This window comes from Streptomyces sp. NPDC006368, assembly GCF_040612535.1.
In the GTDB taxonomy this organism is placed as follows: Bacteria; Actinomycetota; Actinomycetes; order Streptomycetales; family Streptomycetaceae; genus Streptomyces.
The window spans coordinates 57,334-113,188 of the sequence record NZ_JBEXQK010000002.1; the positions used below are offsets into that span (position 1 = coordinate 57,334).

Sequence of the window (55,855 nt, forward strand, 5' to 3'; positions counted from 1 at the left end):
CCGGAGGCAGCCCGGTAGGTCCGGGAGGCAACCCGGCAGGTCCGGGGAGCCGGGAGGCAGTCCGACAGGTCCGGGGAGCCGGCAAGCAGCCCGGTAGGTCCGGGAGGCAACCCGGCAGGTCCGGGGAGCCGGGACAGTCCGGCAGGTCCGGGACGTCAGTCCTGGACCAGCTCCACCTGGATCTCCACCTCGACCGGCGCGTCCAGCGGCAGCACCGTCACGCCCACCGCGCTGCGCGCGTGCACGCCCTTGTCGCCGAGCACCTCGCCCAGCAGCTCGCTCGCGCCGTTGAGCACGGCGGGCTGTCCGGTGAAGTCGGGGGCCGAGGCGACGAAGCCGACGACCTTCACGACGCGCGCGATGCGGTCCAGGTCACCGGCGACCGACTTCACGGCGGCCAGCGCGTTCAGCGCGCAGATGCGCGCGAGGCCCTTGGCCTCCTCCGGAGTGACCTCGCCGCCCACCTTGCCGGTGACGGGCAGCTTGCCCTCCACCATCGGCAGCTGGCCCGCGGTGTACACGTACACACCCGACCGGACGGCCGGCTGGTACGCCGCCAGAGGCGGGACGACCTGCGGCAGCGTCAGACCGAGCTCCGCGAGCGTCGCCTCGACACGGCCGGTCACGGCTTCTCCCGCTTCAGGTACGCCACGAGCTGCTCGGGGTTGTTCGGCCCCGGCACGACCTGGACGAGCTCCCAGCCGTCCTCGCCCCAGGTGTCCAGGATCTGCTTGGTCGCGTGCACGAGAAGGGGCACGGTCGCGTATTCCCACTTGGTCATGGTGCCGACTGTAGCCGCTGCCACCGACAGCCCCGGAGCGGCATCGCCAAGGGCAGCCTCCTGCGTACGCCGTGGGGCGACTGGTTAGGCTCGAAGGCGTGAGCAGGCTCCAGGTCGTCAGCGGCAAGGGCGGTACCGGTAAGACGACGGTCGCCGCCGCCCTCGCGCTCGCCCTCGCGACCGAGGGCAGGCGGACCCTCCTCGTGGAGGTCGAGGGCAGACAGGGCATCGCGCAACTCTTCGAGACGGAGGCGCTTCCGTACGAGGAGAGGAAAATCGCCGTCACGCCGGGCGGCGGCGAGGTGTACGCGCTGGCCATCGACGCCGAGCGCGCGCTTCTCGACTACCTCCAGATGTTCTACAAGCTCGGGTCCGCGGGACGGGCCCTGAAGAAACTCGGCGCCATAGACTTCGCGACCACCATCGCACCGGGCGTGCGGGACGTGCTGCTGACCGGCAAGGCGTGCGAGGCCGTGCGCCGCCGGGAGAAGCACGGGAGCAGGCCGGGGGGCAGGCAGGAAGGCAGGCAGGGCGACAAGCAGGAGGACAAACAGGCGGACAAGCAGGGAGACTTCGTCTACGACTACGTCGTCATGGACGCCCCGCCCACGGGCCGCATCACCCGCTTCCTGAACGTCAACGACGAGGTCGCGGGCCTCGCCAGGATCGGCCCGATACACAACCAGGCGCAGGCCGTGATGCGCGTCCTCAAGTCGCCGGAGACGGCCGTCCACCTGGTGACCCTGCTGGAGGAGATGCCGGTCCAGGAGACCGCGGACGGCATCGCCGAGCTGCGCGACGCCGGCCTCCCGGTGGGCAACGTCATCGTGAACATGGTCCGCCCGCCGGTCCTGGACGAGGACGCCGTACGGGTGGCGGCCGGCGACCACCGCAAGGAGATCGCCACGGCGCTCGCCTCGGCGGGTGTGAGCGGCCCGGCCCGGCTCGTCGCGCCCCTGCTCGACGAGGCCGCCGAGCACGCGCGCCGGGTGGAGCTGGAGCGGGAGCAGCGTGAGGCACTGGCCAAGCTCCAGGTGCCGACGTACGAACTGCCGTTCCTGGGAGAGGGTGCGGATCTCGCCGGCCTCTACCGGCTGGCCAGGGAACTACGACAGCTTGGGGTGGGCACGTGACTCTCGATACGGCTCCCGACCTGGAGATCGACCCGCTGCTGGACGACCCGACGACGCGCATCATCGTGTGCTGCGGTGCGGGCGGCGTCGGCAAGACGACGACCGCGGCGGCCCTGGGCGTACGGGCGGCGGAGCGCGGCCGCAAGGTCGTGGTCCTCACGATCGACCCGGCCCGCCGGCTCGCCCAGTCCATGGGCATCGACCAGCTGGACAACGTTCCGCGCCGGGTCGACGGCATCAAGGGCGACGGCGAGCTGCACGCGATGATGCTCGACATGAAGCGCACCTTCGACGAGATCGTCGAGGCGCACGCGGACCCGGAGCGGGCCCGCGCGATCCTGGGCAACCCCTTCTACCAGTCCCTGTCGGCCGGTTTCGCGGGCACGCAGGAGTACATGGCGATGGAGAAGCTGGGGCAGTTGCGGGCGCGCGACGAGTGGGACCTGATCGTCGTGGACACCCCGCCGTCCCGGTCCGCGCTGGACTTCCTGGACGCGCCGAAGCGGCTGGGGTCGTTCCTGGACGGGAAGTTCATCAAGCTGCTGATGGCGCCGGCGAAGATGGGCGGCCGGGCCGGACTGAAGTTCCTGAACGTCGGCATGTCGATGATGACGGGGACGCTGGGCAAGCTGCTGGGCGGTCAACTGCTGCGGGACGTGCAGACCTTCGTGGCGGCGATGGACACGATGTTCGGCGGTTTCCGTACCCGCGCGGACGCCACGTACCAGTTGCTCCAGGCGCCGGGCACGGCCTTCCTGGTGGTGGCCGCGCCCGAGCGGGACGCGCTGCGTGAGGCGGCGTACTTCGTGGAGCGGCTGGCGGCGGAGGAGATGCCGCTGGCCGGTCTGGTCCTCAACCGCGTCCACGGCAGCGGGGCGGCCCGGTTGTCGGCCGAGCGGGCGCTGGCCGCCGCGGAGATCCTCGACGCGGAAACTCCCGACGCGGAAAATCTTGACGAGGTCCGCATTGTGGATCAGGGGGACGGGAAGGCTGATGTTCGTGGCCCCGAGGCCACCTCTCCCGAGCCGCCCCCCGCACCCGACGCTCCAGCCACCACATCGCCCGATCCCGCCCTGCCCGGTGCCATGCCCGGCGCCCGGTCCGGCGGCACCCACCACGCGGACGACCCCCGGCACGCGGACGGCACTCCGCACGCGGACGGCGGTTCCGTCAGCTCGCCCGCTGTCACCCCACCTGCCGTCGCGCAGCTGACGGCTGGTCTGCTGCGTCTGCACGCCGAGCGGATGCAGGTACTCGCGCGTGAGCAGCGCACGCGTGACCGCTTCACCGCGCTCCACCCCGAGGTGGCGGTGGCAGAGGTGGCCGCGCTGCCCGGCGACGTGCATGACCTCGCGGGGCTTCGGACCATCGGTGACCGGCTCGCGTCCGGCGGGGCGTCCGGCCGAGCCGGTGACGGGTCCCGTGGCGGAGCCCGTACCGCCTAACCCACGGCGGCGTACGTCTCGTAGGTCTCGTCGTCGTCCAGGGCGACGGGCAGAATGCCCGCGCTGCGCTCGTATTCCGTACGCGCCGTCTCCAGGAGCCGGCGCCAGGAGGTGACGGTGGGTCGCCTGCGCAGCAGTGCGCGGCGCTCACGCTCCGTCATTCCGCCCCATACGCCGAACTCGACGCGATTGTCCAGCGCGTCGGCCAGGCACTCGGTCCGCACCGGGCACCCGGTGCACACCGCCTTGGCCCTGTTCTGCGCCGCTCCTTGCACGAACAGTTCATCCGGATCGGTAGTGCGGCAGGCCGCCTGCGCACTCCAGTCAGCTACCCAGCCCATACCGGCGCCGTCCTCTCCCGAATCGAGGCTCCCCCACGGCGGCAGCGGCATATTCACCGCTGCCAGTTGAGGACGTTACGGAAGGTGGGCACAGCGCAACACCCCCTTCGGGCCCAATCTTGAATGGCCCGAACGGACTATGCGTACGCGGCAGATCACCCAGGGGAGTGAGCGATGGACATATACACCTCATCCCCTACAACACGACATGTCCCATGATCCAGAACGGGCGTCCGTTGACGCATCCGGTGGAAACGGACATCGCCCTGCGACACGTTCGGCGACCCGACCTGAGGAGAGAACGCGGGGTCGTGACCAGGCCGTAGCCCGGGTTTCGCTGAGGGATCGCAACTGCTGTGACAGTTGTGACCAGCTTAGGCCAATGCCTATACGCGTGTCCGGCGAATGAGAACGTAGGCTGCTGCCATGCCAAAGAAGCGCTCGGGCGGTGGTCTGACCGGGACCCAGCAGGCCGCCAAGTTCCTCGGTGTCAGCGTGCTCTCCGGAGCGGTGCTGGCGGGCATCGCGTTGCCCGCCGCGGGAGCTCTGGGACTGGCGGCGAAGGGCACGGTCCAGGGATTCGACGAGATTCCGGCCAATCTGAAGCGACCGCCGCTGAGCCAGCGCACCACGATCCTCAACTCGGACGGCGGGCAGATCGCCACGGTCTACTCCCGCGACCGCACGGTGGTGGACCTCAAGGACATCTCCCCGTACATGCAGAAGGCGATCGTCGCGATCGAGGACTCGCGCTTCTACGAACACGGCGCCATCGACCTGAAGGGCATTCTGCGCGCACTGAACCGCAACGCCCAGTCGGGCGGGGTCGCCCAGGGCGCGTCGACCCTGACGCAGCAGTACGTGAAGAACGTCTTCGTGGAGGAGGCCGGCGACGACCCCGACAAGGTCGCCGAGGCCACGCAGCAGACCCTCGGCCGCAAGATCCAGGAGCTCAAGTACGCGATCCAGGTTGAGGAGGAGCTCGGGAAGAAGAAGATCCTCGAGAACTACCTCAACATCACCTTCTTCGGGCAGCAGGCGTACGGCGTCGAGGCGGCGTCCAAGCGGTACTTCTCCAAGTCCGCCAAGGACCTGAACCTGGAGGAGGCGGCGATGCTCGCCGGCCTCGTCCAGTCGCCGAGCCGCTACGACCCCATCAACGACTCCGAGGAGGCGACCAAGCGCCGCAACACCGTGCTGCAGCGCATGGCCGCCGTCGGTGACATCAGCCAGACGGAGGCCGACCGCGCCAAGGCCAGCCCCATCAAGCTGAAGGTCAGCAAGCCGAAGAACGGCTGCATCACGGCCGTCGACGGCGCGGGGTTCTTCTGCGACTACGTACGCAAGACCATCCTCTCCGACCCGGTCTTCGGGAAGACGGAGGCGGAGCGGCAGAAGTTGTGGAACCTGGGCGGTCTGACCATCAAGACCACGCTCGACCCGCGCGCCCAGGAGGCCGCGAACGAGGCCGCCACCGCGAAGGTCAACAAGGACGACAAGGTCGCGGCGGCCGTGGTGCAGGTCCAGCCGGGCACCGGCAAGATCCTGTCGATGGGTCAGTCCCGCCCGTACGGCCTGGACCAGAAGCAGCACGAGACGGTGCTCAACCTCGCCGTCGGCAACAAGATGGGTGGCACCACCTACGGCTTCCAGGTCGGCTCGACCTTCAAGCCGATCACGGCGGCGGCGGCGCTGGAGAAGGGCATCAGCCCGGCTCAGACCTTCTCCACCGGGTACGAGATCCGCGTACCGATGGACTCCTTCACCACCTGCTCCGGCGCCAAGGCCGGCAGCGGTGACTGGAAGCTGTCGAACGAGGTGGAGTCGGAGACCGGCAGCTGGGACATGACGAGCGCGCTCGGCAAGTCCATCAACACCTACTTCGCCCTGCTGGAGCAGCGGACCGGGCTGTGCGAGACGGTCGAGATGGCGAAGAGGATGGGGTACCAGCGGGGCGACGGCAAGAAGATCGGCGAGAACCCGTCCATCACGCTCGGCGGCGAGGAGAGCACCCCGCTGGCGATGGCGTCCGCGTACGCGACGTTCGCCAACCGCGGCACGTACTGCACCCCCGTCGCCATCCAGTCCATCACCACGGCGGAGGGCCGGCGCCTGCCGGTGCCGAAGAGCTCGTGCTCCCAGGCCATGAGCGAGCGCACCGCGGACACCATCAACCAGATGCTCAAGGGCGTGGTCGAGGACGGCACCGGCACCAAGGCGGGCCTCAGCGACCGGGACAACGCCGGCAAGACCGGTACCACCAACGACCGCAAGGACGCCTGGTTCGTCGGGTACACCCCGAACCTCTCCACGGCCGTGTGGGTCGGTGACGACATCGGCGAGAAGAGCTCGATGTACAACATCACCATCGGCGGCGAGTACTACGACAAGGTGTGCGGTGGCTGTCTGCCCGGCCCCATCTGGAAGATCGCGATGACCAAGGCGCTGGAGGCCTCCGAAACGCCTTCCTTCAACGCCATCTCCGTGCCCCGCGGCAACAGCCCGGACCGCGGGAACGGCGAGGGCGACACCGGCGGCAACGACAAGCCGGGCGACAACCGCGGGAACGGCGGCGGGGGCGATGACAACCCCTTCCCCCGCATCTCCTTCCCGCCGGACCTGATCGGCGGCCGCGACGGAACCGGCGGCAACGGCGGCAACGGCAACGGCAACGGCAACGGGGGCAGGAACGGCCGCTGACGCCGCTGCCTCCGCACCCCGGGGGCACGGGCCGGGCCTGGGCCCGGGCCGAGGCCTGGCAGCTGGCGGCACATGAATGGGGGCGCTCCCTGCTCAGGGAGCGCCCCCATTCATGTGGCATCGGGTTCGCCCGGGATGGCATCCGTTCCTGCGCGTGCGCGCACCGGCTTCCGCGTCGGGGTTCCGGGTCCGGGGTCCGGGCTTCCGTGTCGAGGCCAGCGTCACGGTCCTGCCCGGGTCCGGGGTCCCGGGCGGGCGGGCCTCACCCGAACGGGCGACCGCGGGCGCCCCGGCCGGCGAGCGACCGCGGGTGCCGCAACGACGCCTCAGCCGGCGAGCAGCTGCTTGACCAGGGTGGCGACCCGGCCGCCCTCGGCGCGGCCCGCGACCTTGGGGTTCACGATCTTCATGACGGCGCCCATCGCGCGCGGCCCCTCGGCCCCGCCCGCCTTGGCCTCCTCGACGGCCCCGGCCACGATCTGCCGGAGTTCGTCGTCGCTCAGCTGCTGCGGCAGGTACGCGTCGAGGATGACGCCCTCCGCCTTCTCGCGCTCGGCCTGCTCGGCCCGGCCGCCCTGGGCGAAGGCGTCGGCCGCCTCGCGGCGCTTCTTCGCCTCCTTGGCGATCACCTTCTGCACCTCGTCGTCGGAGAGCTCGCGCTGCTGTTTGCCCGCGACCTCCTCCTTGGTGATGGCGGCGAGGGTCAGCCGGAGCGTCGAGGAGCGCAGTTCGTCGCGCGCCCTGATCGCCTCGGTGAGGTCTTCCTGCAGCTTGGACTTGAGCGTGGTCATGCGGACAAGTGTGGCAGGTGGGATGACCTGTACGCCCGCGCATTTCCCGTGGCCCGCGCCGTTCTGAAACGATGACCTCATGCGCGCGCGATACGGAGTCCCCCTGAAAGTCACCGCAGGCATCGCGGCGGTCGGCGCGGCCGGTCTGGTCTACGCCGCCGGGTTCGAGGCCCGCTCGTTCCGGCTCCGCCGGATCACCGTCCCCGTGCTGCCACCCGGTGTGCGGGACCTGCGCGTCCTCCAGGTCTCGGACATCCACATGGTGAGCGGCCAGCGCAAGAAGCGCGCCTGGCTCCAGTCACTGGCCGGGCTGCGCCCCGACTTCGTCGTCAACACCGGCGACAACCTCTCCGACCCCAACGGCGTCCCGGAGGTCCTGGACGCACTCGGGCCGCTCCTCGAGTTCCCGGGGGTGTACGTCTTCGGCTCCAACGACTACTACGGGCCCAAGCTGCGCAACCCGGCCCGCTACCTCATCGAGAAGGCCCAGGGCCGCCACGGCCTGAACGGCAACGCCCCGGCCGTCGGAGCCGTGCACAACCCGTGGGAGGAACTGCGCGACGCCTTCGACACGGCGGGCTGGGTCAACCTGACCAACACGCGCGGTCGCCTCAAGCTGGACGGCCTGGAGCTGGCCTTCACCGGGCTGGACGACCCGCACATCAAGCGGGACCGGTACGACAGGGTCGCCGGCGGCCCGGAGGCGGACGCCGACCTCTCGGTGGGCGTCGTCCACGCCCCGTACCTGCGCTCGCTGGACGCCTTCACCGCCGACGGCTATCCGCTGATCCTGGCGGGGCACACGCACGGCGGCCAGCTGTGCGTCCCCTTCTACGGGGCGCTGGTCACCAACTGCGACCTCGACACGGACCGGGTGAAGGGCCTCTCCACCCACCGCTCCGGAGGCAACACGGCGTACCTGCACGTGTCGGCGGGCTGCGGCACCAACCGGTACACCCCCGTGCGCTTCGCATGCCCGCCCGAGGCGACGCTGCTGACCCTGACCGCCCGGGAGTGATCACCTGCCCCGTGCGGTGAAGGGATGACTGCCCCGTCTCCGTCGTAGGTGCCCGCATCGGCGGTCGCCCCTCCCGTCCCCCGCCCGTACGCGGCCGCCTTCCGCGCCCTGATCGCGTTGGCGGCCGTGACGGGCATCGTCATCGACTGGTCCCGGGCAGTCCGGACCGGGTCCTGCGCTACTTCACCATCCAGAGCAACGCGCTGGTCGCGATCGCCCTCGCCTTCTCGGCCCGCCGCGCCTGGACGGGCCGGCCGCCCCTGCCGCCACGGGTCACCGGCGGCACGCTGCTCCACATCGTGATCACCGGGCTCGTCCACCACGTACTTCTCGCCAACGCCGCAGCCGCCTTCTCCATGACCGGCTCCGCATCGGGCGCCCACGCCGTGGCGGACCGGCTCCTGCACACGGTGACCCCGATCGCCACGGCCCTGGACTGGCTGCTCCTCACCCACCCTGGCGGCCTGCGCCCACGCGAAGCGGCCCGGTGGCTGCTCTACCCCCTGGCGTACCTGCTCTTCGCCCTGACCCGCGGCGCCCCGCTCACCCCCGGCGCCCCGGCCCGTTACCCGTACCCCTTCCTCGACGTCGACAGCCACGGCTACGGCGGGGCCCTCGGGAAGGCCGCGATGCCGGGCCTGGCCTTCTTCGGGCCGGCTCTGACGATCGTCGCCCCGGACCGGATCAGGCCCTACCTGCGGGGCCCGAAAACCGGATTTCGCCTGAGGGCGCGGGTGGGCTAAAGTAAACGACGTCGCCGGGACACCGGACGACATCGGGGTGTAGCGCAGCTTGGCAGCGCGCTTCGTTCGGGACGAAGAGGTCGTGGGTTCAAATCCCGCCACCCCGACAGCTGAGTATCAGGTCAGAGGGCCCTTACCGGGTAGGTAAGGGCCCTCTGGCGTTGCTGTTGCTGCGAGCCCAGCTGCCCCCGAGACCCCCTGAAGGCGGGCCGGAGCCGCCCGTGCGGGGGGGCTCGTGGTGCACCGCGCACTCACCGGTGGGGTTCCCGCCGGGCCCCTACTCGTACGTTTCCTTCCAACGGGCGCGGTGTCGGCGATCTCCTTGGCCGGAGCCGTTGACCCCGGTCAGGGACGGCAGTGCGGCACCGCTGTTCCATAGGCCGAGGTGGTCGCGGTGAACAGCCAGGACACCGTTCCGCACGGCACACCGTTCGGCCGGGCCGCTGAAGTAGGTGGTGGTGACCAAGACCGCGATGTCGGCGCCGAAGTGCATCCGGGAGCCGAGGAGGTTACGGACCTCGCCACTGGAGATCTTCCGCTTCGGGTTGTACCGCTTGCACTGGATCACCATGGTCCGGCCGTCGGGCAGCCTTCCGCGGACATCGGCGCCGTCGTCGTGGGAGCGGCCGACCCGGCGCACTTCCGTGCAGCCGTCCCGTCGACACAGGTCGGCCACGAAGTCCTCGAACGCCGGGCCGTCCATCGCGTCCACCTCGGTGAGCGTCCGATGCCCCGCCTTGACCGCGTCTTCATGGCGCCAACCGCGGTCGTCGCCGCGGATCAGCCGGTCCGTCCTCCACAGCCACCAGCCGGCGCCGGCCGCCGCCGCGACGACCAGCGTCCCCACCACGTACGGCCAGATCACCGACCAGGACAGCAGGAGCACCGCCATCGCGGCGATGCCGCCGATCGCTCCCGTCGTGAGTCGTTCCTCCCGACGCCTCCGCGCGGCAGGCCGACGCCGTCTCCTGCGAGTCGTCACCCCGTGTCCTCCCCCTGTCTCCGGCACCAGTGTGGGTGAGACGACGTCCATGAGTAAGAGCCACCCTTGGCCATGACCGGATCCCCGCCGCGCGGGCCCGGGGGACGCCCTGCGTGTGCACCTCCCGCATCACCAGGAGCTCGTCCCGTTTCGTCCGACATCGCAGGCCCGGGCGGTCAACCACGGGCTGCGGACCGGGGGAACGGGGTGTGGCCGGATCACAGCGCATGATCGAGGCGTTCGATCGACAGCGCTTATGGCCGTTGCCACTGACAGGTACGGTTTGGCCATGGATCTTTCCGGAACAAGCGCCGCCGATGCGAACGACACACGGCCGGAGGTCATCAAGGCCGCCGCGCGCCAACTGCTGGTGAAGTCGGGCGCCGGAGGCCTGTCGCTGGAGGCCGTCGCCGGTGACGGCGGGCTTCGCGTCGCCGACGTGGAGGCCGTCTTCCCGCATCGGGACGACCTGCTCACCGCGCTGGTGATCGACGCCTACAACGAGTCCGGCGCCGCGATGGAGCAGGCCGATCAGATCGCCAGGGACGCCCACGCGTCGGCGGGGGCGCGGCTTCTCGCGGTGGCGCGGGCGCTGCGGCAGTGGTCCTTCGACAACCCCGGCCAGTTCACGCTGATCTACGGCTCGCCCGTTCCCGGTTACCACGCCCCGCAGGACACGGTTCCGCCCGCCTCGCGTACGCCCGCGGTGCTCGCCGGCATCGTGCGTTCGGCGCTGGAGGCCGGTGAACTCGCCCCGCCCCGGCGGGCCGTGCCCGGACCGCCGCTGTTGCTGCCGGAGGCCGTGGAGCTCTTCGGCGGCGTGCCGGAGGCGCCGTTCTCGGACATCATCGAGCGCGGCATCGTGCTGTGGAGCAATCTGATCGGGCTCCTGGTGTTCCAGGTCTTCAGCCGTACCCACGACAGCGTCCGGGACGAGTCCGCGTTCTTCGACTTCGCCATCGCCGTGGCGGCCGAAAGCATCGGCCTCGACGTTCCCTCGGGCGAGAACACCGACTAGACGCTCCGCCGCCTGAGCGGCACCGGCGGGAGAAATCAGGCCGTGAACACCACTCGAACCGTCTGCTTCGCCATCGCGGCGCTCTCGTCGTATGCCGCGCTCGTCTACCGGCTCGGCCAAGTACGGCGCAGCTGGCGCGACAACGCCTACCGCACACTGGTGATCACTCTTCTGCTCCAGTGCCTCACCTTCACCATGGGTGCCGTCGCCATGGGGAGCGAGAGCTTCCTGGGCGTCGGCAACCTCGCCATCCTGGTGATGCACGTATCGGCGGTCGCCTTCTGCGTCAGCGCGCAGATCATCCTTCTGCGCTGGGCGACCGTCGCCGAGGACGCGGTACGGAAGACCCGCTACTGGCTGATCACCGGCATCGTCCTCAACGCGCTCCTGGTGGCGCTCTTCTTCATCGCCGACGGCCCCGGCCGGCCGGCCTCGGACTTCAACACGGGCAGCGGCCAGCCGCTGGTCCTCACCTACCTCCTGGTGTTCATCGTCTCCCAGGCGGTGCCGTGCGTCACCATCTTCCGCCAGTGCGGCCCCTACGCCCGTATGGCGGGCAAGGCCTCGCTGCGGCAGGCCCTGCGGCTGCTCTCCGTCGCCGCGGTGGTCCTCTTCCTGTACTGCCTGGCCAGGACGGTCAACATCCTGACCGCGGCGAGCGGGATCGACATCGGCGTCTGGCAGCTCGCCGCCTCCGTCTTCAGCGCGGTGGGCATCGTCACCCTCTCGCTGAGCCTGACCATCTCCTCCTGGGGCGCTCCGGCGGCCAAGCTCCTGGAGTGGGCGCGCAGTTACCGGTCGTACCGGGCGCTCTACCCGCTCTGGCGGGACCTGTACGAGTCCTCCCCGGACATCCTCCTGGAGCCGCCCGGGGCCTCGGTCTCCGACCTCGATTACCGCCTCCACCGGCGGGTCATCGAGATACGGGACGGATGGCGGGACCTGCGCCCCTACATCGACCGCACCGCCGGCGTCAGCGGCGGCGGCGCACAGTCCGCAGCGGGCGACGAGTCCCGGCAGGCGTTCGCCGAAGCGGCACAGATCAGACAGGCTCTGCACGCCAAGCGCACCGGCACCATCCCCGATGACAACGCGGACGCCGGCGACTTCGAGGACCGCGACACGGACAACTTCACCGCGGAGGTCGCCTGGCTCACCAAGGTCGCGTCCGCCTACCGCAGGCTGAGCAAGGCCGGTTGACGCCTCCCGCCCGGCCTGTCCCCCGTCAGACCGGGCGGGGCCACTTCCCCCCGCTTCCCCCGACACCCCCCGTTTCCCCGTGCGTGGCCGGGCGGGTGTGCCCCGACCGGCCTGGCCCGGCCATCCCCCGAGGACCGGACCGACAGACCGGCGGCCAACTCGACTACCCCCGTAAGCGAAGTTAGCTGCCAGCTATCGGCGAGGTCCACGTTGGCGGAGCCTGAGCCGATTGTCAACTGATGGCTAATCTGCAAAACTTACGGATAGCGGAGGGCAATGCCGAGGAGGTGACGGGAGGGAGATTCGCCGATGTCCGAGACTGACGACCGGCCCGTGCTGGCAGTGCGTCTGGACAACCTCTTCAAGACGGTTCGTCCCAAGGGCAAGCACTGGACCAATGCCGAGGTGGCGGAGGAGCTGAAGCGGGCCAACCCCGAACTCCGGGTCGGCGGTGTGTATCTCTCGCAGCTCCGCACGGGCAAACGCTCCAATCCCTCACCGGACCTCCTGGCGGCCCTGGCCCGCTTCTTCGGCGTGTCGGTCGCCTACTTCTTCGACGACGAGATCGCCGAGTCGGTGCTCAGCCAGGTCGCCGCCATCGAGGCGCTGCGGGAGGCGGGGGTCCGCGCCGTGGCGATGCGGGCGGCCGGGATGAAGAGGGAGAACCTCCAGGCCATCACCGCCATCATGGACCAGTACCGGCAGATGCAGGGTCTTCCGCCCGTCGCCAACCCCTCGGACCCGGAGTGAGGGGCCCGGGGCAGTGAGGGGCAGGAAGGGACGGTCGGCCGATCAGGACCGCCGCAGCCAGCTCAAGAAGCTCCGGAAGGCCGGCGCGCAGCGGATCGCCGAACTGGACCTGCCGAAGGTGGCCGATGTGGCCGAACTCTGCCGCCACCTCGGCGAGATCCGCGATCGCCCGATCACGCTGGTCCCGATGCAGATGCCCGCGTCGCACCCGTGCGGCATGTGGGTCGCGGCACGCGACGAGGACCTCATCTTCTATGACGCCAACACGACCAGCGCGCATCAGGAGCACATCATCTTGCATGAGCTGGGACACATCATCTGCTGCCACCGCGGGGCGGGTTGGCTGGACGAGGCGAGCGCCCGCCTCCTCTTCCCCGACCTCGACCCCGACCTCGTGCGCGACATGCTCCTGCGCGCGACCTACGACGACGTGCAGGAACAGGAAGCGGAGATCATCGCCTATCTGCTCTCCCAGCAGGTGGGCAGCGGCGAGGAACGACAGGGCGTGCCCCCGGCCGAGGATGCCGGGGACGGCGGGGCGCCCGGCGAGGACGCCATGCTCAGCCGTATCGAACGCACCCTGATGTGACGTGAGGTGCTCACCCGCCGACGGCTGCCACCTCCTCGGCCAGGATCGACACGGCCCGTCGGATGTCGTCCTCACGGTGTTCGCTGGTGAGGAAGAACCGCAGCCTCGCGAGACCCTCCTCCACGGCCGGGTGGAGGATCGGATCGGCGATGATTCCCCGGTCGAACAGCCGGTCCGCGACGCGCAGGGTCTTCGCCGAGTCGCCGAGGAGGCAGGGCACGATCGGAGTGTGGGCACTGGGGCCCGTCGCCAGGCCGGCCGAGCCGGCCAGGCCGAGGAAGAGCTCCGCGTTCCGCCGCAGCGTGCGCACCCGGTGCGGCTCGGCGACGATCAGTTCGGTGGCGGCCAGCGCCGCGGCCGCGTTGGCCGGGGTCAGTCCGACGCTGTAGACGAAGCCGGGCAGCGTGTGCCGCAGCCAGCGCACCATCCGGGCCGAGCCGCCGAGGTAACCGCCGCAGCTGGCGAAGGCCTTCGAGAGGGTGCCCATCCACAGATCCACGTCGGACCGGTCGACGCCGAAGAACTCCCCGACGCCACGTCCGTGTTCGCCCACGGTCCCGATGCTGTGCGCCTCATCGACCAGCAGCAGGGCGCCGTAACGCTTCTTCAGCTCGATCACGGCGGGCAGGTCGACCAGGTCGCCGTCCATGCTGTACGCGCCCTCGACGGCGATCAGTACCCGCCTGAAGCGGGACCGGTTGACCCGCAGCATGTGTTCCAGCTGACCGATGTCGCCGTGGGCGAACGGCCGCCGCGCCGCCCCGGACAGTGCGCAGCCCTGGAGGATGCTGTCGTGGGCGAGCGCGTCGTGCACCACCAGGTCCCCCGCGCCGACGACGTGCCCTATCGCGGTGACATTGGTGGCATGGCCGCTCACCAGCGCCAGGCAGTCCCCGACGCCGAGGAAGTCGGCGAGAGCGCGCTCCAGGCGTACGGTCAGGTCCCGTTCGCCGGAGAGCGTCCGGCTCGCGGAGACGGAGGTCCCGTAGCGGTCCACGGCCTGGCGCGCGGCCTCGTTGACCGCGGGATGGCCGGAGAGCCCCAGGTAGTTGTAGCTGCCGAAGGAGAGGTACTCCCGGCCGCCGATCACCGTCGTGTCGCGGATGGTGCCCTGATGGACCCGGAAGTACGGGTAATCCGCCCCACTGTCGGCGATCTCGCTCAGACGCTCCTCGATCCGCAGCACCTCCGGGAAGTCATCGACGCGGGCGGTCGCGCCGTCCCAGTCCGCGGGCGCCTGCCCGGGCAGGGGCTCAACGGGGGCGGCCGGTGGCTGAATGAGGCCGAGGTGCGGATCGACCAGCGCGATCAGCCGCTCGATGGTGAGGCCGGGCGAGAACATCTCCTCGGTGCGGAAGCCCGGTATCCGCTTGCCGATGTTGACCTCCAGCTCCTGCAGCATCAGCGAGTCGAAGCCGAGGTCCTTCACCAGCCCCATCCGCTCGCTCAGGTCGGAGAGGGGGAAGACGCCGGTCCGCGACACCTCTTCGAACACAATGGAGGCGGCGGACGCGGCGGACGCGGCCGATGCAGCCGATGCAGGGGCCGCGGCACCGGCCCGCGCCGCCGTGGGCACGGCCGTGGGCACCGCCCCGCGCGGCTCCGCCGGCCCGGGCTCGTCGGACGCCTCGCGGGCCGACTCGTCCACCGCCCAGTGGCGGCGCGGGGCGAGCGGGCTCGGCGGCAGGGTGGACGGGGGTACGCGCTCCATCACCGGACGAAGCCCCGAACCGGTCACCGCGCGCTCGGCGAGCCGGGCCAACACGGCCGTGCGCGCCTCGGCGGAGAGCGAGCCCGGCGCCGGCACGGTGACCTCCGGGAGCTCACCGGGGGCCACCGTGCCCGCCATCTGCCCCGGCCCGAGCTCTCCGGTACGGCCCGCGTCCACGGCCTCGGCCGCCGCGGCCAGCTTGGTTGCGGCGTCAGCGGCGTCGTCCACCACCAGGGCAAGGCGTTCCGCGAAGGGCGCCCGGCGAGCCAGGGTGTCCGCCACCCCGGCCAGCGGCGGCTGGTCGCCGGTGATGGTGTGCGCCAGTTCCCGGGCGTAGCGGGACAGCCCGGCCCGGTCGCGGGCGCTGAGCACCAGGAGGTGCGGCCCCCGGTCCCGCGCCGGGTCGGCCGGTGCGGGGCCGGCGGGTGCCGTGGCGCACTCCTCCACCACCAGGTGGACGCCGGTGCCGCCGAAGCCGAAGGCGCTCACCCCGGCCCGGCGCGGCCCGGACCGCGGCCACCGGGTCGGCGCCGTCGGGATGACCAACCGTGCGGCGTCGAGCCCGGAGCGGTCGGCCAGGTCGAACTCCGGCTGCGGCGGTATCACCCCCCGGTGCACGGCCAGGACGGTCTTGATGAGGCCGGCTATCCCCGCGGCGTTGAGCGAGTGCCCGACCACCGCCTTCACCGCGCCGAAGAAGGCGGGTGCGCCGCGCTCACCGCGCAGTTCGCGCAGGACATCGACCTCGACCGGATCGCCGACCGTGGTCCCGGTGCCGTGCGCCTCCAGGTAACCCACCGAGTCCGGGGTCACGCCCGCATCGCGGTAGGCCCGGCGCAGCGCCCGGAGCTGACCGGCCGCCTGGGGGTGCATACCGCCCTGCACGGTCCCGTCATTGGCCGTTCCCACACCCCGGATCACCGCGTAAACCCGATCGCCGGCCGCCAGCGCGTCGGCCAGGGGCCGCAGTACGAGGACCCCGGCACCCTCGCCCAGGACGAAGCCGTCGGCCTCCGCGCCGAACGGCAGGCACCTGCCGCTGCGCGAAACGGCGCCGACCCGGCACAGCCCGATCAAGAGGTCGGGGGTGAGCATCAGCTGGGCGCCGCCCGCGAGTGCGATGCGGCACCGGCCCGCGCGCAGTGCGAACACGGCGTTGGCCACGGCCATGAGTCCGCCGGAGCACGCGGAGTCCAGTGCGTAGCTCTCGCCGTGCAGATCGAAGACCGAACTGATGGTGTTGGGCCCCATGTTGAGCAGGAGGCCGGCCACGGATGTGCCGTGCAGGCCATCGACCGCGCGGACCATGTCCGGCCACCGGGGATCGGTCGTCCGCGCCCCGAACTCGCCGCCGGCCAGCTGACGCATCCGGATCTGCATGGTGCTGATCTCGCGGTAGCCGCCGTCGGTGAGCGACGTGATCACCGAGGTTTCCTCGCGGTCGAAGCCGTCGGCCTCCCACCCCGCGTCCTGGATCGCCTCACGCGCCAGATCGATCAGCAACCGGTGCTGAGGATCCATCGACCTGGCCCGCCGCGGCGGGATGCCGTAATGCGCGGCGTCGAAGTGACCGACGTCCGGCAGCAGCGCCATGGTGTCCGTATAGGCCGCGGACGCGTCACGGAAGTTGTCGCTGAGGAAGGTGGCGGTGCTCCACCGCGAGTCGGGGACGGTGGAGAACTGTGCCCGCGGGGCCATCAGGAGCCGCTCGTACTGGTTCACGTTCCGCGCCCCCGGAAACCGGCAGGCCATCCCCACGATCGCGACGTCATCGCGGCGCGCTCCCGCTGAACCCATGAGGGAATCCTTCGCTGTCACAGACGTCACGCGGTGGTCGCCCGCCGCTCGCGCCACCAGTCCACCGTCGCCTTGACCTGCTCGTCGACGGGAGTGGCTCGTACGGCGAACACGGCTTCGTAAGCGCTTGAATCGACTACGAACGGACGGTCGAACTGATAGCCGATCTCCCTCAGTTCGCGGATCAGCGGGGAGAAGGCCGACATGACGCCGAGTACGGCCGGCGGGATCCTGCGCACCGCGACCGGCCCCGTCCCCGACTGGGCGGCAAGGCGGTCGACCATCTGCCGGGTGGAGAGCGCGGGCTCCGTCGGGACGTGCCAGGCCCGGCCCCAGGCCCGTTCCTCGCCCGCGACCTCGACCAGGGCCCTGGCCACATCGGGGAGATAACTCCAGCTGTGCGGGGCGTCCGGATCCCCGAGCGTGGAGACCGGCTTGCCGCGCAGCAGCCGTGGCATGACCCGCGCGGCCAGGTGTCCGCCGTCGGTCACGCCGGGCCCGAAGAAGTCCGAGGCCCGCACCTCGACCGCTTTGATACGGCCCTGCTCGTGCAGCGTCCGCGCGTGTTCCCAGCCGGCGGCGCGCACGCGCCCCTTGGAGCCGGTCGCCGCGAGCGGCAGCTCCTCGGTCAGGGGTCCGTCCACCGGACCGTAGCCGTAGAGGTTGCCCAGCATGACCAGGACGGCCCCGGTGGCCTCGGCCGCCGCGCAGGCCGACGAGACCAGCGGCAGCCATTCACCCACCCAGCGGTGGTAGGGCGGTGCGGCACAGTGGTGAATCGCTTCCGCGCCCTGCGCGGCTTGGGTCAGTCGCTCACTGTCCGTGGCGTCCAGGGCGACGTGCTCGATGCCTGGCTCGGGGCTTCGACCCGACTTGGTGACGACCCGTACCGAATGACCCTTTTCGACCAGTAGCCGAGCTGTGGCCGCTCCGGCGGGCCCGAATCCTAAAACGACATGAAGGCTCACGCGCGCACACTAGCGCGAGTGTGCGTCGATCTTGTGTCCGGAGAGTCAACGGTGCGGCACGCAGAGGTGATTGGCCACGATTTTCGGCCAGTTTCACCGTCCGGCGGTCACCGGCCTCCAAAACGGTCGCCGCGCGCCGGGGCGGCCGTGGGGATACGCGGCCGCTCACCCGGACAGACCTGTCGTGTCGCGCGGGTGCGGCGGGGCGGCGCAGGCTCGGAGGATGAGCACTCCATCTCCTGGTACCGGATCCCATGGCACCGGATCCCATGGCACCGGATCCCATGGCACCGGTGGTACGGAGCACCACGCGTACGCGCACCGCACCGCACCCCCCTCCGGAACGGCGGCGGCGCGGGGTGGGTGGGCGTCGGCCGGGGCGATGTTCGCCGGGGTGCTGCTGTTGGTCGAGGGTGTCCTCGGGATGTTGCAGGGCATCGCGGGGATCGCCGAGGACGGCGTGTACGGGCGGATCGGGGATTACGTCTTCGCCTTCAGCGTCAGCGCGTGGGGCTGGATCCACCTGGTGCTCGGGCTCCTGGTCGCCCTGATCGGCGCCGGCATTCTCAGCGGCGCCGCGTGGGCGAGGGCCAGTGGCGTGGCGCTGGCCTCGCTCGCCGTGATCGCGAATTTCATCTGGCTGCCGTACCAGCCGGTGTGGGCGGTCGTGTCGATCGCGATCGGCGTCTTCGTCATCTGGGCGCTGTGCAGGGAGGACACCCCGCCCGCCACCCGCTGACCGAGTTATCCACAGGCTGCGGGCACGGCGCACGGGTTGTCGGCGCGGCAGCGCATCATGGGGTCCATGACTGATCCGAATGTTCCTGACTGGGAAAAGCGGTTCCGGGCGCCGCGCGTCTCGCTGCCCGACTGGGCGGAGGACGCGCCGGCGCGGGCGCTGTTCGTGTCGAACGCGACCGGGACGTACGAGCTGTACGCCTGGGACCGGGCGACGGGCGAGCAGCGGCAGGTCACGGACCGGCCGAACGGGACGACGGACGGCGTGCTGTCACCGGACGGCGAGTGGATCTGGTGGTTCTCGGACACGGACGGCGACGAGTTCGGGCTGTGGATGCGGCAGCCGTTCGCGGGCGGTGCGGACGTGCCGGCCGCGCCGGGCCTGGCTCCGTCCTATCCGGCGGGGCTGGCGATCGGCCGGGACGGGACGGCGGTGATCGGGCGGTCGACGGACGAGGACGGGTCGACGATCCACGTCGTACGGCCGGGGCAGCCGCCGGTCGAGATCTACCGCCACCGCGAGTCGGCCGGAGTCGGCGACCTGTCATGGGACGGGACGCTGATAGCGGTCGAGCACACCGAGCACGGGGACGCGATGCACTCGGCGCTGCGGGTGGTCCGGCCGGGCGGGGAGACGGTCGCGGAGCTGGACGACACCAGGGGTGGTACGGAGGAGCTGGGCCTGTCGGTGCTGGGCTTCGCGCCGGTGGACGGGGACACCCGGCTGCTGGTGGGTCACCAGCGGCGCGGGCGCTGGGAGCCGATGCTGTGGGACGTGACGACCGGGGCGGAGACGGAGCTGGGCCTCGACCTGCCCGGTGATGTGTCGGCGGAGTGGTATCCGGACGGCTCGGCGCTGCTGATTGTGCACAGCTTCGAGGCCCGCAGCGAGATGTGGCGGTACGAGATCGCGACGCGTGAGCTGGTGCGGGTCGAGACCCCCGCCGGGTCGGTGTCGAGCGCGACGGCACGGCCGGACGGGACCGTGGAGTACCTGTGGTCGTCGGCCGCCCGGCCGCCGGCGGTGCGGTCGACGGCGGGTGGGGTCGTGCTCGATCCTCCCGGGATGAAGGCGCCCGCGTCGGTGCCGGTGGAGGACGTGTGGGTGGAGGGGCCCGGCGGCCGTGTCCACGCGCTCGTGCAGCGGCCGGCCGGGGTGACCGGTCCACTGCCGACGGTCTTCGAGATCCACGGCGGGCCCACCTGGCACGACAGCGACGCGTTCGCCGCGGGCCCGGCGGCCTGGGTGGACCACGGGTACGCGGTGGTGCGGGTGAACTACCGCGGGTCGACGGGGTACGGGCGGGCGTGGACGGACGCGCTCAAGCACCGGGTCGGGCTGATCGAGCTGGAGGACATCGCGGCGGTCCGGGAGTGGGCGGTGGCCTCCGGGCTGGCCGACCCGGCGAAGCTGGTCCTGTCGGGCGGCTCGTGGGGCGGGTACCTCACCCTGCTCGGGCTGGGTACGCAACCGGAGGTGTGGGCGCTGGGTCTGGCCGCCGTACCGGTGGCGGACTACGTCACGGCCTACCACGACGAGATGGAGGCCCTGAAGGCGCTGGACCGCACGCTGTTCGGCGGTTCGCCGGAGGAGGTTCCGGAGCGGTTCGAGGCGTCGTCGCCGCTGACGTACGTGGACCGCGTGCGGGCGCCGGTGTACATCTCGGCGGGCGTCAACGATCCGCGCTGCCCGATCCGTCAGATCGACAACTACGTGGACCGGCTCGCGGCCCGGGGCGCGGTGCACGAGGTGTACCGGTACGACGCGGGGCACGGCTCGCTGGTGGTGGAGGAGCGGATCAAGCAGGTGCGGCTGGAGCTGGCCTTCGCCGCCAGGTATCTGGGTGACCAGCCCGCCGCCGGCCGGCCCGCGGCGCCGTCGCCGGAACCGGGAGCGGAGGAGGGAGCGGAATAGGGAACGGGAGCGGGCTCGTCGGCGTGGTCGTCCGCGGGGACCCGGGCGGAAGGGGGGTGAGCGGGTTCCGTACCGTGGAGGGGTGTACCGGTTCCTGACGACGCCCCGCTGGTGGGGGATCAACGTCTTCGTCCTCCTGGCGATCCCCTTCTGCATCTTCATGGGCACCTGGCAGCTCGGCAGGTTCGAGGACCGCGTCGACTCGCACCGGGAAGCCGCGCGGCAGCCGGACCCGGCCGTGGTGGACGCGGCGCCGCTCGACGAGCTGCTGCCCGTCACCCAGGAGACGTCGGGCCGGCACGCGACGGCGACCGGGCGGTACGGCGAGCAGTTCCTGGTGCCGGGCCGTGAGCTGGAGGACCGGACCGGTTCGTACGTGCTGACGCTGCTGCGCACGGAGGGTGGCCGGACGCTGCCCGTGGTGCGCGGCTGGCTGCCCGAGGGCGGCAGGGCGCCGGCCCCGCCGGCCGGCGAGGTGACGGTGACCGGGGCGCTCCAGGCCTCCGAGAACACGGGCACCAAGGGCGTGCACGCGGCGGGCGGGCTGCCCGAGGGGCAGGTCGGCATGATCAGCGCCGCGTCGCTGGTGAACCTGGTGCCGGACGACGTGTACGACGCGTGGGTGACGCTGACGGATGCCCCGTCGGGGCTGACACCGGTGCCGGCGGCGGCCCCGGAGGGCAGCGGGCTGGACCTGAAGGCGTTCCAGAACCTGGGTTACACGGGCGAGTGGTTCGTCTTCGCGGGGTTCGTGCTCTTCATGTGGTTCCGGCTGTTCCGCCGCGAGGTGGAGGCAGCGCGGGACGAGGCCCTGGGCCTGACGCCCGAGGACCCCGCCGTCCGCGTCTGACCTCGGCGCCCGACCTTGTCCGGCGCCCGACCTGTCGGCGCCGTCCGCCGGCGCCCGGCCTGTCGGCGCCCGGCCTGTCGGCGCCGTCCGCCGGCGGCGGTGCGGTATGTGCCCCGCGGCCGGGGTGCGTGTCCGGCCGTGCGCCGTCCGGGGTCCGGCCGACTTGGCCGACTTGGCCGACTCCCGGGTGCGGCGCCGTACACGGCTGCGCGAACCGGGCTACTCCGCGGGCAGGGCGCCCGTGTGGTAGACCGTGCCCGCGCAGGCGTCGGGGATGGTCGTCTCCGCCGCGGGGCCTCCCGCGTCCGGGGTGTGGGCGACCGTCACGCTGCCGTCCGCCGGGGTGCCGTCCTCCGTCTTGAGCTGCGGCTCCGTGCCCTCCTGGGCGGTGCCGTCGGAGCCGGTCGATGTGGCGCCGCCGTCGGAGCTCGGGGTGCTCGGGTCCGGTGTCGGGTCACCACTGCCGCCGCCCGTCGTCGGGCAGGTTTCGGAGGGCACCCAGGCGAACTGCACCTTGTACGCCTCCGACGGCTTCAGGAGCAGCGGATCGGACGTCTCCTGTCCGGGGTCCGGCAGGCCGGTGGCCGCGTCGCCCACCGAGTGCTCGGCGACCGTGATCTTCGCCGGGTCGGCCGCGCCGTGCGCCTGGAGGGTGACCACGCCGTCCGCGGTCACCACGCAGTCGCCGCCCGAGACGTTGGCGACGCGGAAGGTGCCGTACACCTTGCCCTCCGCGTCCGGGCCCTCGGCCTGCGAGGAGGCCACGCTCAGCCCGGCCGCCTCGCACACCGGCGTGCTCTCCGGTACCGAGCTGGACGGGGCGGCCGTGCCGCCCACCGTGCCGTCCGAGGTGCCGGAGACCGACTCCTCCGGCTTCTCCGCGTCGCCCTTGCCGCCGTCCTGGGAGCCGCCCGGCTTCTTCTCGCCGTCGCCCTTGCCGCCGTCGGGTCCGGCTTCGCCGCCCTCGCCGCCCGTCTCCTCGCCCGTGCCGCCCTGGGTCTGCTCGCCGTGCCCGGCGTTCACGGGGCGGGCGTCGGAGGCGCCGTCGGAACTCGCGACGTGGACGAACGCGGGCACCGCCGTACCGAACAGCAGCGCCGCGGCCGCCATGCCCACCAGGGCCTGCCGCTTGCGCGCCCGTCGCGCGGGCACCGCCCGGCGCAGATGGTCCAGGGCTCCGTCGGAGGGCTCCAGGTCCCGCACCGCGCCCTGGAGCAGCCGGCGCAGCGCGGCGTCGTCCCCGCCGAAGCCACCCCCTTCGAAGCCGTCCCCGCCGAAGCCGTCGAAAGCACCCGGGCCGCCCTTGCCGCCCGAACCACCCTTGCGGTTGCCGTCCTTGCCGTCCTTGCCGTCCGGGACAGCCTTGCCGTTCATGTCGCCCGTGGCGTTGCGATCGCCGTCGCCGTTGTTCACAATTCCGTTTCCAGTCCGGTCGTTCACGTGCAACGGCCCGTCCGGCCCGTACTGCTCGAATCTGTCCTGATGCCGCTCACTCATGCCGTGGCCTCCATGGCGACGCGCAGCGCCGCGATGCCACGTGAGCCGTACGCCTTCACCGAGCCCAGCGATATGCCGAGGGTCTCGGCGACCTGAGCCTCGGTCATGTCAGCGAAGTACCGCAGCACCAGTACCTCGCGTTGCCGGCGCTGCAGCCCACGCATCGCCTTGATCAGCGCGTCGCGCTCCAGCTGGTCGTACGCGCCTTCCTCCGCACTCGCCATGTCGGGCATGGGCTTGGAGAGCAGCTTCAGCCCGAGTATGCGTCGGCGCAAGGCGGACCGGGACAGGTTGACCACGGTCTGCCGCAGGTACGCGAGGGTCTTCTCCGGGTCGCGTACGCGCCTGCGCGCCGAGTGGACGCGGATGAACGCCTCCTGGACGACGTCCTCGCACGAGGCCGTGTCGTCCAGCAGCAACGCGGCGAGACCCAGCAGCGACCGGTAGTGGGCGCGGTAGGTCTCGGTGAGGTGGTCGACGGTCGTGCCCGCGGTCGTCGCGCCGCCCGCGCTGTCGAGCGGGGAGGGCTGGGACGGAATGCGGGTGGTGCGCCTAGCGGCGGGCATGGGGGCGATCACCGGCATGCCGCCGGGTTGACGGGGACGCCGGAGCGGTCGCACCGCGCCGGGCGGGGTGCGAAGCGGTGCCACCGCTGTGATGTCGAGAACCTCTGCCACGCCTGTTGGACACGCTTCCCCCCGTCAGGGTTGTACGCGCACGCCATCGCTTTTGACGGTGCGTCGTTTGCCCTCATGCGTACCCGCTCTTCCCCATTGCCCCGGTTCCGGCGGCAGCACGAAAGGGGCGACCGCAGAGACGCTTCCCACCCAACTACCGGTTGCAGCAAGGGGGATAAGCATCGTCGAACATGCCATCGCCCCAGTTCAAGCGGTACAGACCAAAGACTTGCTCACAGGGCGTTCACAGATCCTACAAAGATCCCGCGATCGGTTCACGGCCGATTCCGCCGGTGAATTCGGCCGCGAGCGCCTCCGCGACCTGCGCGGCGTTCAACGCGGCGCCCTTGCGGAGGTTGTCGCCGCACACGAACAGCTCCAGCGCCCGTTCGTCGTCCAGCGACCGCCGCACCCGCCCGACCCACGTCGGGTCGGTTCCCACCACGTCGGCGGGGGTCGGGAAGTCCCCGGCCGCCGGATCGTCGTACAGCACCACGCCCGGCGAGGTCGCCAGGATCTCGTGGGCCCGCGCGACGGTCACCTCCTGCTCGAACCGGGCGTGCACGGAGACGGAGTGGGTGGTGAGCACGGGGACGCGGACGCAGGTCGCCGTCACCCGCAGCTCGGGCAGACCCAGGATCTTGCGGGTCTCGTCGCGGATGCGGAGCTCCTCGGAGGACCAGCCGCCCTCCTGGAGCGACCCGGACCAGGGCACCACGTTCAGCGCGAGCGGGGCGGCGAAGGGCCCCGTGTCGTCACCGACGGCCCGGCGCACATCGCCGGGGTGCGTCCCCAGCTCCGTACCGGCGACGCGCGCCAGCTGCCCGCGCAGGGCGTCGATCCCGCCCTTCCCGGCGCCGCTGGCGGCCTGGTACGCGGAGACGACGAGCTCGGTCAGACCGAACTCGGCGTGGAGCGCGCCCACCGCCACGATCAGCGCCAGGGTGGTGTCGCCGGGGCAGGCGACCAGGGAGCGCGGACGCGCCCGTACCGCATGCGGGTTGATCTCGGGGACGACGAGCGGCACGTCCGGGTCCATCCGGAAGGCCGGTGAGGCGTCCACCACGACCGCGCCCCTGGCGGCGGCGAGCGGCGCCCACCGGGCGGCCACCTCCTCCGGGGCCAGGAACAGCGCCACGTCGACGCCGTCGAGAGCGTCCTCCGAGAGCGGGAGAACCTCGGTCTCCTCGCCGCGCACCGCCAGCTTGCGGCCGGCGGAGCGCGGGGAGGAGACCAGACGGATGTCACCCCAGACGTCGGCGTGCTGCGACAGGATCTGGAGCATCACCGCACCGACGGCTCCGGTCGCCCCGACGACCGCGAGCGCCGGTTTTCGGCTCATCGGCCGGTGCCTCCATAGACGACGGCCTCGTCGGACTCGCTGTCCAGCCCGAAGGCGGTGTGGACGGCGCGGACGGCCTCGTTGACGTCGTCGGCCCGGGTCACGACCGAGATGCGGATCTCGGAGGTCGAGATGAGCTCGATGTTCACGCCCGCGTCGGACAGCGCCTCGAAGAAGCCGGCCGTGACGCCCGGGTTCGTCTTCATGCCCGCGCCGACGAGCGAGATCTTGGCGATCTGGTCGTCGTAGCGGAGCGATTCGAATCCGATCAGCTGCTTCTGCTTCTCCAGGGCGTCGATGGCCTTGCGGCCCTCGGCCTTGGGCAGCGTGAAGGAGATGTCCGTCAGCCCGGTCGACGCGGCGGAGACGTTCTGCACCACCATGTCGATGTTGATCTCGCTGTCCGCGATGGTGCGGAAGATCGCGGCGGCCTCGCCCGGCTTGTCCGGCACCCCGACGACGGTGATCTTCGCCTCGGAGGTGTCATGGGCGACACCGGAGATGATGGCCTGCTCCACCTTGCGGTCCCCTCGCGGTTCGTTGCTGACCCACGTGCCCTGGAGCCCCGAGAAGGAGGACCGGACGTGGATCGGGATGTTGTAACGGCGTGCGTACTCGACGCAGCGGTGCAGGAGCACCTTGGAGCCGGAGCTGGCGAGCTCCAGCATGTCCTCGAAGGAGATCCAGTCGATCTTCCGGGCCTTCTTCACGACCCGGGGGTCGGCGGTGAAGACACCGTCGACGTCCGTGTAGATCTCGCACACCTCGGCGTCCAGCGCCGCGGCGAGCGCGACGGCGGTCGTGTCCGACCCGCCGCGGCCGAGGGTGGTGATGTCCTTCTTGTCCTGCGAGACACCCTGGAAGCCGGCGACGATGGCGATGTTGCCCTCGTCCAGCGCCGTACGGATCCGGCCCGGCGTGACATCGATGATGCGCGCTTTGTTGTGGACCGAGTCGGTGATGACGCCCGCCTGGCTACCGGTGAACGACTGGGCCTCGTGACCCAGGTTTTTGATCGCCATGGCCAGCAGCGCCATGGAGATGCGCTCTCCGGCGGTCAGCAGCATGTCGAACTCACGCCCGGCAGGGATCGGGGATACCTGCTCGGCGAGATCGATCAACTCGTCCGTCGTGTCGCCCATCGCCGAAACCACGACGACCACCTGGTGGCCGTTCTTCTTGGCATCGACGATTCGCTTGGCGACGCGCTTGATGCCCTCGGCATCGGCAACGGAGGAGCCTCCGTACTTCTGCACGACAAGGCCCACGTGCGCTCCTCGCTCAGTCCGTTTGCGGTCAGCTCAGTCTAACGAGCGGCCGGGAATCACCCCTCTCCTACCACATGGTGAGATGTCCCGCTCACTCAGTGATCAGCACCGGGTGATCCACAGCCGCTCGGGCTGGCACCTGCCCCCCTCGGCGCGGGGTACGCGGAATGTGTGGGGGGTCACGTGCGCGGTCGGGGGGTGGGCCGGGATACGTACGCCATGCCGTGCGCCCCCGGTTCGCCGGGCCTCCCCACCTCCAGCGTGGCCGCGACCGCCCCCGCCGCCAGGTCCACCACCGTCACGGTGCTTGCGGACACGGCGGCGACGTACCCGTGCCGCCCGTCCGGCGAGGAGGTGATCGTCAGCGGGAAGGCGCCCACCGGAACCCGGGCCCGTACGGCATCACCCTCGTACACGTGCAGCACGCCCGGCCCCTGCCCGCCCGGCGGCGACCCGCCCGCCGCCCCGCGCAGCTCGCCGGCCAGGACGAGTCCGGTCGACGTGACGTGGACCGGGAGGACGGGGCCCTCGGTCGGCAGCGTACGGACGACGGCGCCGGTCGCGGTGTCGACGACCCGCACGCCGCCGTCCCCCCGCGCACCACCGCCCCCGCCATCGCCCTTCGGCCCGGCCACGTACACATACCGCCCGTCCGGCGCCACCGCGATGCCCTCGCTGCCGCCCGGCATCGCGATACGGCCGTCCGTCACGCCCGCCCCGAGGTCGACGACCGACAGGAACGGCGCCTCTTTGTTCGCCGTGTACGCGCGCCGGCCGTCCGGGGTGAGCACGAACCAGTGCGGCCCGGGCGCGCCGACCGGGATGCGCCGCACCGGCTTGCGGGACCCCGCCTCCAGGGCGACCAGGGCACCTTCCTCGGCGGTCGGGGCACCTTCCTCGGCGCCGCGCGCCTCGACGCTCACCCACAGCAGCTCGCCCGCCGGATCCAGGGCGAGCCCGTGCGGCGCCCACTCCGGCGCCAGGTCGACGACCTCGACGGCGCGGCGCTCATCGGGGTCGATGACGACGAGCTCCCGGGCGCGGCCGGTGTTGGCGCGGTAGAAGCCCGAGCGGTACGTGATCGTGCAGTACAGCAGCCGCCGCGCCGCGTCGAAGCACAGCTCGTGCGGTTCGTACGGCACGCGGACCTCACCGAGCCGGTCGTACGTCACCGCGTCGAAGAAGACGACCGCGGGGCCGCTCTGGCTCACCACCGCCAGGACGTCGTTCCGTGTCTGGATCATGGGTCCAGCTTCGGGGCGGGCGGGGTGGCCCCGGCGCAACGAGGCCGGGGTGTCCCGCGCGTACGCGAAGAACACGGGCCCGGTCGCACAGCACGCTGTGCGACAGGGCCCGGGCGTCCTGGGAAGGGCGGGGAACTACGGCTTGAGCGTACGCAGGCCCAGCGGGCCCGCGATCTCCTGAGCCATCACCCGGCCCGCCTCCTCCGCCAGCGCGTCCTCCGTCAGGTCCTCGTCCGTGTCGAGCCCGTCCAGCTCCTCCAGGGGCTGGTCCAGGCGGACGTGCGAGACCAGCGACTGCAGGGCGCGCAGGGTCGCCGAAGCCGTCGGGCCCCAGTTGGAGAAGTACGAGAACTGCCACCACCACAGCGCCTCGGAGGTACGTCCCGCGCGGTAGTGGGCCAGTCCGTGCCGCAGGTCCAGGACGATGTCGGCGAGGTTGTCGGAGATCCGGCACGGCACGGGCGCCTTGCGCGGCTCGTACGGGTCGAAGACCTCGGAGAAGACGTCCACCGGCTCCAGCATGGTCGCGAACCGCATCCGCAGGTCGTCGACGTCCATGTCCGGTCCGGTGTCCGGTTCGTACCGCTCATCCGGGATGATGTCCTCGTGCGCGCCCAGCCGGCCGCCGGTGAGCAGCAGCTGGGAGACCTCCAGGAGGAGGAACGGCACCGCGCTGTCGGGCTCGTCCCCCTTGGCCACTTCCGTGGTGGCGACGATGAAGGACTCGATCGAGTCGGCGATCTGGACCGCGAAGCTGTCCGGGTCCAGCGAGTGCGCGTGGAGTGTGGCGTCAGACATCGAGGAGTCGTCTCCCTTCGAACGCTCGCCCGAGCGTGACCTCGTCGGCGTATTCCAGGTCTCCGCCAACGGGGAGTCCGCTGGCGAGGCGCGTGACCTTCAGGCCCATGGGCTTGACCATCCGCGCCAGGTACGTCGCGGTGGCCTCGCCCTCCAGGTTCGGGTCGGTCGCCAGGATCAGCTCGGTGACCGTGCCGTCCGCGAGGCGCGTGAGCAGCTCGCGGATCCGCAGGTCGTCGGGGCCGACGCCCTCGATCGGGCTGATCGCGCCGCCGAGGACGTGGTACCGCCCACGGAACTCACGCGTCCGCTCGATCGCCACGACGTCCTTCGGCTCCTCGACCACACAGATGACCGCCTCGTCACGGCGTGGGTCCCGGCAGATGCCGCACCGCTCCTCCTGCGCGACGTTGCCGCAGACCGCGCAGAACCGGACCTTGTCCTTGACCTCGAGGAGGGCATGGGCCAGACGCCGTACGTCGGTGGGCTCCGCCTGCAGGATGTGGAAGGCGATCCGCTGCGCGCTCTTGGGACCGACGCCGGGCAGCCTGCCCAATTCGTCGATGAGGTCCTGAACAACGCCTTCGTACACGGAAAGCCTCTCCTGGAGTGCTGTGATGCTTACGGTAGTTGCTGGGCGCGCGCGTTAGAAGGGCAGGCCCGGCATGCCACCCAGGCCCTGGGCCAGCGGGCCCAGCTTGGCCTGCTGGAGCGCCTGCGCGTTCTCGTTCGCGGCCTGGACGGCGGCGACGACGAGGTCCGCGAGGGTCTCGGTGTCCTCGGGGCCGACCGCCTTGGGGTCGATGACCAGCGAGCGCAGCTCACCGGCACCGGTCACGGTGGCCTTGACCAGGCCGCCGCCTGCCTGGCCGTCGACCTCGGTCTGCGCCAGCTCCTCCTGGGCGCGGGCGAGGTCCTGCTGCATCTTCTGGGCCTGCTGGAGGATCTGCTGCATGTTCGGCTGGCCGCCACCGGGAATCACGGTCACTCCTGGCATTTCGACGATGAGTATTCGGTATGCCGAGCCTACGTGGTCGCCGGACGGTGTGCCCCATCCACGGGGCTCCACTCTTTCAGGTGAAATGACGGCGCGCCCTCTACCTGATCAAGCCCCTCTTGCGGGCGGAAATACCGTGATTCCCGGTCACCGGCCCACCATTCGGCGGTAGGAAGGGGCATGCGCACCCCGCGCACCGTAGATCATCGCACCGTCCAGGTCGTCGCACCGTGGGTCATCGCACGCCACCCGCCCGCCCGTCCGCCCGTCACTGACGGCCACAGCAATGTCACGTTGAGCGCAGAGGAGTGCCCCGGTGAGCCAGCCGGAGATGCAGCCCGGGGGCCCCTCCCGGGGGGACGACCTGGCCGGACGGCCGTTCCCGCTCGGTGACTGGGGGGAGCCGGCGCAGCGGCTGGACGAGCTGTACCGGTGGGTCGAGACCAACGCGCTGCGCACGGCCGAGTGGTATCTGTCCGACCGCGTCTGGAAGCGCCGCTGCGCCCGCGCCCTGCGGATCGGTACGGCGCTGGGGGCGGTGACCGGCGCGGCGCTGCCGCTGCTGGGGTGGTGGAAGTGGGGGTACCCGGCGCTGCTGGTGGCGGCGGCGTGCCTGCTGTGCGACCGGTACTTCGGGCTGACCTCGGGGTGGATGCGGGACGTCGCGACGGCGCAGGCGGTGCAGCGGCGGCTCCAGGCGTTGCAGTTCGACTGGGCGTCGGAGAGCGTGCGGGAGGTGCTGGGCCCGGCGGAGGGCACGGCGAGCGAGGCGGCGGAGCGGTGCCTGGGGGTGCTGCGGCGGTTCTCGGAGGACGTGACGGAGCTGGTGCGCGCGGAGACGGCCGACTGGATGGTGGAGTTCCGGTCGGGCCCGGCGCCGCTGGCGATGCAGTCGACGCTGCCCTCCCCGGCACGCACGGATTCCACGGCCGCGCCGGGCCGCTTCCCCCTCCCTCCGGGCACCCGGCCGAACATGCCGCGCCAGCGGCCCCCGGAGCCGCGCTGACCCCGCGTGCCGCGCGGCGGGACTCCTTCAGAGGCGGGTCAGCGCGCGCTTCAGGCGGCGCAGTCGGCCCACCCGCCCCGCGGGCACCGTCGGCGGCCCGGGCACGGCCGGCTCGGGCCGCTCCGGGGTGGCGGACGGGGCGGGCGGGGGCGGCGTGTGGCGGGGGCGGGGCGTCCAGGGAGCGGTGACGCCGTGGGGCTTGACGCGGATCAGGGGCGCGCCGGCCACCTCCTCCACGCCGTGCCAGAGGTCCCCGCGCGGCTTCAGCCACCGCAGGAGGGCGTCCCGGACCGGCGCCGGATCACCCCAGGTGCCGTACAGCTTCGTGCCCGTCAGGCACACCGGGCGCAGGCCCGACACGGCGACCGCTCCCCAGACCGCCGCGGCGACGCCCGGGCAGTGCTCGGCGCGGTAGTCGTCGAACGCGACGATGCCGTCCGGCGCGAGCAGGACCCGCGCCGCCTCGACGTCGCCGTGGACGTGCTCGTACAGGTGCGAGGCGTCCACGTGGACGAAACGGCAGCTCGCGGGGGCCACGTGCGCGGTGATCGACGAGGTGGGCGCCTGGACCACGCGCGGCAGGGCCTCGTGGAAGGCCAGGTAGTTCGTCTCGAAGGCGCGCCGGGTGAGCGTGGCGTACGACCGGGTCATCTCCGCGCCGTTCGACTCGTCCGGCGCGGGCGAGTCGAACAGGTCGCAGACGGTGAACTCCTCCCCCTCGCCCCGGTAGAAGCCGGTGAAGATGGCGCTCTTGCCCAGGTACGCGCCGAGCTCCAGCAGGTCGCCGCGGACGCCCGCGTCCCGCTGGCCGGTCAGGATCCAGTCGAACAGGAGCTGGTCCACGGGGGCGAACCAGCCTTTGACATCCGAGTACTGCGCAGGGGTCATGCCCCGGTCCTATCGGGGCGAGATGTCCGGCACCTTACGGCCACCTGAAGACCCCGGCCTCCGAGGGCCGCCTTGAGGACCCTCGCAAGGACCGCCTTGAGGACCGCCGCCCAGGGACTCCCGGGCCCGTCAGCTGAAGATGATCATCGAGCCCTGGCCCAGGCTCCGGGTCGCCGCCGCGTGCAGCCCCAGCCACACGTGGCGTTCACGCGCGAAGGGACTCTCGTCGTACGGGATCGGGCCCGCCGGCTCCTCCAGGGACGTCGGTCGCTCGGGTGGCAGTGGCGCCGCCGGGGGGTTCGCCGGGTCGATGCCGATCGACGGGGCCACGTACTCCAGTTCGCGCAGCAGGCCCTGGGCCGAGCCGAGCGGCCCGCCGCCCGCGAGCAGTTCGTCGGTGGACAGCGGGGCGGGGAAGTCGACGGGCACGTACGCGCCCGCGTGGTCGTAGTGCCACACCAGGTGCGACTGCTGGGCCGTGGACTCGAACATCTCCAGCAACTGCTCGTAGTCCCCGCCCAGTTCGTCGACCGGCGTGACGGCGAGGCCGCAGATCTGCAGCAGGTAGGCGCGGCGCAGGAAGTGCAGGGCGTCGTAGTCGAACCCGGCCACCGGTGCCACGTCGCCCGACAGGCCCGGCATGTAGGCGAAGACGGGCACGGTCGGCAGGCCGGACTCGCTCAGCGCCTTGTCGTAGGCGGCGATCTCTTCGGCGAAGGGGTTGTCGGGGCTGTGGCACAGCACGTCGACGAGGGGGACCAACCACAGGTCGCAGGCCAAGGGAGACTCGCTCTCCTACGTCGGGACGGTTCGTCGGACAGTCACGGAAGCCTATTTCAGCGTGTTCGGTGCAGGTCCCATACCCATGCACCCCCGATCCGCTCACCAGGTCGCCCCAACAGCTTGGATACGGTCTCGTAAAGCGCCGCCTCGTTGTCCTGGCCGGGCAGCACGACCAGGCCCGCCCGCCAGTACTCCAGGTCCGCCCGCGCCCGCGCCCGCCACTCGGGGCCGATCTCCGGGACGCGGCCGCTCCACCGCACCTCCCGCAGCAGGTCGGACGTGTGGCGGGGCGCCGCCCCGTAGATGCCGGTGCGCTCGGGACCGTACGGCCCGTTGAAGTACCCGCCCGGCACGGCGAAGCCGAAGCCGGTGCGTGTCTGCCAGTGCAGTGCGTCCGCGCTGCCCGGGTCCGGCAGCGGCACGGGCACGACCGACTGCCCCGGTTCCAGGTACCGCTGGTAGGTGCCGTACGCGAGGAAGCCGGGGACCGGGGCCCGTTCCCGTACCGGATAGGGCGTGGGGAGGATCGGCACGAGGGCGAGCGTCACCGCCGCCAGGCCCACCGCCCGGTTGGCGCGCGAACGGGAGGCGGCCAGCCGGTCCACCGCCAGGGCCACCAGCGCGCCCAGCACCGGGGCGCAGACCATCGCCACCCGGGACTCGATGACCGACTCGAAGAGCGGTTTGTCGGCGAGCAGTGCCCACGGGCCGGGCAGCACGATGTCCGTGAAGGGGATCCTGACGCGCGGCCCGAGGGAGAGCAGCGCCGCGCCCACCGCCGTGCCCGTCAGCGCCTTGACCAGCGGCAGGCGCCACAGGCGTACGACGACGGCGAAGGTGAGGGCGATCAGCGGCCAGCCGAAGAAGGCGTTCTGCTCGGTGCGGTTCATGGCGAGCCGGTCCGCCGTGGCCTCGTCGCCGAGGAGGGAGCGGCCGGCGAACTCCAGGAAGGCGAGCGGGCTGTTGCCGGCGTGGGAGCCGTGGAGGACGCTGTGGTAGCTCTGCGGGCCGAAGAACTGCCAGTACAGGGGGAAGGCGACCAGAGGCAGGCAGACCGCCAGGGCCACGCCCAGGCCCTTGGCGAGGGGCCACCGGGCCGCCCGCGCCACGTCACGGCACGCGAGCGCGTAGAAGAGGGCGAAGAGCAGCATGCCGAGCGCCGCCAGCAGCAACGGCTCCTCGCCGAGGAAGATCTGGTAGGTCGCGAAGAGCCCGAGCAGCACTCCGTCCCGTACGACCGCGCGCCCTTCGCACAGGCGCAGGGCCCGGTCGATCAGGACCGGCATCATGAACAGGAGCAGGAAGTTGGGGTGGGCGTTGCCGTGGGAGATCATCGGCGGCGCGAAGGCGGCGAGCGCGGCGCCCGCGCAGGCCGCCCACCGGTGGCGTACGACCCTTCTCGCGAACAGCCAGTACCAGGAGCACGCCGTGGCGGCCAGGCCCAGGGTCAGGACGAGCGCCCAGGTGACGGTCGGCCCGAGGGCCAGGGTCACCGGGGTGAGGGGCACGGACAGGCCCAGCATGACCGTGTTGGCCATGAGGTTCACACCGTCGGGATGGTTCTGGACGGTGGTGAAGAGCGGGTTGCGCAGGTGGGTGACGTTGTCGGCGGTGACGGCGAAGAACCACTCCCACTGGTTCTGGTCCTGGCCCGCGTCCGCGAGGTAGGCCCGGTCCAGGTCCGCCCACAGGCCCCGGTAGAGGAGTACGGAGGCGAGGACGAAGAGCGCGACGACGGCCACGTCCGCCCGTCTGACCGCGCGGGCCCGCAGGCGGGCGATTTCGACCAGCACGCGCGCGTAGTCCAGGGGCCCCACCTTGGAGCCCTCCTGGTGGGACCAGCGGACCGGCACCTCGGTGACCGCCCAGCCGGCCTGCCGGAAGAAGCGCAGGATCTCGACGTCGATCCCCCACCCGTCCAGCCGGGCGTCCGCGAAGGCCTCCCGTGCCCTGTCCCCCTCGAACAGCTTGAAACCGCACTGGGTGTCCCGCACGCCGGGCACCGCCACCGCCCGTATGAGCCGGTTCCCGAGCCGCCCCAGCCACTCGCGCAGCGGCCGTTGGTGGACCTCGATCCGCGACTCCGGGTGTGCGCGGGAGCCGATCGCCGCCGCCGCGCCCTCGGCGGTGAGCTCCTTGTCGAGCCGGTCCAGCAGGTCGATGGGCGTGGCGAGGTCGGCGTCGGTGAGCAGGACACGGCGCCCGTAGGAGGCGAGGACGCCGCGCCGCAGGGCGTGTCCCTTGCCGCGGTTGGCCGGGCCGGTGAGGACGTGGATACGGGGCTCTTCGGCCGCGCACTCCCGCGCCACGCGCGCGGTGTCGTCCGTCGAGCCGTCGTCGACGACGATGACCTCCCAGTCGCCCCAACGGCCGGGGTCGGCCGTCAGGTGGGCGCGGATCGCCTCGAGGGTGGGGCGGAGCCGCGCTTCCTCGTTGTAGGCGGGGATGACCACGCTCAGGTCGGTCACCGCGACAGACCGTCCAGGTGGTCCGCCCAGGCCAGGGAGTGCGCGTTGTACGCGTCGATCACCGCCACGACGGCGTTCCGGTCGCCGGCCGTCACCGCGTCGACCAGGTCCTCGTGGCCGCTCCACAGCCAGTCGCCCGGCCTGCGGTCGGCGCGCAGGTGCGGGACGGCGAAGACCCAGGCCTGGACGCGCAGCCGGTGCAGGAAGTCGGCGATGTAGCGGTTGGCGACGAAGCCGCTGAGCTCGCGCCAGAACCGCAGGTCGTAGCCGATCAGGACGTCGAGGTCGCCCGCGCGGGCCGCCCGCGCCGCCTCCTCGGCCCGGCGGCGTACGGACACCAGCGGCGGCCCGTGGACGGCGCCGGGCGCGGTGCGGTCCGTGAGGCGCTGGAAGACGCCGTCCACGATGAGCGCGCGGGCCTCGACCATGCCGCGGTAGTCGTCGACCGAGAACCGGTGCACGCGAAAGCCCTTGTGCTGGTCGGAGTCGAGCAGCCCCTGGGCGGCCAGGTCGACGAGCGCTTCGCGGACGGGCGTGGCGGACACCCCGTACTGCTCGGCGATCTGCTTGACCGTGAACTCCTGACCCGGTTGCAGACGTCCCGCGAGCACCTCGTCACGGAGCGCGTCCGCGATCTGCTGCCGCAGGGTGTTGCGGGTCACCCCTCCGCTCGCGGGCATGGCTTCTGGCCCCCTCCGTCCGGTTCCGGACACCTTAAGCCAGGCGGAGGAGGGCCATCGGGGTGGTGACGGTGTGCCCGTCTACGCCGCCTGCCCTTTACGCGGTGTGCTCGTCGGCCACCGCGAGCGCCGCGTCGAGGGCGGCGAGGCCTTCCTTGGCCTCGGCCTCGGTGACGGTGCAGGCGGGGACGGCGTGGGTGCGGTTCATGTTGACGAAGGGCCACAGGCCGTTCTTCTTGCAGGCCGCCGCGAAGGCCGCCATGGGGGCGTTCTCCTCGCCCGTCGCGTTGTACGGGACGAGTGGCTCGCGCGTCTCCTTGTTCCGTACGAGCTCCAGCGCCCAGAAGGTGCCGAGGCCGCGGACCTCGCCGACGGAGGGGTGGCGTTCGGCGAGTTCGCGCAGGCCGGGGCCGAGGACGTTCTCGCCGATGTGGGCCGCGTTCTCGACGACCTTCTCCTCGGCCATGACCTCGATGGTGGCGACGGCGGCGGCGCAGGCGAGCGGGTGGCCGGAGTAGGTGAGTCCGCCGGGGTAGGGCCGCTTGTCGAAGGTCGCGGCGATCTCCGCGGAGATGGCGACGCCGCCCAGCGGCACGTACCCGGAGTTGACGCCCTTGGCGAAGGTCAGCAGGTCGGGTACGACGTCGAAGTGCTCGGCCGCGAACCACGCGCCGGTGCGGCCGAAGCCCGCCATGACCTCGTCGAGGACGAGGACGATGCCGTACCGGTCGCAGATCTCGCGTACGCCGGTGAGGTACCCGGGTGGCGGGACCATGATGCCGGCGGTGCCCGGGACGCTCTCCAGGATGATCGCGGCGATGGTCCGCGGGCCCTCGAACGCGATCGTGTCCTCCAGGTGCCGGAGCGCGCGCTCGCACTCCTGCGCCTCGGTCTCCGCGTAGAACGGCGAGCGGTAGAGGAAGGGCGCCCAGAAGCGCACCACGCCGGCGGACGCGGTGTCGGAGGCCCAGCGGCGCGGGTCGCCGGTGAGGTTGATCGCGGTGGAGGTGGCGCCGTGGTACGAGCGGTAGGCGCTCATGATCTTGGGTCGGCCGGTGTGCAGCCGGGCCATCCGGGCGGCGTTCTCGACGGCCTCGGCGCCGCCGTTGGTGAAGAAGATCTTGTCGAGGTCGCCGGGGGTGCGCTCCGCGATGAGGCGTGCGGCCTCGGAGCGTACGTCGATGGCGAAGGCGGGCGCGAAGGTCGCCAGCTTGCCGGCCTGCTCCTGGATGGCGGCGACGACCTTGGGGTGCTGGTAACCGATGTTGGTGTAGACGAGGCCGCTGGTGAAGTCGAGGTAGCGGTTTCCGTCGTAGTCCCAGAAGTACGCCCCCTCGGCGCCGGCGACGGCGAGCGGGTCGATCAACCCCTGGGCGGACCAGGAGTGGAACACGTGCGCCCGGTCGGCGGCCTTGACGGCGGCACCCGCCTGGGGATCGGCGACGACTGCGGGACGGGCGGAGTCGGCATGAGGGGTCATGCGGCCCAGGGTAAGGACGCGCAGGTGGGCGCCGGTATGGCCATCTTGTATGCCGGAAGGCGCAGGGGTCGGCAAGGTGTCGGGGGACGAGGGCATCGGCGGGCCCGACGAAAGGGCATTGACAGCCTCCTGTCCAAGTGACAGGCTTCTGTCATACCTCGAACGGCCGTGCCAACGGGGAGCGTTCGAGGCCCAGGGACGGGCACAGGAGGCCACCATGACCGGCACCACCCCCCGCACGACCGTTCACCTCGCCGTCTACGACACGTTCGCCGACTGGGAGACCGGGCACGCCACCGCCTGGCTGGCGCGCGGCGGATACCGGATCCGTACGGTCGGGCCGACCACCGAACCGGTCACCACGATCGGCGGGCTTCGCGTCACACCCGACCTCGCCCTGGCCGACCTGCGGCCGCAGGACAGCGCACTGCTCATCCTGACCGGCGCCGACCTGTGGGACACGGGCGAGGACCTCGCGCCGTTCGCCGCCAAGGCGCGCGCGTTCCTGGACGCGGGGGTGCCCGTCGCCGCGATATGCGGCGCGACCGCCGGGCTGGCCCGCGAGGGCCTGCTCGACGGGCGCGCCCACACCAGCGCCGTCTCCTTCTACCTCGCGGCCACCGGCTACAAGGGCGGCGAGCACTACGTCGAGACGGACGCCGTCACCGACGGTGACCTGATCACGGCCGGGCCCACCGAGCCCGTCGCCTTCGCCCGTGAGGTGTTCGGCAGGCTGGCCGTGTTCGAGGGCAGCAAGCTGGACGCCTGGTACCGGCTGTTCCACGACTCGGACCCCGCGGCCTTCGAGGAGCTGAACGCGTGAGCCGGCGCACCGAACAGGACCTGCTCAGCCGCACCGCGCTCGGTGTGTTCCGGCTGAACGGCCAGTTCCTCGCCGTATCGGAGAAACTGGCCCGCCCTGCCGGGCTCACCGCCGCGTGGTGGCAGGTCCTCGGGGCCGTGCTGCACGAGCCGTTGCCCGTCTCCGGGATCGCCCGCGCCATGGGCATCACGCGCCAGAGCGTCCAGCGGAGCGCCGATCTGCTGGTCGCCGAGGAGCTCGCGGAGTACGTCCCCAACCCGGCCCACCGGCGCGCGAAGCTCCTCACGCCCACGGAGGTCGGCCGGGCGTCGATCGCCCGGATAGAGCCCGGTCACGCACGGCTGGCCGCCCGCCTCGCCGCGGAGCTGGGCGCGGAGGCGTTCGCCGAGACGGCGTCGGCGCTGGAACGGCTCTCACGGGCGCTGAACACGATCATGGACGACGGCCGGGCGGACGACCGCAGCGGGGACGCCCGCGGCGGGGACGCCGCCCGCACGGGCGACGGCACGGTGGAGGACGGGAGCGGGCACGAGGGCGGCGCGGGCACGCCGTGAGGGCCCCCGGCAGTGCGGTGAGGGGCGGCGCGGGGAGGGAGCGGGCCGGGCCCGGTCACGCATCGGCGCCCGGGGTAGGGTGAGGGCTTCGCCACAGGACCGACCGAGGAGGTGAGCCCCCATCAACGCAATTTCAGGCCGGGCGCTTTCCTCCCATGGCGCGTAGGGACACACGTCTCCGCGGGAGCGCCCACAGCTCCCGAAAGGCTCTCCCCCATGGCTGTGCTCCCTTCCCGTCCCCGCCCGCCCCACCTCCCGCCTCGCCTCTTTCAGGCCGTCGTCACCAGGCTCCGCGCCGCGGGGTGCGTGTTCGCCGAGGACGAGGCGGAGTTGCTGTGCTCCGCCGCCCGGACGGCGGACGAGCTCGACACGATGGTCGGGCGGCGCGTCGCCGGGCACCCGCTCGAACACGTCCTCGGCTGGGCCGAGTTCCGGGGCGTGCGGTACGCCGTCGACGACGGCGTCTTCGTGCCGCGCCGCCGCACCGAGTTCCTCGTCGAGCGGGCGGAGGCGCTCGCCCGGCCGGGCGTGGTGGTCGTCGACCTGTGCTGCGGCTCCGGCGCGCTGGGCGCCGCCCTGGTCGCGGCGGTGGACGGTGCCGCGCTGTACGCGACGGACATCGACCCCGCGGCTGTGCGGTGCGCCCGCCGGAACGTGGGCGCGGTGGGCGGCCGGGTCTATGAGGGCGACCTGTACGAGCCGTTGCCGGACGCGCTGCGGGGCCGGGTCGACCTCCTGCTCGCCAACGTCCCCTACGTACCCACCGAGGAGGTCGAACTGCTGCCGGCCGAGGCCCGGGTGCACGAGGCGCGGGTCGCCCTCGACGGGGGCGCGGACGGGCTGGACGTCCTGCGGCGCGTGACCGCCGAGGCGGCGTCCTGGCTGGCCCCGGGCGGCAGCCTGCTGTTCGAGACCAGCGAGCGCCAGGCGTCCCTCGCCACGCGGATCGTCGCCTCCGAGGGGCTCACCCCGCACGTGGTGACGCGCGAGGACCTGTACGCCACGGTGGTCATCGGCTCACGGGCGTAGCCCAGGGCAGGCGGTCCGCGAGGGGAACGACGGCCGGCCGGTACTCGTAGGCGTACCCGTGGCTGTACGCGGTCGCGGCCTCCCCCGAGGTCGAGTAGCCGCCGTGCACGAGCACGGGGTCCCCGCTCTTCACCTGCACCCGCAGCGAGAGCCGCACCCGCCGGCAGTCGGCGGGCAGCTCGGCCTTGGGCAGCTCCAGGGCGTTCGGCATGGTCCGGTGGTGCTCGGCCGACGAGATGCGGGCGCTGCTCACCGGCCCGGTCCGTGGCGCCCCGCACACGGCCCCCGCGGGGTCCAGGGGCTGTGCCTCCACCCAGGTCGACACCTCGCTGAACTGGTGCTCGCCGACGGGGCAGGCCCGGTACGGCCGCTGCCGGGTGCAGGTGGTCAGCTGCGCGTCCTGCCGTACGGCGATGGCGGGGTCGGCCGGGGACACCGGCGCGTACGTGTGGTCGAGGGTGACGGCCGTCTCGCCGGCGGGCACGACGCCCCACGCGTGCTGCACCGGATCGAGCGTGTCGGGCAGCACCCAGTGGTCGACCCCTTCGTATGCGTTCTCGGCGTGCAGCCGGATGGCCCCGGTCGTCGAGGTGACCCGCACATCGGTCCCGACGGGCGCGTTGTTGGAGTAGAAGTCGACGGCCAGTTTGCACGTGTAGACCTGTACGCCCGAGGTGTGCGGCGCCCGGAACACCCACCGGACGGCCGGCTCCACGGTCTCGTTGAGGACCGGGACGATGTTGTTGCCGTAGTGCGAGCCGTTGGGCCGCTGCTCGGAGGGGCAGAACAGCCCGGTCGTCGTCCCGAGGGCCTGCTGCCCGGTCAGCGGCTCGACCGTCCGCATCGCGAACCGGTCCACGTGCAGCACGACCCGCTCCCCCGGCGCCGCCACGATCCGCCTGCTCGTCCCCGGCACCTCCCGGTACCCGCCCGGTTCCAGTACGTCGGTGAACACGGTCACCGTCGGATCGTCGGCCCGCGCCACGGCCGGGGCGTGCAGGCTCCCGGCAAGAGCGATCAGTCCGGCCCCCAGGGCCCCCAGCGTCATCCGCATCACGCCGACCCAAACGGGTCGACGATCTTTTGGTCACTGTCACTAACCCCGTTGGCCTACCGCGCGGTTGACCGGCTGCGGGCGACCGGGGCCGGATCGCGCCCCCGCCCTGCCGAGTAAAGTGATATGCGTAAAAACCTGAAAGGGGCTGATATGTCCTCGATCAAGGAAAGCATTGAGATCTCCCGTCGCCCCGAAGACGTCTTCGCCTATCTGGCCGACCCGGTCCACCTCGCCGAATGGCAGGAGAGCGCCGTGGCGGTACGCCCGGTCGGGGACCGCCCGGCGGGCGTGGGGGCGCGCGTCGTGGTGACCCGGCGGGTCGGGCGCCGGCAGTTTCCGATGACCATGGAAATGAGCGAGCTCGACCCACCGCGGAGCTTCCGCTTGGACGGCGTCGACGGCCCCGTCAGGGGCCATGTGAGGGGCATGGTCGAGCCGGTCGGTGACGGGGATCGGTCGCGCGTGACGCTGGACCTCGACTTCGAGGCGCACGGTGTCGGCAAGGCGCTCGTGCCGCTCGTGGTGCGCCCTCAGGCGCGGAAGGAGATGGCGAGGAACGAGCAGCGTTTGAAGGAGCTGCTGGAGCGCCGTCCGTAAGGGGACGACCGGCCGCGGAGCCCCACCGCCGGTGGGCGTGTCCGCGGGGCCACCCGATGCGGACGGGGGTGGCCACCCGCCGGTGGCCACCCCCTCCGCACTCCGTCACGCGCCGCTTCCGCGACCGCTTCAGCAGCTCAGGTTCCCGCCCGTCGGCACGCCGAGGATCTGGGTGAAGCTCTGGTACTTGCTGATCCGGCTCTGGACCTGCGCCGGGTTCTTGCCGTCGCACTCCAGGGCACCGTTGATGGAGCGGATCGTCTGACCGAAGCCGGCGCCCGTCACCATCGCGTTGTGGGCGGTCATCGTGCCGGGGCCGTTCTGGGTGTTCCAGTACCAGAGGCCGGTCTTCCAGGCGACGGCCGGCTCGCGCTCGACACGGTAGGGGTTGTTGAGGAGGTCGATGCCGAGGGCGTCGCCCGCCGCCTTGTAGTTGAAGTTCCAGCTGAGCTGGATCGGGCCGCGCCCGTAGTAGGCGGCGGTGCCGGCCGGGCAGCCGTAGGGCCGGCCAGGGTCGCAGTAATGGGGGTAGTTGGCGGTGTTCTGCTCGACGATGTGCACCAGACCGCCGGTCTCGTGGCTGACGTTGGCGAGGAAGGCGGCTGCCTCCTGCCTCTTCACCGTGTCGCTGCCGGTGTTCGCGAAGGCGGGGTACGCGCTGAGCGCGGCGGTCAGACCGCTGTACGTGTAGAAGGGGTTCCGGTTCGGGAACATCTGGTTGAACTGGGCCTCGCTCACGACGAAGCCGGACGGGGACGGGTCGGGCGTTCCGCCCCCGCCCCCGCACGCGCCCTGGTCGGACCAGACGTCGGCGGAGCCGGGGCGTTCGTTCTGGGTCCACCACTTCGCCAGCCAGTTGCGGCCGCTGTACGAAGCGGTCTTGCCACCCGTGTAGACGGTGGCGGAACTCCAGGGTGCCGCGCACTCGGCGGCCGACGCGGTGGACGCGGGGAGGACGACGGCCAGGCCGACGGCCATGGCGAGAGTGGCGAACAGGGTCAACAGGCGTCGCAGCATAGGGCTGGCCCTTCCGTGGGGGATGGGCCATACGGAAGCGCGAATGGTCTGAACCTGTCAAGGTCTAGACCAGACTTGTTACGGTGGGGTGGTGGGCCAACTCCCGGGCGCCACCGGCGTGTTCAGGACACGGCCGGCCGGTGCACGCCCGTACGGTTCGGGCGGCGCTCCCCGCGGACCGACGAGAGGACCGGCGGGCCGCCGTCCTCCACGGTGAACCGCGCGGAAAACGGCCGCAGTGGGCCGCGCGGGCCACCAGCCGGCCCTCCGGGCCTCCCGGACCCCGGCGCTCCGGTCGTGACAGGGAGGGACGCGGACGGGGAGCCCGGTCGGTTCTCCGGGGAGAACCGACCGGACCCCCCGTCGGGGCGTCCCACCGGCTCCTACAGGAAGGAGTTGATCTCGATCGTCTCGGTGCGGCCGGGGCCGACACCGATCGCGGAGATCGGCGCGCCGGACATCTCCTCCAGCGCCTTCACGTACGCCTGCGCGTTCTTCGGCAGGTCGGAGAAGGTCTTCGCCTTGCTGATGTCCTCGGACCAGCCGGGCAGGTACTCGTAGACCGGCTTCGCGTGGTGGAAGTCGGTCTGCGAGTACGGCAGCTCCTCGACGCGCTTGCCGTCGATCTCGTACGCGACGCAGACCGGGATCTGCTCCCAGCCCGTCAGGACGTCCAGCTTGGTGAGGAAGAAGTCGGTCAGGCCGTTCACGCGGGTGGCGTAGCGGGCGATGACCGCGTCGAACCAGCCGCAGCGGCGGTCGCGGCCGGTGGTCACACCGCGCTCGCCGCCGATGCGGCGCAGCGCCTCGCCGTCCTCGTCGAACAGCTCCGTCGGGAACGGGCCGGCGCCGACACGCGTGGTGTACGCCTTGAGGATGCCGATGACGCGGCTGATCTTCGTGGGGCCCACGCCCGCGCCGGTGCAGGCACCGCCGGCGGTCGGGTTGGAGGAGGTCACGAAGGGGTACGTGCCGTGGTCGACGTCCAGCAGCGTGCCCTGACCGCCCTCGAACAGGACGACCTTGCCCTCGTCGATCGCGTTGTTCAGGATGAGCGTGGTGTCGGCGACGTACGGCCTGATCTGCTCCGCGTAGCCGAGCATCTCCTCGACGATCTTGTCGGCCTCGATCGCGCGCCGGTTGAAGACCTTCGCGAGCAGCTGGTTCTTGTTCTCCAGCGCCGCCTCGACCTTCTGGGTGAGGATCGACTCGTCGTACAGGTCCTGGACGCGGATGCCGACGCGGTTGATCTTGTCGGCGTACGTCGGGCCGATGCCGCGGCCGGTGGTGCCGATCTTGCGCTTCCCGAGGAACCGTTCCGTCACCTTGTCGAGGGTGACGTTGTACGGGGTGATCAGGTGCGCGTTACCGCTGATGAGGAGCTTCGAGGTGTCGACACCGCGCTCGTTCAGCCCGCTCAGCTCGGAGAGCAGGACCGCCGGGTCGACGACGACGCCGTTTCCGATGACGGGGGTGCAACCCGGGGAGAGGATTCCGGACGGGAGGAGATGCAGCGCGTACTTCTGGTCGCCGACGACGACCGTGTGGCCGGCGTTGTTGCCGCCCTGGTAGCGCACCACATAATCAACCGATCCACCGAGCAGGTCGGTGGCCTTTCCCTTGCCCTCGTCACCCCACTGAGCACCGAGCAGCACAAGTGCGGGCACAGGCGTACACCCCTTCCGGGCGGGGCATGTCCAAGGTCAGGGGGCCGACGCCGCCTCACCGGTGTGCCCCGGAATAGACGAAGCCCCTGGCGCAATAGCGCAAGGGGCTCTTGCACAAAGAGACTACCCGAGGAAGGACCGAGGTGTCGGCTCACGACCAGCTCCTGGTGGTCATCGACCCGGTCGCCCGCCGAAGTGACGGCGAGTCCGTGCGAATTGCGAAAGATGTTCTGTGTGCGGGCTCGGAAGCGAAAATCTGCCTTCCGGACGGGCCGGAGGAGTTCGCCCGGGCGCTGGCGCGGCGGGGCTCGCGCCGCCCGGTCGTGATCGGCGACGACCGGGCGCTGCTGCGGGCGGTGGCTCATTTGCACCGGGGGCGGGAGCTGGCCGACGGGGTCCTGTCGCTCGTTCCGGTGGGGCCGGGGCGGTCCGTGGAGCTGGCCGGGTCGCTCGGGGTGCCGCTCGGCGCGGTCGCGGCGGCGCGGGCGGTGCTGGACGGGGTGACACGGCGGCTCGACCTGTTGGTGGACGACAGTGACGGTGTGGTGCTGGGCGCGCTGCGCATCCCGGACGCCGGCGCGGTGGCGCCCCCGGTGCCCACGATGTGGGACACCTGCCGGTCGCTGGTGCGCACCCTGGTCCGCCCGGTGGCTCCGGTGCCCGGCGCACCGCCGGGGGCCGTGCCGGGCTCCCTCCTGGCGATACGGACCCACCGGTTGCGCGTCGAGGCGGACGGGCGGGTGCTGAGCGATGTGGACGACCCGGTGGAGGGCGTGACGGTGAGCTCGCGCGGCGGGCTCGCGCAGGTGGTCGTCCGGGCCCGGGCGGCGGAGCCGGTACGGGTGGAGGCGACGACGGTGACGGTGTCGGGTCCGTCGTACCGCTATCGGGCGGACGCCCGCGTGACGGGCCCGGTGCGGCACCGCACCTGGACGGTCCGCGCGGAGGCCTGGGCCCTGACGGTCCCGGCCCAGCGGGGCCTGCCGTAGACGAGGCCGCCGCAGGGGGCGGACACGGCCGGACGGGGCGCCGCCTGCCGCCATGGCGCGCCCGAGGCCGGGGCGCGGACACCCGTGGCGGGGGGCCTGGCCGGACTGCGGCGGCGGGACGCGCTGACCTGAGAGGGCCGCTCGGCCGCGCGTCACAGCTCCACGCGCAGCTCCCGTACACCGCGGATCACATACCCCGGCCGCCAGGCCGGCTCGGTCAGCAGGCGCATACGCGGGGCGCGCCGCAGCAGCGCGCCGAAGGAGGCGGCCAGCTCCAGGCGGGCCAGCGGGGCGCCCAGGCAGTAGTGGATGCCCGCGCCGAAGGAGACGTGCGGGTTGTCCGCGCGGGACAGGTCCAGCTCGTCGGGGCGGGCGAAGCGCGCCGGGTCGCGGTTGGCCGAGCCGAAGAGCAGCGCGACCTCGGAGCCGCGCGGGACGGTCACGTCACCGATCTCGATGTCGTCCAGGACCCAGCGCTCGAACATCTGGAGCGGGGTGTCGTACCGCAGCAGTTCCTCCACAGCTGTGGACAACTCCACCTCCCCCGCCCGCAGCGCGGCCAGCTGCCCGGGGTGGCGGAAGAGGGTCCACCACCCGTTCGCGGTGGTGTTGACCGTCGCCTCGTGGCCCGCGTTCAGCAGGAGCACGCACGTGGAGATCATCTCCTGCTCGGTGAGCCGGTCGCCCTCCTCGTACGCCGCGATCAGGGCGCTGATCAGGTCCTCGCCGGGCGCCGTGCGCCGTACCGCGATCAGCTCCCGCAGGTACGCCGAGAACTCGACCGACGCCGCCACCGCCCGCCGCGCGGTCTCCTCGTCCGGGTTCAGCTCGAACATCCCGCAGATCGCCGCCGACCACGGCCGCAGCAGCCCCCGGTCGGCGGGCGGGATGCCGAGCATCTCCGCGATGACGGCCACCGGCAGCGGCTCGGCGACGTCGGCCAGCAGGTCGCCGCCGCCCGCCGCGACCAGCCCGTCGACCAGTTCCTCGGCCAGCCGCGCCACCACCGGCGCCAGCGCCTCGACCGTGCGCGGCGTGAACGCCTTCGACACCAGGCGCCGGATCCGGGTGTGGTCGGGCGCCTCCAGGTCGAGCATCCCGTGGTCGTTGAGCACGTGGAACGGTTCGTGCTCGGCCGGCGGCGGGGTGCGGCCGAACTCCTCGTGCGTGAACCGGTGCCGGTACGTCCGACCCAGCCGCCGGTCGCGCAGCAGCGCGGACACGTCGGCGTGGTGCGGCACCAGCCACTGCCGGCTCGGTTCGAACCAGTGCGCCCGGCCCCGGGCGCGCAGCCCGGCGTACGCGGGGTAGGGGTCGGCGACGAAGGCGGGCGACCAGGGATCGAACTCCATGCCGGGACGCTAGCCGAGGCCCTACCCCGGCGTCACCAGTCTCGCCTCGTACGCGAAGACCGCCGCCTGCGTACGGTCCCGCAGGCCCAGCTTCACCAGGATGCGGCTGACATGCGTCTTGATCGTCGACTCGGCGACGACCAGGTGGGACGCGATCTCGCCGTTCGACATGCCCTGGGCGATGAGTACGAGCACCTCCGTCTCGCGTTCCGTCAGGTCGCCCACCTGCGCCAGCGCCGGCGGGCGCGCCCTGTCGGCGGTCCTGGCGAACTCGGTGATCAGGCGCTTGGTGACCGTGGGCGCCAGCAGCGCCTCCCCGGCCGCCACCACCCGTACCCCCTCCGCGAGCTGCCGCGCCGAGGCGTCCTTCAGCAGGAAGCCCGACGCGCCGACGCGCAGCGCCTGGTAGACGTACTCGTCCAGGTCGAAGGTCGTCAGCACGAGCACCTTCGCGTCGCCGTCGACCGCGACGATCTCGCGGGTCGCGTCGATGCCGTTCATCTCCGGCATCCGGATGTCCATGAGGACGATGTCCGGGCGCAGCTCCGCCACCCGCGCGACCGCCTCCCGGCCGTTGACGGCCTCGCCCACGACCTCGATGTCGGGCATGGCGTTCAGCAGGACGGAGAACCCCTCGCGGACCATCATCTGGTCGTCGACGATCAGTACCCGGATGGTCATGACTCCGCCCTCACCACGGGCACGGGCAGGAACACCGCGACCTCGTAGCCGCCGTCCTCCGTCGCCTCCGCCGTCATCTCACCGTCCAGCATCGCCACCCGCTCCCGCATGCCCGTGATCCCGTGCCCGGCGCCCATCGGAGAGGGCGGGCGAAGCCCTCCTTCAGGGGCGGTGGCCGGGTGACGGGCGGGCTTGACCAGGCCGCGCGCCGGCCCGTTCACCACCCGCAGGCCGAGGCCGCCGAGCACGTACGCCACCTCCACCTTCGCGGAGGCGCCCGGCGCGTGCCGCAGCACATTGCTGAGCGCCTCCTGGACGATCCGGTACGCGGACAGCTCCACGCCCTGCGGCAGCTCGCGCGTCGCGCCGGTGACCGTGGCGTCCACGGTGAGGCCCGCGTCGCGGACGTTGGTGATCAGCCCGTCGAGGTCGGCGAGCGTCGGCTGCGGCGCGTCGGGCGCCTCGTAGTCCTCGGCGCGTACGACTCCGAGGATGCGGCGCAGCTCGGTCAGCGCGGCGACCGCGTTCTCGCGGATCGTGACGAACGCCTGCTCCAGCTCGGGCGGCGGGTTCTCCACGCGGTACGGCGCGGCCTCCGCCTGGATGGCGACGACCGACATGTGGTGGGCGACCACGTCGTGCAGCTCACGGGCGATGGTGGTGCGCTCCTCCAGGAGCGTGCGCTTGGAGCGCTCCCGCGCGGTGACGGTCTGCTGTGCGGTGACCTCCTCCTTGGCCTCGCGGCGCGTGTGCAGGACGGTGACGACGAGCAGGGCGAGCGCGGAGATGATCAGCAGCGACGCGGTGTGGGCGCTGGTTCCGCGGCTGAGGACGGCCTCGCAGAAGAACCCGTAGACCCCCGTCAGCGCCCACATCCACGCCGCGGTGCGCGGGCGGGTCCTGGCCGCGACGACGGTCAGGACGACGAGGTGGGCGCCGAAGCTGGTCGGGGCCCACGGCCAGCCGTCCCAGAAGCCGGAGACCACGCTCACGAACGGGGCGGAGAGCAACGACAGCCAGAAGGCGGCGACGGGGCGGACGAGGGTGAGCAGCACCGCTCCCGCGGGGACCAGCCCGGTGGCCGGCAGGCCCTCCTCGTAGCCCACCGCCAGGACGATCAGGGCGGCCCCGGCCACCAGGGCGTGCGGGAACCAGCCCAGATACTGGCGTATCCGCCCCGGCAACCGCCTGGTCACGGGGCCGTCGGTCCTCATGGGCGGGAGCAGCCGGTAGGCGAGTGCGTCGTTGAGGAGTTCACGGCGCAGGCCCATGAGCATGCCCTGGGCCATGCGGTACTCGGGGCTGCGGGTCTTGGTGTCGGTCACGTCAGCAACGGTAGGCAAGGGCGGGGACGGGGTCGTCACCTTGGATGCGGATCCTTCCGCGTCCCCCTGGAGTACTACGCCGCTGATCAGGCACGGAACGCGCCCGCCCGCGGCCGGCTTCCGCCCCGGGCCCCGGCGCTCACCACGCCAGTTGCGCGATCTCCTCCGCGACCACCGCGCACGCGTCCGCCGCCGGGTCGATCAGCGGGAAGTGCCCGACGCCGTCGAGCAGGGTCAGGCCGACCATCTCGCCCGCCTTCGCCGCCGCGTCCACATACGCCTCGGCGACGGCCTGCGGCACGACGGTGTCCTCGCGGCCCTGCACCACCGCCGTGGCGATGCCGGTCGGCAGCAGCGCGGCCGGGTCGGCCACCCCGGCCCGCACCTCGAAGTCCTCGCACGCGCCGAGCAGTTGCCGTACCGCGCCGCCGCACACGTCCAGCTCCACCGCCCGTTCGAAGTGGGCGATCGGCGCCAGCGCGACGACCCCGCGCAGGTCCGGCGGGGCGGCCGTCCGCCACCGCGATCCGGCCGGGCCCGCCGGCAGGACGTGCCGGGCCGCGGCCCACAGCGCCAGATGGCCACCGGCGGAGTGCCCGGTGACGACGGTGCGGCGCCGATCGGCCTGCGGCAGGTGGCCGGATACGAGGCGGGGCAGCGCGTCCAGCGCGGCGGCGACGTCGTCGAACGTCTCCGGCCACCGCCCGGCGACCGGCCCCTCACCACGGGGCGACGGGATGCCCCCACCCCGCCGGTACTCGACGTTGGCGACGGCGAAACCGCGCCGGGCGAGGAAGTCCGCGAAAGGGGTGATGTGACGGCGGTCGTACGGCGCCCGCCACGCCCCGCCGTGCAGCACCACGACGAGCGGCGCCCGGTCGCCCCTCCCGCCGGGCCCACCGCCACGAGGGGCGTAGAAGTCGACGACCTGGTCCGGGTGATCCCCGTACGCGGCGGTGGAATCCGGGTCGACGGCCGGATGCGACAGGACCGACGCTTCCTCGGCGGCGTCGCGCGCGGCGGGGTCGGGCATGGTGCTCAACCTTTCGGTGACGGGGCCGAATTGGCCTGACCTGCGGGGACGGTACCAGGACCGGGGCCCCGCAGATCAGGTCGGCGTCAGCCCAGCACCTCCGCAAGAATGTGCGCCGCGCGCTCGGTGTCCGCGAAGCCCACGTACAGCGGTGTGAAGCCGAAGCGCAGCACGTCGGGGCGGCGCAGATCGCCCACGACGCCCCGGGCGATGAGCTCCTCCATCACGGCCGGGGCGTCGGCGCAGCGGAGCGCGACCTGGCTGCCGCGCTCGTCGTGCGCCTCGGGCGTGACCGAGGTGACGCGCCCCGCGGGGACGTACGCCCGCACGCACTCCAGGAAGAAGTCCGTGAGCGCCAGGCTCTTGGCCCGTACCGTCTCGATGGACACCCCGTCCCACACGTCCAGCGCCGCCTCCAGGGCCAGCATGGACAGGATGTCGGGCGTGCCGACGCGCCCGCGCGTCGCGCCCTGCGCCGCCGCGTAGCCGGGCGTCATCGCGAAGGGGTCGGCGTGCGAGGTCCAGCCGGGCAGCGGGGAGTCGAAGCGCGGCTGGTGGCGCTCGGCGACGTACAGATAGGCGGGAGCGCCCGGCCCGCCGTTGAGGTACTTGTACGTGCAGCCGACGGCCAGGTCCACGCCGTGCGCGTCCAGGCCCACGGGCAGGGCGCCCGCGCTGTGGCACAGGTCCCACACCGCGAGGGCACCGGACGCCCGGACCGCCGCCGTGGTGCCGGGCAGGTCGTGGAGCCGGCCCGTGCGGTAGTCGACGTGGTTGACCAGCGCGGCCGCCGTGCGCGGACCCACGGCGGCGGGTACGTCCCCGGGGGCGACGGGGACCAGCCGCTTGCCCGTCATGCGGGCGGCCGACTCGGCCATGTAGCCGTCCGTGGGAAACGTCGTCGCGTCGACCACGATCTCGTCCCGCTCGGGGTCCGCCAGCCGGACCGCCGCCACCAGCGCCTTGAAGACGTTGACGCTCGTCGAGTCGCCGACCACGACCTGGCCGGGCGCGGCGCCGACGAGTGGCGCGATGCGGTCGCCGATCCGCTCCGGCGCCGTCCACCAGCCGCTCTCGTCCCAGGAGCGTATGCGCAGCTCACCCCACTCGCGGGTGAGGACATCGGCCATGCGGCCGGGCACGTGGCGGGGCAGCGCGCCGAGCGAGTTGCCGTCCAGGTACACCACACCGTCGTCGAGCGCGAACAGCTCGCGCCGCCCGGCGAGCTGGTCCTTCTCGTCCAGGAGCGCGGCCCTCTCCCTGAGCTCAGACATGGCTGCGCGCCGTCCACAGCTCGGGGAACACGTTCTTCCGGGCCCGCTTCTCCAGCCAGGCCACCCCGGCGGAACCGCCCGTGCCGGTCTTGGAACCCATCGCGCGCCGCGTCGCCACCAGGTGGTCGTTGCGCCAGCGCCACACCAGCTCACCGACGTCCGTCAGCGCCTCGCCCAGCCGGACCAGTTCACCGTTCTGGTCGGGGTCGGCGTAGACGCGCGCCCAGACCTCCTCGACGGCCGGGGACGGCTCGTACTTCCGCGACAGATCCCGCTCCAGGACCTCCGCCGGCACCGGCAGCCCGCGCCGCGCGAGGAGCCGCAGCACCTCGTCGTACAGGCTCGGCTCGTGCAGCGCCTTCTCCAGCTCGGCGTGGACGCGCGGCGCGCCCCTGTGCGGCACCAGCATCGACGCGGACTTGTCGCCGAGCAGGAACTCCAGCCGCCGGTACATCGCCGACTGGAACCCGGACCCCTCTCCGAGGGCGCTGCGGTACGAGTTGAACTGCGCCGGGGTCAGCTGCCCGAGCGGCTTCCAGGACGCGTTCAGCGCCTCCAGCTCGCGTACGGACCGCTTCAGCGCGTCCATCGCCACCGGCAGGCGGTCCTCGCGCAGAGCGCGGCTCGCGGTCTCCCACTCATGGACGATGACGGTGAACCACAACTCCATGACCTGGGTGGTGACCAGGAAGACCATCTCTCCCGGATCATCCGAGAGGGGGTGCTGGAGGTGGGTGAGGACATCCGCCTGGACGTAGTCCTCGTACGGTGTGGTGCCCGCGAAGTCCAGATTCGGGGTGTCCGATCCGGGCGCGAAGGCATCGGGGGAAGTAGACATCGCTGTCTCCATCAATGCGTGCTACCGGGTAGCGGTCTGCCCCCGACACTCGGCGGGAGCCCCGGTCCCCTCGGGACCACGTACTCTCGGCGCGGTCCCAGTCGCATCATGACACGACCGGCCCGGTGATGGACCGGCCGTCCCTTCCTCCCGTCACACATGCGCGGGCGCCCGGCCCGGCGCGGTCTCGACTCGCGGTGTCGACGCGCGGGTGGGCGCCCGGTGCTCGTGCTGGGAATGCTGAGCGTGCTGCGGGTCGGCCGAGGGTGTCAGCCGAGGGTGTCGGCCGCCAGCGGGGACGAGTCGCGCAGGAACGTCGAGCAGCGCTCGTACTCCTCCTGCTCACCGATCGCCTGAGCGGCGCGCGCGAGGGCGTGCAGCGCCCGCAGGAACCCCCGGTTCGGCTCGTGCTCCCACGGCACCGGCCCGTGGCCCTTCCACCCGCTGCGCCGCAGCGCGTCCAGGCCGCGGTGGTAGCCGGTTCTCGCGTACGCGTACGACTCGACCACCCGGCCGCCCTCGAACGCGTCGTCGGCGAGCCGCGCCCAGGCCAGCGAGGACGACGGGTACTTCGCGGCGACATCGGCGGGCGCGGCACCGGACGCGAGCAGCTCACGCGGCTCGGGATCGTCGGGCAGGTGGGTGGGGGGCGGTCCCCCCAGCAGGTTCTGGTGGATGGTCATGCCCCCAGTGTCACATCCGGTGACACAGGCCCGGCACCGCCTGCGCGGTGCCGGGCCTGTGCGGTGCCGGGCCGGTGCGGGTGATCGCGGCGCTTACTTCAGCTTCGTGCCGGTCGAGCGCAGCGCCGCGCACGCCTCGGTCACGCGCTTGGCCATGGACGCCTCGGCCAGCTTGCCCCAGGTGCGCGGGTCGTAGGTCTTCTTGGAACCGACCTCGCCGTCGACCTTCAGCACACCGTCGTAGTTCTTGAACATGTGGTCCGCGACCGGACGGGTGAAGGCGTACTGGGTGTCGGTGTCGAGGTTCATCTTCACGACGCCGTTCTCCAGCGCGGTGGCGATCTCCTCCTGCGTGGAGCCGGAGCCACCGTGGAAGACGAAGTCGAACGGGCCCGGGGAGGCGGACTTGCCGAACCGCTCGGCGACACCCTCCTGGAGGTCCTTGAGCAGCTCGGGGCGGAGCACGACGTTGCCCGGCTTGTAGACGCCGTGGACGTTGCCGAAGGAGGCGGCCAGCAGGTAGCGGCCCTTCTCGCCCAGGCCGAGCGCCTCGGCGGTGCGGATGGCGTCGTCGACGGTCGTGTACAGCTCGTCGTTGATCTCGTGGCTGACGCCGTCCTCCTCGCCACCGGTCGGGGTGATCTCGACCTCAAGGATGATCTTCGCGGCGGCGGCCTTCGCGAGCAGCTCCTGGCCGATGGCCAGGTTGTCGGCGAGGGTCTCGGCCGAGCCGTCCCACATGTGCGACTGGAACAGCGGGTTCTCACCCTTGGCGACACGCTCGGCGGAGATGTCGAGCAGCGGACGTACGTAGCCGTCCAGCTTGTCCTTCGGGCAGTGGTCGGTGTGCAGCGCGACGGTGATGTCGTACTTCGCGGCGACGATGTGCGCGAACTCGGCCAGGGCGACGGCGCCCGTCACCATGTCCTTGCTGTACTGGCCGCCCAGGAACTCCGCACCACCGGTCGAGATCTGGATGATGCCGTCGCTCTCGGCCTCCGCGAAACCGCGCAGGGCGGCGTGCAGAGTCTGCGACGAGGTGACGTTGATGGCCGGGTAGGCGAACTTGCCTGCCTTCGCCCGGTCGAGCATCTCGTTGTAGATCTCGGGGGTTGCGATGGGCATGTGTCCGCTCCTTGTGATGTGCGGTTACGTTCGTTGCATCCCTGACCTGGGGGCGACGTCATCGTCGCACTCATCATCCCAGACCGGCGCGCGGGCTCCACCCCGCCTGCGTCGAGGGGCGGTCGGTTTCACGTGAAACCGACCGCCCCTCGAAAGAACCACAGGTCAACCGCGGGTCAGGCGAGACCCAGCTCGTCCAGCGCGTACGCGTAGAGGTACGGCACCCCGGCCGTTCCGCTGATCTTCTCCGCCGCACCGGTCGCCCGGTCGACGATCGTGGCGACGGCGACGACCTCGGCGCCGGCCTCGCGGACGGCCTCGACGGCGGTGAGCGGCGAGCCGCCGGTCGTGGAGGTGTCCTCGACGACCAGGACGCGGCGGCCCGTGATGTCCGGGCCCTCGACCCGGCGCTGCAGGCCGTGCGCCTTGGCCGCCTTGCGGACGACGAAGGCGTCCAGCTGCCGGCCGCGCGCGGCGGCCGCGTGCAGCATCGACGTCGCGACCGGGTCGGCGCCCAGGGTGAGACCGCCCACCGCGTCGAAGTCGAGGTCGGCGGTCAGATCGAGCATGACCTGACCGACGAGCGGCGCAGCGGCGCCATCCAGGGTGATGCGGCGCAGGTCGACGTAGTAGTCGGCCTCCAGACCCGACGAAAGGGTCACCTTGCCGTGCACCACGGCCTTGTCCTTGATCTGCTGCAGCAGCTCGGCTCGTACGTCAGTCATGCCCATGAGCTTAAGCGTCGCCCGTCACAGCCGCCGCCACGTCCAGGTGGAGGTGATCTCCAGGGGATCGATGGGGGTGACCAGCCGGGGGTGGGTGTTCAGGCCGTTCGGCGGGCCCGACTGGGGCTCTACGCAGACGGCGGCGTCCTGCTCGTCGTACACGACCACCCACGGGGAGGGGCTGGTGACCCGGAGCTCCAGCTGCCCGGGCCAGGTGAGGGTGACATCGACGCCGTCGGGCATGGAGAAGCAGTCGTCCCACGGGCCGGGCAGCGGGTCGATCCGGCGGCCGGTGGGCAGGTGGTCCTCCCCGCGCTCCTCCTGCCAGGCGGCCGTGAAGTCGACGCGGACGTCCTCGCCGCCGAGGTTGCGGCGGAACCAGGGGTGCCAGCCGGCCTGGGCGGGGAACGAGTCGCCGTACGTCTCCACCCCGAGCAGGAGGGTCAGGGTGTCCTCGGTGAGCTCGAAGGTCTGGGTGACCCGCCCGGGGTAGGGCCAGGGCTCGACGAGGTCGTATGTGAACGCCGCCTCCGCCTTGTCGGCGCGGGCGGTGCGCCAGGCGGCGTCGCGGACGGTGCCGTGGATGGCGTGCGGGGGTGCGTCGACCGGCATTTGACGCCGGGTCGCGCCGTTGAGGAAACGGCCGCCGGCGATCCGGCCGCACCACGGCACCATGGGGAAACTGCCGTACCGCTCACCTTGGCGGAGCACTTCCGTACCGCCGATGCGGAGGCTCTCGATACGGCATCCGTTGTCCGGGCGGATGGACACCTCGACGTCTCCGGCCGCGAGCCGGACGCCGTTCTCTGCGCTGCTACTCGTCACGTCACCCGACACTACTTGCGGCGGCGCAGGGCGCGCCCCACCACCACGGCGCAGACCAGCGCGAGCGCGGTGGCGGGGGCGAGCCATCGCAGGGTCGCGGTCGCCGACGCGGACTCCGGGCCGGGCGTGGGCGCGTAACGCCCGCGCGGCGGGGCGTGGTCCACCTCTTCGGCGCTGCGCCCGATCATGGTGCGGCGCGCGTGCGCCGCCTCGGCGGCGGGCTCCCCGAGGACGAACTCCTCGTCCTCCAGCGGGTTGAGCGACGAGGGCGGTACGGGAGTGTCGTACACCGACCGCGGCTCGTCGGCGCCCTGGTCGACCCCGTCGTCATCGATGGCGTCAGCGATGACCTCGTCGAGGTCGTCATCGAGGTCGGCGTCCTCCGCCCCGGCCTCCTCGTCGTCCGCGGCCGGTCCGGGCCGGGGCGACGTCCCGGCGGTGGCCGTCGTCGTGAGCGCTTCGGCGAAACGGTCCAGCAGACGGTGCGCCGTGGAGGCCGTCGCGTCGGCCGGGAGTTCCGCGAGGCGGCCGTCCGCCTGCGAGGTGCCCGCGAACGACAGGGTCGTACCGCCCTCGCCCTCCGTGAGACGCACCGTCAGCGCCAGCTTGACCGAGCCCGAGCCGCGGACCTCCGTGCCCTCGCCCTCGACGGTGTACGTGTCCTCGCCCTGCCCGGCGACGCTCAGGGCGCCGCGGTAGGTGATCGTGTGCCCGCCGGCGCGCACCTTGAGACGGCCCGACAGGGGGCCGGCCGACGCGTCGGCGTCCTGTTGGAGCCCTGGGACGCAGCGGGCGATGCGGGCGGGGTCGGCCAGCACCTCGCGGAGGTTGTGCACGGCAACCGGAACGAACACCTCATGCTCCATGGGAACCGAGCCTACCGACGCCCGGCCGTCCCGTCACTCGCCGTACCGCGGGTGCACCAGCGTCGAGGGCGGCAGCTCCTCGCGGCCCGCGCCGTGCGCGGCGCACCGCTCACCGGCCCGCGGCGGCGGCGCGGCACGCGCGGCCAGCAGGAAGCCCCAGTCCCGTGGCGCCGCACCGCCGCCGGAGCCGGCGGGTCCGTCCGGGTGGCCGGACAGCCGGCCATTCGCGCAGTACGGGCGGGTCGCGAAGCCCGCCGCCCGCAGGGTGGCGTCCACCGTCCAGTACGTGCGGGGCCGGGACGCCATCGGTCCCGCGTGGACGGCGAGCCGCCCGCCGGCCCCGAGCGCCCGCGCGGCCAGGCCGTAGAACTCCTCCGAGTACAGCTTGGTGCCGGCCGTGATGCCGGGGTCGGGCAGGTCGGAGAGCAGAACGTCGTACGCGCCCGGCCGCGCCTCCTCCCGCAGCCAGCGGAAGGCGTCGGCGTACACCACGCGCACCCTCGGATCGTCGTACGCGTGGCCGTTGAGCCGGGTGAGCGCCGGGTCCGAGCGGGCCAGCCGCACCACGCCCTCGTCCAGCTCGACCACCGTCACCGACGCGACGCCGTCGTACCGCAGGACCTCTCGCAGCGCCAGCCCGTCACCGCCGCCCAGGATCGCCACGCGCGCGTGCGGCCCGCGCATCGCCGGGTGGACCAGCGCCTCGTGGTACCGCCGCTCGTCGCGCCCGCTGACCTGCAACCGCCCGTCCAGGAACAGCGCGGGCGGCTCGTCCACCTCCCCGGTCACCACCACTT

At 72.0% G+C, this 55,855-nt stretch carries 53 protein-coding genes and 1 tRNA gene (1 of these 54 cut by a window edge); 19 read left to right on the forward strand and 35 right to left on the reverse strand.

Annotation, left to right across the window (positions count from 1 at the left end):
• Positions 1–155: 155 nt before the first annotated feature.
• Together ABZZ38_RS02080 and ABZZ38_RS02085 are read right to left on the reverse strand one after the other, a co-directional pair.
• A complete protein-coding gene (locus ABZZ38_RS02080; protein ID WP_356734740.1) occupies positions 156–626 on the reverse strand; it encodes a RidA family protein in 471 nt (156 codons plus the stop codon).
• Entirely contained in the window at positions 623–781 is a 159-nt protein-coding gene (locus ABZZ38_RS02085) for a DUF4177 domain-containing protein (protein WP_019992579.1), read from the reverse strand. The genes ABZZ38_RS02080 and ABZZ38_RS02085 overlap by 4 nt, the downstream gene beginning before the upstream one ends.
• Before the next feature lie 98 nt (positions 782–879).
• On the opposite strand from ABZZ38_RS02085, the gene ABZZ38_RS02090 reads away from it, so the two are divergent.
• Both ABZZ38_RS02090 and ABZZ38_RS02095 read left to right on the forward strand, forming a co-directional pair.
• Complete coding sequence (locus ABZZ38_RS02090; RefSeq protein WP_356734742.1) at positions 880–1,914, forward strand: ArsA-related P-loop ATPase; 1,035 nt, start codon at positions 880–882, stop codon at positions 1,912–1,914.
• Positions 1,911–3,359, forward strand: a complete 1,449-nt coding sequence (locus tag ABZZ38_RS02095; RefSeq protein WP_356734744.1) for an ArsA family ATPase — start codon at positions 1,911–1,913, stop codon at positions 3,357–3,359. Before ABZZ38_RS02090 ends, ABZZ38_RS02095 begins: the two co-directional genes overlap by 4 nt.
• On the opposite strand, the gene ABZZ38_RS02100 is transcribed toward ABZZ38_RS02095, so the two are convergent.
• The gene (locus ABZZ38_RS02100) at positions 3,356–3,700 is read right to left on the reverse strand and encodes a WhiB family transcriptional regulator (RefSeq protein ID WP_058940833.1); all 345 of its coding nucleotides are present in this window, start codon (positions 3,698–3,700) and stop codon (positions 3,356–3,358) included. The two genes, ABZZ38_RS02095 and ABZZ38_RS02100, sit on opposite strands and share 4 nt — an antisense overlap.
• A gap of 426 nt (positions 3,701–4,126) precedes the next feature.
• On the opposite strand from ABZZ38_RS02100, the gene ABZZ38_RS02105 reads away from it, so the two are divergent.
• Positions 4,127–6,400: a transglycosylase domain-containing protein gene (locus ABZZ38_RS02105; protein ID WP_356734746.1), complete on the forward strand. Its 2,274-nt coding sequence runs from the start codon at positions 4,127–4,129 to the stop codon at positions 6,398–6,400.
• A gap of 326 nt (positions 6,401–6,726) precedes the next feature.
• Here ABZZ38_RS02105 and ABZZ38_RS02110 read toward each other — a convergent pair whose 3' ends face one another.
• Complete coding sequence (locus tag ABZZ38_RS02110) at positions 6,727–7,191, reverse strand: GatB/YqeY domain-containing protein (RefSeq protein ID WP_356734748.1); 465 nt, start codon at positions 7,189–7,191, stop codon at positions 6,727–6,729.
• A 79-nt stretch (positions 7,192–7,270) separates the two neighbouring features.
• Between ABZZ38_RS02110 and ABZZ38_RS02115 the strand changes: the two genes are divergently transcribed.
• The 3 genes from ABZZ38_RS02115 (at position 7,271) to ABZZ38_RS02125 (ending at position 9,059) form a co-directional block, all read left to right on the forward strand.
• Positions 7,271–8,209: a metallophosphoesterase gene (locus ABZZ38_RS02115; RefSeq protein ID WP_356734750.1), complete on the forward strand. Its 939-nt coding sequence runs from the start codon at positions 7,271–7,273 to the stop codon at positions 8,207–8,209.
• 212 nt (positions 8,210–8,421) lie between these two features.
• Positions 8,422–8,952: a Pr6Pr family membrane protein gene (locus ABZZ38_RS02120; protein ID WP_356735258.1), complete on the forward strand. Its 531-nt coding sequence runs from the start codon at positions 8,422–8,424 to the stop codon at positions 8,950–8,952.
• Between the two features lie 33 nt (positions 8,953–8,985).
• Positions 8,986–9,059, forward strand: a tRNA-Pro gene (locus ABZZ38_RS02125).
• A 170-nt stretch (positions 9,060–9,229) separates the two neighbouring features.
• Here ABZZ38_RS02125 and ABZZ38_RS02130 read toward each other — a convergent pair.
• The gene (locus ABZZ38_RS02130) at positions 9,230–9,844 is read right to left on the reverse strand and encodes a restriction endonuclease (RefSeq protein ID WP_356734752.1); all 615 of its coding nucleotides are present in this window, start codon (positions 9,842–9,844) and stop codon (positions 9,230–9,232) included.
• A 379-nt stretch (positions 9,845–10,223) separates the two neighbouring features.
• On the opposite strand from ABZZ38_RS02130, the gene ABZZ38_RS02135 reads away from it, so the two are divergent.
• From ABZZ38_RS02135 to ABZZ38_RS02150, 4 genes are all read left to right on the forward strand, one after another.
• Entirely contained in the window at positions 10,224–10,952 is a 729-nt protein-coding gene (locus ABZZ38_RS02135; protein WP_356734754.1) for a TetR-like C-terminal domain-containing protein, read from the forward strand.
• A gap of 42 nt (positions 10,953–10,994) precedes the next feature.
• Positions 10,995–12,152 carry an MAB_1171c family putative transporter gene (locus ABZZ38_RS02140; protein ID WP_356734756.1) on the forward strand — a complete coding sequence of 386 codons (1,158 nt, stop codon included), beginning with the start codon at positions 10,995–10,997 and terminating at the stop codon, positions 12,150–12,152.
• A 309-nt stretch (positions 12,153–12,461) separates the two neighbouring features.
• Positions 12,462–12,902: a helix-turn-helix domain-containing protein gene (locus tag ABZZ38_RS02145; RefSeq protein WP_356734758.1), complete on the forward strand. Its 441-nt coding sequence runs from the start codon at positions 12,462–12,464 to the stop codon at positions 12,900–12,902.
• A 13-nt stretch (positions 12,903–12,915) separates the two neighbouring features.
• Positions 12,916–13,491, forward strand: coding sequence for a toxin (locus ABZZ38_RS02150; protein WP_356734760.1), 576 nt, complete (start codon positions 12,916–12,918; stop codon positions 13,489–13,491).
• A gap of 10 nt (positions 13,492–13,501) precedes the next feature.
• Here the strand turns inward: ABZZ38_RS02150 and ABZZ38_RS02155 are convergent, their stop codons facing one another.
• Positions 13,502–16,999 carry an aminotransferase class I/II-fold pyridoxal phosphate-dependent enzyme gene (locus tag ABZZ38_RS02155; protein WP_356734762.1) on the reverse strand — a complete coding sequence of 1,166 codons (3,498 nt, stop codon included), beginning with the start codon at positions 16,997–16,999 and terminating at the stop codon, positions 13,502–13,504.
• 26 nt (positions 17,000–17,025) lie between these two features.
• Positions 17,026–17,967 carry an NAD-dependent epimerase/dehydratase family protein gene (locus tag ABZZ38_RS02160; RefSeq protein WP_356734764.1) on the reverse strand — a complete coding sequence of 314 codons (942 nt, stop codon included), beginning with the start codon at positions 17,965–17,967 and terminating at the stop codon, positions 17,026–17,028.
• Between the two features lie 382 nt (positions 17,968–18,349).
• On the opposite strand from ABZZ38_RS02160, the gene ABZZ38_RS02165 reads away from it, so the two are divergent.
• From ABZZ38_RS02165 to ABZZ38_RS02175, 3 genes are all read left to right on the forward strand, one after another.
• Entirely contained in the window at positions 18,350–18,706 is a 357-nt protein-coding gene (locus ABZZ38_RS02165) for a hypothetical protein (protein WP_356734766.1), read from the forward strand.
• Between the two features lie 57 nt (positions 18,707–18,763).
• Positions 18,764–20,620: a prolyl oligopeptidase family serine peptidase gene (locus ABZZ38_RS02170; RefSeq protein WP_356734768.1), complete on the forward strand. Its 1,857-nt coding sequence runs from the start codon at positions 18,764–18,766 to the stop codon at positions 20,618–20,620.
• Between the two features lie 82 nt (positions 20,621–20,702).
• Positions 20,703–21,470 (forward strand): SURF1 family protein, encoded by a 768-nt coding sequence (locus tag ABZZ38_RS02175; RefSeq protein ID WP_356734770.1) that lies wholly within the window; start codon positions 20,703–20,705, stop codon positions 21,468–21,470.
• Positions 21,471–21,689: 219 nt separating this feature from the next.
• Here the strand turns inward: ABZZ38_RS02175 and ABZZ38_RS02180 are convergent, their stop codons facing one another.
• The 8 genes from ABZZ38_RS02180 to ABZZ38_RS02215 all read right to left on the reverse strand — a co-directional run bounded on the left by ABZZ38_RS02180 (position 21,690) and on the right by ABZZ38_RS02215 (position 29,278).
• The gene (locus tag ABZZ38_RS02180) at positions 21,690–22,967 is read right to left on the reverse strand and encodes a hypothetical protein (RefSeq protein ID WP_356734772.1); all 1,278 of its coding nucleotides are present in this window, start codon (positions 22,965–22,967) and stop codon (positions 21,690–21,692) included.
• Entirely contained in the window at positions 22,964–23,644 is a 681-nt protein-coding gene (locus ABZZ38_RS02185; protein ID WP_356734774.1) for a SigE family RNA polymerase sigma factor, read from the reverse strand. The genes ABZZ38_RS02180 and ABZZ38_RS02185 overlap by 4 nt, the downstream gene beginning before the upstream one ends.
• A gap of 253 nt (positions 23,645–23,897) precedes the next feature.
• Entirely contained in the window at positions 23,898–24,986 is a 1,089-nt protein-coding gene (locus ABZZ38_RS02190; RefSeq protein ID WP_356734776.1) for an aspartate-semialdehyde dehydrogenase, read from the reverse strand.
• Positions 24,983–26,254, reverse strand: a complete 1,272-nt coding sequence (locus tag ABZZ38_RS02195) for an aspartate kinase (RefSeq protein ID WP_356734778.1) — start codon at positions 26,252–26,254, stop codon at positions 24,983–24,985. The genes ABZZ38_RS02190 and ABZZ38_RS02195 overlap by 4 nt, the downstream gene beginning before the upstream one ends.
• Positions 26,255–26,433: 179 nt before the next feature.
• The gene (locus ABZZ38_RS02200; protein ID WP_356734780.1) at positions 26,434–27,498 is read right to left on the reverse strand and encodes a YncE family protein; all 1,065 of its coding nucleotides are present in this window, start codon (positions 27,496–27,498) and stop codon (positions 26,434–26,436) included.
• Positions 27,499–27,633: 135 nt separating this feature from the next.
• Positions 27,634–28,296, reverse strand: coding sequence for a DUF5063 domain-containing protein (locus ABZZ38_RS02205; RefSeq protein ID WP_356734782.1), 663 nt, complete (start codon positions 28,294–28,296; stop codon positions 27,634–27,636).
• Complete coding sequence (recR, locus tag ABZZ38_RS02210) at positions 28,289–28,888, reverse strand: recombination mediator RecR (protein WP_356734784.1); 600 nt, start codon at positions 28,886–28,888, stop codon at positions 28,289–28,291. The genes ABZZ38_RS02205 and recR overlap by 8 nt, the downstream gene beginning before the upstream one ends.
• A gap of 54 nt (positions 28,889–28,942) precedes the next feature.
• The gene (locus ABZZ38_RS02215; RefSeq protein WP_356735260.1) at positions 28,943–29,278 is read right to left on the reverse strand and encodes a YbaB/EbfC family nucleoid-associated protein; all 336 of its coding nucleotides are present in this window, start codon (positions 29,276–29,278) and stop codon (positions 28,943–28,945) included.
• A gap of 346 nt (positions 29,279–29,624) precedes the next feature.
• Here ABZZ38_RS02215 and ABZZ38_RS02220 point away from each other — a divergent pair, with 346 nt between their 5' ends.
• Entirely contained in the window at positions 29,625–30,299 is a 675-nt protein-coding gene (locus tag ABZZ38_RS02220) for an SLATT domain-containing protein (RefSeq protein WP_356735262.1), read from the forward strand.
• 27 nt (positions 30,300–30,326) lie between these two features.
• Here ABZZ38_RS02220 and ABZZ38_RS02225 read toward each other — a convergent pair whose 3' ends face one another.
• The 5 genes from ABZZ38_RS02225 to ABZZ38_RS02245 all read right to left on the reverse strand — a co-directional run bounded on the left by ABZZ38_RS02225 (position 30,327) and on the right by ABZZ38_RS02245 (position 36,598).
• A complete protein-coding gene (locus tag ABZZ38_RS02225; RefSeq protein ID WP_356734786.1) occupies positions 30,327–31,187 on the reverse strand; it encodes a class I SAM-dependent methyltransferase in 861 nt (286 codons plus the stop codon).
• A 129-nt stretch (positions 31,188–31,316) separates the two neighbouring features.
• Positions 31,317–31,967 carry a hypothetical protein gene (locus ABZZ38_RS02230; RefSeq protein ID WP_356734788.1) on the reverse strand — a complete coding sequence of 217 codons (651 nt, stop codon included), beginning with the start codon at positions 31,965–31,967 and terminating at the stop codon, positions 31,317–31,319.
• 56 nt (positions 31,968–32,023) lie between these two features.
• Positions 32,024–34,438: a dolichyl-phosphate beta-glucosyltransferase gene (locus ABZZ38_RS02235; RefSeq protein ID WP_356734790.1), complete on the reverse strand. Its 2,415-nt coding sequence runs from the start codon at positions 34,436–34,438 to the stop codon at positions 32,024–32,026.
• Complete coding sequence (locus ABZZ38_RS02240; protein WP_356734792.1) at positions 34,435–35,118, reverse strand: GntR family transcriptional regulator; 684 nt, start codon at positions 35,116–35,118, stop codon at positions 34,435–34,437. Before ABZZ38_RS02240 ends, ABZZ38_RS02235 begins: the two co-directional genes overlap by 4 nt.
• Before the next feature lie 97 nt (positions 35,119–35,215).
• Positions 35,216–36,598 carry an aspartate aminotransferase family protein gene (locus tag ABZZ38_RS02245; protein ID WP_356734794.1) on the reverse strand — a complete coding sequence of 461 codons (1,383 nt, stop codon included), beginning with the start codon at positions 36,596–36,598 and terminating at the stop codon, positions 35,216–35,218.
• 217 nt (positions 36,599–36,815) lie between these two features.
• On the opposite strand from ABZZ38_RS02245, the gene ABZZ38_RS02250 reads away from it, so the two are divergent.
• The 3 genes from ABZZ38_RS02250 to ABZZ38_RS02260 all read left to right on the forward strand — a co-directional run bounded on the left by ABZZ38_RS02250 (position 36,816) and on the right by ABZZ38_RS02260 (position 39,004).
• The gene (locus ABZZ38_RS02250; protein ID WP_356734796.1) at positions 36,816–37,421 is read left to right on the forward strand and encodes a type 1 glutamine amidotransferase family protein; all 606 of its coding nucleotides are present in this window, start codon (positions 36,816–36,818) and stop codon (positions 37,419–37,421) included.
• Positions 37,418–37,975, forward strand: a complete 558-nt coding sequence (locus ABZZ38_RS02255; RefSeq protein WP_356734798.1) for a MarR family transcriptional regulator — start codon at positions 37,418–37,420, stop codon at positions 37,973–37,975. Before ABZZ38_RS02250 ends, ABZZ38_RS02255 begins: the two co-directional genes overlap by 4 nt.
• 216 nt (positions 37,976–38,191) lie before the next feature.
• Complete coding sequence (locus tag ABZZ38_RS02260) at positions 38,192–39,004, forward strand: putative protein N(5)-glutamine methyltransferase (protein WP_356734800.1); 813 nt, start codon at positions 38,192–38,194, stop codon at positions 39,002–39,004.
• On the opposite strand, the gene ABZZ38_RS02265 is transcribed toward ABZZ38_RS02260, so the two are convergent.
• Positions 38,985–40,058 carry a hypothetical protein gene (locus ABZZ38_RS02265; protein WP_356734802.1) on the reverse strand — a complete coding sequence of 358 codons (1,074 nt, stop codon included), beginning with the start codon at positions 40,056–40,058 and terminating at the stop codon, positions 38,985–38,987. The genes ABZZ38_RS02260 and ABZZ38_RS02265 overlap by 20 nt on opposite strands.
• Before the next feature lie 126 nt (positions 40,059–40,184).
• On the opposite strand from ABZZ38_RS02265, the gene ABZZ38_RS02270 reads away from it, so the two are divergent.
• Positions 40,185–40,658 carry an SRPBCC family protein gene (locus tag ABZZ38_RS02270; RefSeq protein WP_356734804.1) on the forward strand — a complete coding sequence of 158 codons (474 nt, stop codon included), beginning with the start codon at positions 40,185–40,187 and terminating at the stop codon, positions 40,656–40,658.
• Between the two features lie 129 nt (positions 40,659–40,787).
• Here the strand turns inward: ABZZ38_RS02270 and ABZZ38_RS02275 are convergent, their stop codons facing one another.
• Both ABZZ38_RS02275 and ABZZ38_RS02280 read right to left on the reverse strand, forming a co-directional pair.
• On the reverse strand, positions 40,788–41,675 hold the full coding sequence (locus tag ABZZ38_RS02275; RefSeq protein WP_356734806.1) for a glycoside hydrolase family 19 protein: 888 nt from the start codon (positions 41,673–41,675) through the stop codon (positions 40,788–40,790).
• 383 nt (positions 41,676–42,058) lie between these two features.
• Positions 42,059–43,342 carry an adenylosuccinate synthase gene (locus ABZZ38_RS02280; protein WP_356734808.1) on the reverse strand — a complete coding sequence of 428 codons (1,284 nt, stop codon included), beginning with the start codon at positions 43,340–43,342 and terminating at the stop codon, positions 42,059–42,061.
• A gap of 143 nt (positions 43,343–43,485) precedes the next feature.
• Here ABZZ38_RS02280 and ABZZ38_RS02285 point away from each other — a divergent pair, with 143 nt between their 5' ends.
• Positions 43,486–44,331 carry a diacylglycerol kinase gene (locus ABZZ38_RS02285; protein WP_356734810.1) on the forward strand — a complete coding sequence of 282 codons (846 nt, stop codon included), beginning with the start codon at positions 43,486–43,488 and terminating at the stop codon, positions 44,329–44,331.
• A gap of 152 nt (positions 44,332–44,483) precedes the next feature.
• Here ABZZ38_RS02285 and ABZZ38_RS02290 read toward each other — a convergent pair whose 3' ends face one another.
• The 12 genes from ABZZ38_RS02290 to ABZZ38_RS02345 form a co-directional block, all read right to left on the reverse strand.
• A complete protein-coding gene (locus tag ABZZ38_RS02290; protein WP_356734812.1) occupies positions 44,484–45,683 on the reverse strand; it encodes a cytochrome P450 in 1,200 nt (399 codons plus the stop codon).
• 21 nt (positions 45,684–45,704) lie between these two features.
• The gene (locus ABZZ38_RS02295) at positions 45,705–46,364 is read right to left on the reverse strand and encodes a response regulator transcription factor (protein WP_356734814.1); all 660 of its coding nucleotides are present in this window, start codon (positions 46,362–46,364) and stop codon (positions 45,705–45,707) included.
• Positions 46,361–47,653, reverse strand: coding sequence for a histidine kinase (locus ABZZ38_RS02300; RefSeq protein ID WP_356735264.1), 1,293 nt, complete (start codon positions 47,651–47,653; stop codon positions 46,361–46,363). Before ABZZ38_RS02300 ends, ABZZ38_RS02295 begins: the two co-directional genes overlap by 4 nt.
• A 175-nt stretch (positions 47,654–47,828) precedes the next feature.
• Positions 47,829–48,722, reverse strand: coding sequence for an alpha/beta hydrolase (locus ABZZ38_RS02305; RefSeq protein ID WP_356734816.1), 894 nt, complete (start codon positions 48,720–48,722; stop codon positions 47,829–47,831).
• Between the two features lie 86 nt (positions 48,723–48,808).
• Entirely contained in the window at positions 48,809–49,996 is a 1,188-nt protein-coding gene (gene kynU / locus ABZZ38_RS02310) for a kynureninase (RefSeq protein WP_356734818.1), read from the reverse strand.
• Positions 49,989–50,834 carry a tryptophan 2,3-dioxygenase gene (gene kynA, locus ABZZ38_RS02315; protein WP_356734820.1) on the reverse strand — a complete coding sequence of 282 codons (846 nt, stop codon included), beginning with the start codon at positions 50,832–50,834 and terminating at the stop codon, positions 49,989–49,991. Before kynA ends, kynU begins: the two co-directional genes overlap by 8 nt.
• Before the next feature lie 269 nt (positions 50,835–51,103).
• Positions 51,104–51,517, reverse strand: coding sequence for a DUF3151 domain-containing protein (locus ABZZ38_RS02320; RefSeq protein ID WP_356734822.1), 414 nt, complete (start codon positions 51,515–51,517; stop codon positions 51,104–51,106).
• A 93-nt stretch (positions 51,518–51,610) separates the two neighbouring features.
• On the reverse strand, positions 51,611–52,642 hold the full coding sequence (gene fbaA / locus ABZZ38_RS02325; RefSeq protein WP_356734824.1) for a class II fructose-bisphosphate aldolase: 1,032 nt from the start codon (positions 52,640–52,642) through the stop codon (positions 51,611–51,613).
• 176 nt (positions 52,643–52,818) lie between these two features.
• Positions 52,819–53,367: an orotate phosphoribosyltransferase gene (gene pyrE / locus ABZZ38_RS02330; RefSeq protein ID WP_356734826.1), complete on the reverse strand. Its 549-nt coding sequence runs from the start codon at positions 53,365–53,367 to the stop codon at positions 52,819–52,821.
• A 24-nt stretch (positions 53,368–53,391) separates the two neighbouring features.
• Entirely contained in the window at positions 53,392–54,192 is an 801-nt protein-coding gene (locus ABZZ38_RS02335; RefSeq protein WP_356734828.1) for an aldose 1-epimerase, read from the reverse strand.
• Between the two features lie 11 nt (positions 54,193–54,203).
• A complete protein-coding gene (locus tag ABZZ38_RS02340; RefSeq protein WP_356734830.1) occupies positions 54,204–55,058 on the reverse strand; it encodes an SRPBCC domain-containing protein in 855 nt (284 codons plus the stop codon).
• Positions 55,059–55,091: 33 nt separating this feature from the next.
• A protein-coding gene (locus ABZZ38_RS02345) for a polyamine aminopropyltransferase (protein WP_356735266.1) crosses the window boundary here: on the reverse strand, positions 55,092–55,855 show its 3' portion. It continues 808 nt past the right edge of the window; the window shows 764 of its 1,572 coding nt (coding positions 809–1,572); its start codon lies off the right edge, out of view; the stop codon is at positions 55,092–55,094.

What these genes read in the sequence shown, in the direction of transcription:
- ABZZ38_RS02180 (WP_356734772.1), bottom strand. Translation starts at nt 22,967, where the DNA reads ATGAGTGAGCGGCATCAGGACAGATTCGAGCAGTACGGGCCGGACGGG.
- ABZZ38_RS02260 (WP_356734800.1), top strand. Translation starts at nt 38,192, where the DNA reads ATGGCTGTGCTCCCTTCCCGTCCCCGCCCGCCCCACCTCCCGCCTCGC.
- ABZZ38_RS02290 (WP_356734812.1), bottom strand. Translation starts at nt 45,683, where the DNA reads ATGGAGTTCGATCCCTGGTCGCCCGCCTTCGTCGCCGACCCCTACCCC.
- ABZZ38_RS02275 (WP_356734806.1), bottom strand. Translation starts at nt 41,675, where the DNA reads ATGCTGCGACGCCTGTTGACCCTGTTCGCCACTCTCGCCATGGCCGTC.
- ABZZ38_RS02145 (WP_356734758.1), top strand. Translation starts at nt 12,462, where the DNA reads ATGTCCGAGACTGACGACCGGCCCGTGCTGGCAGTGCGTCTGGACAAC.
- ABZZ38_RS02305 (WP_356734816.1), bottom strand. Translation starts at nt 48,722, where the DNA reads ATGCCCGACCCCGCCGCGCGCGACGCCGCCGAGGAAGCGTCGGTCCTG.
- ABZZ38_RS02250 (WP_356734796.1), top strand. Translation starts at nt 36,816, where the DNA reads ATGACCGGCACCACCCCCCGCACGACCGTTCACCTCGCCGTCTACGAC.
- ABZZ38_RS02200 (WP_356734780.1), bottom strand. Translation starts at nt 27,498, where the DNA reads ATGATCCAGACACGGAACGACGTCCTGGCGGTGGTGAGCCAGAGCGGC.
- ABZZ38_RS02105 (WP_356734746.1), top strand. Translation starts at nt 4,127, where the DNA reads ATGCCAAAGAAGCGCTCGGGCGGTGGTCTGACCGGGACCCAGCAGGCC.
- kynU (WP_356734818.1), bottom strand. Translation starts at nt 49,996, where the DNA reads ATGTCTGAGCTCAGGGAGAGGGCCGCGCTCCTGGACGAGAAGGACCAG.
- ABZZ38_RS02340 (WP_356734830.1), bottom strand. Translation starts at nt 55,058, where the DNA reads ATGGAGCATGAGGTGTTCGTTCCGGTTGCCGTGCACAACCTCCGCGAG.
- ABZZ38_RS02110 (WP_356734748.1), bottom strand. Translation starts at nt 7,191, where the DNA reads ATGACCACGCTCAAGTCCAAGCTGCAGGAAGACCTCACCGAGGCGATC.
- ABZZ38_RS02245 (WP_356734794.1), bottom strand. Translation starts at nt 36,598, where the DNA reads ATGACCCCTCATGCCGACTCCGCCCGTCCCGCAGTCGTCGCCGATCCC.
- ABZZ38_RS02240 (WP_356734792.1), bottom strand. Translation starts at nt 35,118, where the DNA reads ATGCCCGCGAGCGGAGGGGTGACCCGCAACACCCTGCGGCAGCAGATC.
- ABZZ38_RS02295 (WP_356734814.1), bottom strand. Translation starts at nt 46,364, where the DNA reads ATGACCATCCGGGTACTGATCGTCGACGACCAGATGATGGTCCGCGAG.
- ABZZ38_RS02220 (WP_356735262.1), top strand. Translation starts at nt 29,625, where the DNA reads ATGCAGCCCGGGGGCCCCTCCCGGGGGGACGACCTGGCCGGACGGCCG.
- ABZZ38_RS02135 (WP_356734754.1), top strand. Translation starts at nt 10,224, where the DNA reads ATGGATCTTTCCGGAACAAGCGCCGCCGATGCGAACGACACACGGCCG.
- ABZZ38_RS02130 (WP_356734752.1), bottom strand. Translation starts at nt 9,844, where the DNA reads ATGGCGGTGCTCCTGCTGTCCTGGTCGGTGATCTGGCCGTACGTGGTG.
- fbaA (WP_356734824.1), bottom strand. Translation starts at nt 52,642, where the DNA reads ATGCCCATCGCAACCCCCGAGATCTACAACGAGATGCTCGACCGGGCG.
- ABZZ38_RS02225 (WP_356734786.1), bottom strand. Translation starts at nt 31,187, where the DNA reads ATGACCCCTGCGCAGTACTCGGATGTCAAAGGCTGGTTCGCCCCCGTG.
- ABZZ38_RS02190 (WP_356734776.1), bottom strand. Translation starts at nt 24,986, where the DNA reads ATGAGCCGAAAACCGGCGCTCGCGGTCGTCGGGGCGACCGGAGCCGTC.
- ABZZ38_RS02170 (WP_356734768.1), top strand. Translation starts at nt 18,764, where the DNA reads ATGGGGTCCATGACTGATCCGAATGTTCCTGACTGGGAAAAGCGGTTC.
- pyrE (WP_356734826.1), bottom strand. Translation starts at nt 53,367, where the DNA reads ATGACTGACGTACGAGCCGAGCTGCTGCAGCAGATCAAGGACAAGGCC.
- ABZZ38_RS02100 (WP_058940833.1), bottom strand. Translation starts at nt 3,700, where the DNA reads ATGGGCTGGGTAGCTGACTGGAGTGCGCAGGCGGCCTGCCGCACTACC.
- ABZZ38_RS02300 (WP_356735264.1), bottom strand. Translation starts at nt 47,653, where the DNA reads ATGGCCCAGGGCATGCTCATGGGCCTGCGCCGTGAACTCCTCAACGAC.
- ABZZ38_RS02155 (WP_356734762.1), bottom strand. Translation starts at nt 16,999, where the DNA reads ATGGGTTCAGCGGGAGCGCGCCGCGATGACGTCGCGATCGTGGGGATG.
- ABZZ38_RS02320 (WP_356734822.1), bottom strand. Translation starts at nt 51,517, where the DNA reads ATGACCATCCACCAGAACCTGCTGGGGGGACCGCCCCCCACCCACCTG.
- ABZZ38_RS02115 (WP_356734750.1), top strand. Translation starts at nt 7,271, where the DNA reads ATGCGCGCGCGATACGGAGTCCCCCTGAAAGTCACCGCAGGCATCGCG.
- ABZZ38_RS02265 (WP_356734802.1), bottom strand. Translation starts at nt 40,058, where the DNA reads ATGCGGATGACGCTGGGGGCCCTGGGGGCCGGACTGATCGCTCTTGCC.
- kynA (WP_356734820.1), bottom strand. Translation starts at nt 50,834, where the DNA reads ATGTCTACTTCCCCCGATGCCTTCGCGCCCGGATCGGACACCCCGAAT.
- ABZZ38_RS02205 (WP_356734782.1), bottom strand. Translation starts at nt 28,296, where the DNA reads ATGTCTGACGCCACACTCCACGCGCACTCGCTGGACCCGGACAGCTTC.
- ABZZ38_RS02085 (WP_019992579.1), bottom strand. Translation starts at nt 781, where the DNA reads ATGACCAAGTGGGAATACGCGACCGTGCCCCTTCTCGTGCACGCGACC.
- ABZZ38_RS02165 (WP_356734766.1), top strand. Translation starts at nt 18,350, where the DNA reads ATGTTCGCCGGGGTGCTGCTGTTGGTCGAGGGTGTCCTCGGGATGTTG.
- ABZZ38_RS02270 (WP_356734804.1), top strand. Translation starts at nt 40,185, where the DNA reads ATGCGTAAAAACCTGAAAGGGGCTGATATGTCCTCGATCAAGGAAAGC.